Origin of the sequence: Kitasatospora sp. NPDC091276 (assembly GCF_040684355.1) — a bacterium.
Lineage (GTDB): Bacteria > Actinomycetota > Actinomycetes > Streptomycetales > Streptomycetaceae > Kitasatospora.
The window spans coordinates 1-57,671 of the sequence record NZ_JBFBFU010000009.1 but is presented as its reverse complement, the minus strand read 5'-3'; the positions used below and the strand labels follow the sequence as shown (position 1 = coordinate 57,671).

Annotated in this window: 47 protein-coding genes and 3 tRNA genes (1 of these 50 running past the window's edge); 28 read left to right on the top strand and 22 right to left on the bottom strand. The window is 72.5% G+C overall.

What is annotated here, in order from left to right; all coding sequences use genetic code 11:
* The 7 genes from AB0O19_RS13485 to rpmH all read right to left on the bottom strand — a co-directional run.
* Positions 1-320, bottom strand: partial view of a ParA family protein gene (locus AB0O19_RS13485; protein WP_350876943.1) — the start only. 631 nt of this gene lie to the left of the window's left edge; the window shows 320 of its 951 coding nt (coding positions 1-320); it begins with the start codon at positions 318-320; its stop codon lies beyond the left edge, outside the window.
* A 283-nt stretch (positions 321-603) separates the two neighbouring features.
* Positions 604-1,443: a 16S rRNA (guanine(527)-N(7))-methyltransferase RsmG gene (gene rsmG / locus AB0O19_RS13480; RefSeq protein ID WP_363579873.1), complete on the bottom strand. Its 840-nt coding sequence runs from the start codon at positions 1,441-1,443 to the stop codon at positions 604-606.
* A gap of 178 nt (positions 1,444-1,621) precedes the next feature.
* On the bottom strand, positions 1,622-2,152 hold the full coding sequence (locus tag AB0O19_RS13475; protein ID WP_363579874.1) for a R3H domain-containing nucleic acid-binding protein: 531 nt from the start codon (positions 2,150-2,152) through the stop codon (positions 1,622-1,624).
* Positions 2,153-2,234: 82 nt separating this feature from the next.
* The gene (gene yidC / locus AB0O19_RS13470) at positions 2,235-3,398 is read right to left on the bottom strand and encodes a membrane protein insertase YidC (protein ID WP_363579875.1); all 1,164 of its coding nucleotides are present in this window, start codon (positions 3,396-3,398) and stop codon (positions 2,235-2,237) included.
* The gene (gene yidD / locus AB0O19_RS13465) at positions 3,395-3,766 is read right to left on the bottom strand and encodes a membrane protein insertion efficiency factor YidD (protein WP_063348465.1); all 372 of its coding nucleotides are present in this window, start codon (positions 3,764-3,766) and stop codon (positions 3,395-3,397) included. Before yidD ends, yidC begins: the two co-directional genes overlap by 4 nt.
* The gene (gene rnpA / locus AB0O19_RS13460) at positions 3,763-4,191 is read right to left on the bottom strand and encodes a ribonuclease P protein component (protein WP_350876735.1); all 429 of its coding nucleotides are present in this window, start codon (positions 4,189-4,191) and stop codon (positions 3,763-3,765) included. Before rnpA ends, yidD begins: the two co-directional genes overlap by 4 nt.
* A gap of 18 nt (positions 4,192-4,209) precedes the next feature.
* Positions 4,210-4,347: a 50S ribosomal protein L34 gene (gene rpmH / locus AB0O19_RS13455; RefSeq protein ID WP_030392420.1), complete on the bottom strand. Its 138-nt coding sequence runs from the start codon at positions 4,345-4,347 to the stop codon at positions 4,210-4,212.
* Positions 4,348-4,818: 471 nt separating this feature from the next.
* Between rpmH and dnaA the strand changes: the two genes are divergently transcribed.
* From dnaA to AB0O19_RS13390, 13 genes are all read left to right on the top strand, one after another.
* A complete protein-coding gene (gene dnaA / locus AB0O19_RS13450; RefSeq protein ID WP_363619400.1) occupies positions 4,819-6,714 on the top strand; it encodes a chromosomal replication initiator protein DnaA in 1,896 nt (631 codons plus the stop codon).
* A 963-nt stretch (positions 6,715-7,677) separates the two neighbouring features.
* Positions 7,678-8,808 (top strand): DNA polymerase III subunit beta, encoded by a 1,131-nt coding sequence (dnaN, locus tag AB0O19_RS13445; protein WP_363579877.1) that lies wholly within the window; start codon positions 7,678-7,680, stop codon positions 8,806-8,808.
* Positions 8,809-8,990: 182 nt separating this feature from the next.
* A complete protein-coding gene (gnd, locus tag AB0O19_RS13440; protein ID WP_363368219.1) occupies positions 8,991-9,866 on the top strand; it encodes a phosphogluconate dehydrogenase (NAD(+)-dependent, decarboxylating) in 876 nt (291 codons plus the stop codon).
* A gap of 36 nt (positions 9,867-9,902) precedes the next feature.
* Complete coding sequence (recF, locus tag AB0O19_RS13435; protein ID WP_363619399.1) at positions 9,903-11,036, top strand: DNA replication/repair protein RecF; 1,134 nt, start codon at positions 9,903-9,905, stop codon at positions 11,034-11,036.
* A gap of 106 nt (positions 11,037-11,142) precedes the next feature.
* Positions 11,143-11,682 carry a DciA family protein gene (locus tag AB0O19_RS13430; RefSeq protein ID WP_363579880.1) on the top strand — a complete coding sequence of 180 codons (540 nt, stop codon included), beginning with the start codon at positions 11,143-11,145 and terminating at the stop codon, positions 11,680-11,682.
* Between the two features lie 268 nt (positions 11,683-11,950).
* Entirely contained in the window at positions 11,951-13,966 is a 2,016-nt protein-coding gene (gyrB, locus tag AB0O19_RS13425) for a DNA topoisomerase (ATP-hydrolyzing) subunit B (protein ID WP_363579881.1), read from the top strand.
* 133 nt (positions 13,967-14,099) lie between these two features.
* On the top strand, positions 14,100-16,637 hold the full coding sequence (gene gyrA / locus AB0O19_RS13420) for a DNA gyrase subunit A (protein ID WP_363619519.1): 2,538 nt from the start codon (positions 14,100-14,102) through the stop codon (positions 16,635-16,637).
* Positions 16,638-16,788: 151 nt separating this feature from the next.
* Positions 16,789-17,529 (top strand): DUF3566 domain-containing protein, encoded by a 741-nt coding sequence (locus AB0O19_RS13415; protein ID WP_363619398.1) that lies wholly within the window; start codon positions 16,789-16,791, stop codon positions 17,527-17,529.
* Positions 17,530-17,789: 260 nt separating this feature from the next.
* The gene (locus AB0O19_RS13410; RefSeq protein WP_363619397.1) at positions 17,790-19,184 is read left to right on the top strand and encodes a cyclopropane-fatty-acyl-phospholipid synthase family protein; all 1,395 of its coding nucleotides are present in this window, start codon (positions 17,790-17,792) and stop codon (positions 19,182-19,184) included.
* A 16-nt stretch (positions 19,185-19,200) separates the two neighbouring features.
* A tRNA-Ile gene (locus tag AB0O19_RS13405) sits at positions 19,201-19,277 on the top strand.
* A 120-nt stretch (positions 19,278-19,397) separates the two neighbouring features.
* Positions 19,398-19,763, top strand: a complete 366-nt coding sequence (locus tag AB0O19_RS13400) for a DUF6191 domain-containing protein (protein ID WP_363619396.1) — start codon at positions 19,398-19,400, stop codon at positions 19,761-19,763.
* Between the two features lie 246 nt (positions 19,764-20,009).
* Positions 20,010-20,138 carry a DLW-39 family protein gene (locus AB0O19_RS13395; protein WP_014137031.1) on the top strand — a complete coding sequence of 43 codons (129 nt, stop codon included), beginning with the start codon at positions 20,010-20,012 and terminating at the stop codon, positions 20,136-20,138.
* A gap of 210 nt (positions 20,139-20,348) precedes the next feature.
* Positions 20,349-20,421 (top strand) — tRNA-Ala (locus tag AB0O19_RS13390).
* 115 nt (positions 20,422-20,536) lie between these two features.
* Here the strand turns inward: AB0O19_RS13390 and AB0O19_RS13385 are convergent.
* Complete coding sequence (locus tag AB0O19_RS13385) at positions 20,537-21,346, bottom strand: DUF5324 family protein (protein WP_363619395.1); 810 nt, start codon at positions 21,344-21,346, stop codon at positions 20,537-20,539.
* A gap of 193 nt (positions 21,347-21,539) precedes the next feature.
* Between AB0O19_RS13385 and AB0O19_RS13380 the strand changes: the two genes are divergently transcribed.
* Positions 21,540-22,385 carry a rhomboid family intramembrane serine protease gene (locus tag AB0O19_RS13380; RefSeq protein WP_363619394.1) on the top strand — a complete coding sequence of 282 codons (846 nt, stop codon included), beginning with the start codon at positions 21,540-21,542 and terminating at the stop codon, positions 22,383-22,385.
* Between the two features lie 334 nt (positions 22,386-22,719).
* On the opposite strand, the gene crgA is transcribed toward AB0O19_RS13380, so the two are convergent.
* Positions 22,720-22,968: a cell division protein CrgA gene (gene crgA / locus AB0O19_RS13375; RefSeq protein ID WP_350876761.1), complete on the bottom strand. Its 249-nt coding sequence runs from the start codon at positions 22,966-22,968 to the stop codon at positions 22,720-22,722.
* A 175-nt stretch (positions 22,969-23,143) separates the two neighbouring features.
* On the opposite strand from crgA, the gene AB0O19_RS13370 reads away from it, so the two are divergent.
* From AB0O19_RS13370 to AB0O19_RS13350, 5 genes are all read left to right on the top strand, one after another.
* Positions 23,144-23,902, top strand: coding sequence for a DUF881 domain-containing protein (locus AB0O19_RS13370; protein ID WP_363619517.1), 759 nt, complete (start codon positions 23,144-23,146; stop codon positions 23,900-23,902).
* 69 nt (positions 23,903-23,971) lie between these two features.
* Positions 23,972-24,151 carry a hypothetical protein gene (locus tag AB0O19_RS13365; RefSeq protein ID WP_363587974.1) on the top strand — a complete coding sequence of 60 codons (180 nt, stop codon included), beginning with the start codon at positions 23,972-23,974 and terminating at the stop codon, positions 24,149-24,151.
* 63 nt (positions 24,152-24,214) lie between these two features.
* Positions 24,215-24,886: an aminodeoxychorismate/anthranilate synthase component II gene (locus AB0O19_RS13360; RefSeq protein ID WP_063348449.1), complete on the top strand. Its 672-nt coding sequence runs from the start codon at positions 24,215-24,217 to the stop codon at positions 24,884-24,886.
* 5 nt (positions 24,887-24,891) lie between these two features.
* Entirely contained in the window at positions 24,892-26,028 is a 1,137-nt protein-coding gene (locus AB0O19_RS13355; protein WP_363619393.1) for a class E sortase, read from the top strand.
* Between the two features lie 37 nt (positions 26,029-26,065).
* A complete protein-coding gene (locus tag AB0O19_RS13350) occupies positions 26,066-26,869 on the top strand; it encodes a class E sortase (protein ID WP_363587978.1) in 804 nt (267 codons plus the stop codon).
* A 200-nt stretch (positions 26,870-27,069) separates the two neighbouring features.
* Here AB0O19_RS13350 and pknB read toward each other — a convergent pair whose 3' ends face one another.
* The 6 genes from pknB to AB0O19_RS13320 form a co-directional block, all read right to left on the bottom strand.
* A complete protein-coding gene (gene pknB, locus AB0O19_RS13345) occupies positions 27,070-29,208 on the bottom strand; it encodes a Stk1 family PASTA domain-containing Ser/Thr kinase (protein ID WP_363619392.1) in 2,139 nt (712 codons plus the stop codon).
* 260 nt (positions 29,209-29,468) lie between these two features.
* On the bottom strand, positions 29,469-30,926 hold the full coding sequence (locus tag AB0O19_RS13340; protein ID WP_363619391.1) for a penicillin-binding transpeptidase domain-containing protein: 1,458 nt from the start codon (positions 30,924-30,926) through the stop codon (positions 29,469-29,471).
* Positions 30,923-32,299, bottom strand: coding sequence for an FtsW/RodA/SpoVE family cell cycle protein (locus tag AB0O19_RS13335; protein ID WP_363588014.1), 1,377 nt, complete (start codon positions 32,297-32,299; stop codon positions 30,923-30,925). Before AB0O19_RS13335 ends, AB0O19_RS13340 begins: the two co-directional genes overlap by 4 nt.
* 160 nt (positions 32,300-32,459) lie before the next feature.
* Positions 32,460-34,064: a protein phosphatase 2C domain-containing protein gene (locus AB0O19_RS13330; protein ID WP_363619390.1), complete on the bottom strand. Its 1,605-nt coding sequence runs from the start codon at positions 34,062-34,064 to the stop codon at positions 32,460-32,462.
* 53 nt (positions 34,065-34,117) lie between these two features.
* Positions 34,118-34,660: an FHA domain-containing protein gene (locus AB0O19_RS13325; RefSeq protein ID WP_363619389.1), complete on the bottom strand. Its 543-nt coding sequence runs from the start codon at positions 34,658-34,660 to the stop codon at positions 34,118-34,120.
* A gap of 46 nt (positions 34,661-34,706) precedes the next feature.
* Positions 34,707-35,564 (bottom strand): DUF3662 and FHA domain-containing protein, encoded by an 858-nt coding sequence (locus AB0O19_RS13320; protein ID WP_363587988.1) that lies wholly within the window; start codon positions 35,562-35,564, stop codon positions 34,707-34,709.
* Positions 35,565-35,982: 418 nt separating this feature from the next.
* Between AB0O19_RS13320 and AB0O19_RS13315 the strand changes: the two genes are divergently transcribed.
* A tRNA-Leu gene (locus tag AB0O19_RS13315) sits at positions 35,983-36,066 on the top strand.
* Between the two features lie 51 nt (positions 36,067-36,117).
* On the opposite strand, the gene AB0O19_RS13310 is transcribed toward AB0O19_RS13315, so the two are convergent.
* Together AB0O19_RS13310 and AB0O19_RS13305 are read right to left on the bottom strand one after the other, a co-directional pair.
* On the bottom strand, positions 36,118-37,266 hold the full coding sequence (locus tag AB0O19_RS13310; protein WP_363619388.1) for a histidine kinase: 1,149 nt from the start codon (positions 37,264-37,266) through the stop codon (positions 36,118-36,120).
* A complete protein-coding gene (locus AB0O19_RS13305; protein WP_363588016.1) occupies positions 37,263-37,934 on the bottom strand; it encodes a response regulator transcription factor in 672 nt (223 codons plus the stop codon). The genes AB0O19_RS13310 and AB0O19_RS13305 overlap by 4 nt, the downstream gene beginning before the upstream one ends.
* A 381-nt stretch (positions 37,935-38,315) precedes the next feature.
* Between AB0O19_RS13305 and AB0O19_RS13300 the strand changes: the two genes are divergently transcribed.
* Both AB0O19_RS13300 and AB0O19_RS13295 read left to right on the top strand, forming a co-directional pair.
* Positions 38,316-40,085: a phosphatidylglycerol lysyltransferase domain-containing protein gene (locus AB0O19_RS13300; RefSeq protein ID WP_363588018.1), complete on the top strand. Its 1,770-nt coding sequence runs from the start codon at positions 38,316-38,318 to the stop codon at positions 40,083-40,085.
* A gap of 172 nt (positions 40,086-40,257) precedes the next feature.
* Positions 40,258-41,055 carry a hypothetical protein gene (locus AB0O19_RS13295; RefSeq protein ID WP_363587992.1) on the top strand — a complete coding sequence of 266 codons (798 nt, stop codon included), beginning with the start codon at positions 40,258-40,260 and terminating at the stop codon, positions 41,053-41,055.
* A gap of 37 nt (positions 41,056-41,092) precedes the next feature.
* Here AB0O19_RS13295 and AB0O19_RS13290 read toward each other — a convergent pair whose 3' ends face one another.
* Complete coding sequence (locus AB0O19_RS13290; protein WP_363619387.1) at positions 41,093-43,915, bottom strand: SpoIIE family protein phosphatase; 2,823 nt, start codon at positions 43,913-43,915, stop codon at positions 41,093-41,095.
* Positions 43,916-44,271: 356 nt separating this feature from the next.
* Between AB0O19_RS13290 and AB0O19_RS13285 the strand changes: the two genes are divergently transcribed.
* From AB0O19_RS13285 to AB0O19_RS13270, 4 genes are all read left to right on the top strand, one after another.
* Complete coding sequence (locus AB0O19_RS13285; RefSeq protein WP_363619386.1) at positions 44,272-45,462, top strand: rhodanese-like domain-containing protein; 1,191 nt, start codon at positions 44,272-44,274, stop codon at positions 45,460-45,462.
* 123 nt (positions 45,463-45,585) lie between these two features.
* Complete coding sequence (locus tag AB0O19_RS13280; RefSeq protein ID WP_363619385.1) at positions 45,586-46,245, top strand: DUF5819 family protein; 660 nt, start codon at positions 45,586-45,588, stop codon at positions 46,243-46,245.
* Between the two features lie 206 nt (positions 46,246-46,451).
* Entirely contained in the window at positions 46,452-47,567 is a 1,116-nt protein-coding gene (locus AB0O19_RS13275) for an HTTM domain-containing protein (RefSeq protein WP_363619515.1), read from the top strand.
* 10 nt (positions 47,568-47,577) lie between these two features.
* Entirely contained in the window at positions 47,578-49,698 is a 2,121-nt protein-coding gene (locus AB0O19_RS13270) for an FUSC family protein (protein WP_363588000.1), read from the top strand.
* Between the two features lie 69 nt (positions 49,699-49,767).
* Here the strand turns inward: AB0O19_RS13270 and AB0O19_RS13265 are convergent, their stop codons facing one another.
* Positions 49,768-50,436, bottom strand: a complete 669-nt coding sequence (locus AB0O19_RS13265; RefSeq protein WP_363619384.1) for a hypothetical protein — start codon at positions 50,434-50,436, stop codon at positions 49,768-49,770.
* 99 nt (positions 50,437-50,535) lie between these two features.
* On the opposite strand from AB0O19_RS13265, the gene AB0O19_RS13260 reads away from it, so the two are divergent.
* Positions 50,536-51,258, top strand: coding sequence for a helix-turn-helix domain-containing protein (locus AB0O19_RS13260; protein WP_363619383.1), 723 nt, complete (start codon positions 50,536-50,538; stop codon positions 51,256-51,258).
* Between the two features lie 14 nt (positions 51,259-51,272).
* The gene (locus AB0O19_RS13255; protein ID WP_363588022.1) at positions 51,273-52,028 is read left to right on the top strand and encodes an RNA methyltransferase; all 756 of its coding nucleotides are present in this window, start codon (positions 51,273-51,275) and stop codon (positions 52,026-52,028) included.
* 43 nt (positions 52,029-52,071) lie between these two features.
* Here the strand turns inward: AB0O19_RS13255 and AB0O19_RS13250 are convergent, their stop codons facing one another.
* From AB0O19_RS13250 to AB0O19_RS13240, 3 genes are all read right to left on the bottom strand, one after another.
* Positions 52,072-53,400 carry a peptidoglycan-binding protein gene (locus AB0O19_RS13250; RefSeq protein ID WP_363619382.1) on the bottom strand — a complete coding sequence of 443 codons (1,329 nt, stop codon included), beginning with the start codon at positions 53,398-53,400 and terminating at the stop codon, positions 52,072-52,074.
* 314 nt (positions 53,401-53,714) lie between these two features.
* The gene (locus tag AB0O19_RS13245; RefSeq protein WP_363619381.1) at positions 53,715-54,728 is read right to left on the bottom strand and encodes an XRE family transcriptional regulator; all 1,014 of its coding nucleotides are present in this window, start codon (positions 54,726-54,728) and stop codon (positions 53,715-53,717) included.
* 300 nt (positions 54,729-55,028) lie between these two features.
* Entirely contained in the window at positions 55,029-57,179 is a 2,151-nt protein-coding gene (locus tag AB0O19_RS13240) for a protease pro-enzyme activation domain-containing protein (protein WP_363619380.1), read from the bottom strand.
* Between the last annotated feature and the right edge of the window lie 492 nt (positions 57,180-57,671).

Genomic DNA, 57,671 nt, shown 5'->3' with positions numbered 1-57,671 from the left:
TCCACCACCGGCTGCACCACGTCGGCGAGCGGCTTGCCCTCGACCAGGACGTCGTAGACGGAGGGCACCTCGGCGTGGTGGTCGATGCCGAGGGCGGTGGAGGCGTTGCCCTGCGGGTCGAGGTCGACGACCAGGACGCGCAGTCCGTGCATGGCGAGCGAGGCGGCCAGGTTGACGGTGGTGGTGGTCTTGCCGACCCCGCCCTTCTGGTTGGCGACCACGATCACCCGGGTGGCGCCGGGGCGGGGAAGACCCTCACCCGCTCGGCCGATCGCCTGAACCGCAGCCTGGGCAGCCCTCGCGATGGGCGTGTCATCGATCTGGTCGATGGTCTCCGAGTCCTGCATGAGGGTCAGTGTTTCACGTGAAACCGGAGCGGCAACAGTCGCCGCCCGGCTGCGGCCGAGGATTCCCGAGAGCAAGGAGCGACGTTTCACGTGAAACACCATGCCCGCTATGTCGGAAATCTGACGTTGCGACACACCGGTGTCCTCCCGTCGACCGGCCGTCACCCCGACGGCCACCGGAACGCCGACGGGCGGGCGGCTCCCCCCTCAGGAGGAACCACCCGCCCGTCGTCGAGCCTGTCCGGCGTCACCCGCCTCAGCGGCTGCGGCGCCGCCCGCCCCGGCTGCGCTCGCCGGTCCGGGCGCCCGCGTTCCGTCCGGCCCGGGCCGCCTTCGCCCGCCGGGTCGCGGCCTTCACCCCGCCGGGGCTCTCCCCCGCCTTGACCTGGACCACCCGGGTCGAGGTCTCCAGGGTGCCCTCGCCGACCGAGATCACGCTCCACTCGACCGCGCCCAGCTTGGTCAGCCCGGCCCGCGAGTCGGCCAGCTCCTGCTCGGCGCTGTCGCCCTTGAGCGCCAGCATCTGCCCGTGCGGACGGAGCAGCGGCATCCCCCAGCCGGCCAGCCGGTCCAGCGGCGCCACCGCCCGGGCGGTCACCACGTCCACCGCGAGCTTGCCGACCATCTCCTCGGCGCGGCCGCGCAGCACCGTGACGTTCTCCAGCCCCAGCTCCCGGACGACCTCCTCCAGGAAGGTGGTCCGCCGCAGCAGCGGCTCCAGCAGTGTCACCGAGACGTCCGGACGGGCCAGCGCCACCGGGATGCCCGGCAGGCCGGCGCCGGAGCCGACGTCGCACAGGGTGGAGCCGGCCGGCAGCAGCTCGGCGAGCACCGCGCAGTTGAGGACGTGCCGGTCCCAGAGCCGGGGCACCTCGCGCGGCCCGATCAGCCCGCGCCGCACGCCCGCGGTGGCCAGCAGCTCGGTGTAGCGGACCGCGGCGTCGAAACGATCACCGAAGACCTCCCGGGCGACGGCCGGGGCCTCGGCCAGCTCGGGCACCTCGGTCGCCTCGACCGCCTCGGCGGCCGGCCCCGCAGCGGCCGGATTCACGTCGTCCGCCCCCGGCCGGCCAGCGGCCGCGTTCTCCGTGTCCATCTCGACCTCTCCGATCCCCGGATCCACCGACCCGCTCTCCGCACAGTTTCACGTGAAACATCTCGCGCCGGGCCCACGCCCCGCGAAGGGACGACGACCCCGCCCGCACGAGGCGGACGGGGTCGCGTCCGGTGAAGCCCACCGGCCGCCTCGGCGGCCGGTCGTCGTACCGCCGGCCTCAGACCGGCAGCACGACCACGCACCGCTCGGGCTCCTCGCCCTCCGACTCGCTGCGCAGACCGGCGGCCGCGACCGCGTCGTGGACGACCTTGCGCTCGAAGGGCGTCATCGGCCGCAGCTTGACCTGCTCGCCGCTGCTCTTCGCCTGCTCGGCGGCCTCGGCACCGAGCGCGGCCAGCTCGGAGCGCTTGCGGGCCCGGAAGCCGGCAATGTCCAGCATGAGGCGGCTGCGTTCCCCGGTCTCCCGGTGGACAGCCAACCGGGTCAGCTCCTGCAGCGCCTCCAGCACCTCGCCGTCCTGGCCGACCAGGCGCTGCAGCGCGCGGTCGTTGCCCTCACCGACGATGGAGACCAGGGCGCGGTCGCCCTCGACGTCCATGTCGATGTCACCGTCGAGGTCGGCGATGTCGAGCAGACCCTCCAGGTAGTCCGCCGCGATGTCGCCCTCCTGCTCCAGTCGGGCGATGACGATCTCGTCGGTGCTGGCGGCGGCCTCGGCCTCGACGGCGGAGGTGGTGCCTTCCGTCACTGATGGACTCCTTCGGAGATGGGCCCAGATTGGTGGGCCGGGAACGAAGCTCTGCGCGCTGTCACAACGGGTCCAGGGCCGGTCAGGACTTCTTCTTCGGCCGCTGGCCGCCACGCTTGGGCTGCTGCCGAGCGGTGCCCGGCTTGGCCGCGCCGGGCTTGGCCGGGCCCTGCTGGGCGGCCGCCGGCTTGGCACCGGAGTCGGCCGGGACGGTGTCGGCGGGCTCCTCGGCCGGGGCCTCGGTGTCCTTGGTCAGGTCGGCGGTCTGCTGACCGGCACCGCTCTGCTGGCGCTGCGCCTTGGTCTGCTTGCGGGGCTGCTGGCGGCGTGCCTGCGCCGACTCCTCGACCACGGCGGCCGCCGCCGAGGCGGCGTCGAGGGTCGACTTGGACGGGGGCAGCAGGCCCCAGAGCGCGCCCTTGATCTCCGAACCGTCCGGGTTCAGCCGGCCGGCCTTCTTCAGGCGGACCTGCCGCTCGTCCCACGCCTTGCTGCCCGGGGTCGGGTTGTTGTGGATGACGATCAGCTGCTGGCCCATCGACCAGACGTTGGTGGTCAGCCAGTAGACCAGGACACCGACGGGGAAGTTGATGCCCATCACGGCGAACATCACCGGGAAGACGTACATCAGCATCTTCTGCTGCTGCATGAACGGCGTCTTGACCGTGAGGTCGACGTTCTTGGTCATCAGCTGGCGCTGGGTGATGAACTGCGACAGCGACATCATGATGATCATCACCGCGGTGACGATCTTGACGCTGGTCTCGTGGCTGCTGACGAAGGTCGCGGAGAGCGGGGCACCGAAGATGTGCGCCTTGCCGGCGCTCAGCAGCAGGTCGCCGTGGATGACGCCGATCGGCTCGCTCTTGGCGACCTTGGCGAGCACGCCGTAGAGGGCGGTGAAGAACGGCGCCTGCACGATGATGGGAAGGCAGCTGGAGAACGGGTTGGTACCCGCCTCCTTGTACAGCTTCATCATCTCTTCGGACTGGCGCTGCTTGTCGTTCTTGTAGCGCTCCTGGATGGCCTTCATCTTCGGCTGGATCGCCTGCATGGCCCGGGTCGCCTTGATCTGCTTCACGAAGAGCGGGATCAGGCAGATCCGGATGACGACCACCATCGAGGCGATGGCCAGACCCCAGGCCCAGCCACCGTCCGGGTCGAAGATGTTGCTGTACAGCGAGTGGAACTGGACGATGATCCAGGACACCGCTGTGTACAGGGGATTCAGGAAGGAGAAGGTCACCGGTCAGGCTCCTTGGACATGTGGATTGGCCCCTCGGGGCCAATGGTCGCCGGGCCCTCGGGGTCCGGACCGGCGGGGGTCGTGGTCACCGGCTGTCCGGTGGCGGACCGGCTGCTCAGCCAGTCTCGCAGCCGCCGGTGCCACACCGGATGCTTACGCGGCGGAACGTGATCGACCCCGCCGGGCGTCCACGGATTGCAGCGCAGGATGCGCCACACGGTCAGTCCGCCGCCCTTGACCGCCCCGTGCACCTTCACGGCCTCGTAGCCGTAGTGCGAGCAGGAGGGGTAGTAGCGGCAGACCGGACCGAGCAGTGGGCTGATGGTCCACTGGTAGACCCTGATCAGACCCATCAGCAGGAACTTCATCGTCCTGCTCCCGTCGGCGCCGTCGTGGCGGACTCCACCTTCAGCAACCGTTTCAGCGCCGCGTCCAGGTCACGTTCGAGGTCCTGGTACGAGGCGGTCGCGGCCTGGGGCAGCGCACGCACCACTATCAGGCTACCGGCGGGCAGCCTGGACAGACGATCACGAACGAGGTGCCGCAACCGGCGCTTGACCAGGTTGCGAACGACCGCCGGGCCGACGGCCTTGCTCACGACGAAACCCGCACGCGCCGAAGGAGTCCCCTCGGCGACGTGCGGGCGGGAGTCGCTGGTCCGGTCGGTCTGCCCCTTGGGGTCGCCTTCTCTGCTGAGATGGACGACCAGAAGGGGCCGGCCGGCCCGGCGACCGCGTTTCACCGCGGTCGCGAAGTCCTGGCGCCGCCGCAGCCGATTCTCGGAGGGCAGCACAACAGACTCTGTCGTGGATCAGGCGGACAGGCTGGTGCGGCCCTTGCCACGGCGGGCAGCCAGGATGGCGCGGCCGGCGCGGGTACGCATACGCAGCCGGAAGCCGTGGGTCTTCGCGCGACGACGGTTGTTCGGCTGGAAGGTGCGCTTGCTCACTCGGGGGCTCCTGAGGTGAATCGTAGGATGACGGGGGATCGCTTGGCCGTCACCGTGCGTCCGCGTGATCTCCCCTGATTCGGAAATCCGACCCATCGCCCCAGTTCGGCTGGGGTTCAGGGCAATCCACGGCGCCCGTGCTGCGCGCCTTATGGAGCGGGTGGACCCGCGGACATGCGGCAGCGGCCATCGACAACTCGACCTGGTTACGGTACGCGGGACGGGGCACGAGGGTCAAACCAGCTTTTTCGAGCGGCCCCCCGGAGGGCGCCCGGAGTCCCCTTCGCCCACAGCCTGTGGACAACGACTTGATCCGGCTCTGTTCGCTGACTACCGTTGCAGGACTTGTCTGGTTTGTTCTTCGAGTTCTTCCTCGTGGGGTCGGTCCGCCGGAGACGGACCCGCCGATCCACAGTCTCCTGATCCACCACCCCCTGCTGGAGCCGCGGGGAACCGAGAAAGCGTGCACCAGTGGCTGATGTCAACAGCGACCTCGTCCCGGTCTGGGCGAGAGTCGTCGAGCGGCTGGTCAGCGACCCGGACGTCGGGGAGATGGACAAGCAGTGGGTGCAGCGCACCCAGCCGATGTGGATGATGCACGACACCGCCCTGCTGGCGACCCCCAACGAGCGGGCCAAGCAGGTGCTGGAGGGCCGGCTGCTGCCGCAGCTCACCGAGGCCCTCAGCCGCGAGCTCAGCCGTCCGGTGCGGATCGCCGTGATGGTCGACGCCAACGCCGTCCCGACCACCCCCGCACCCGCCGCCCAGGCCCCGGCCGAGCCGTACCCCGGCCCGACCGGGGAGGATGCCGGCGGCTACGGCGGCCAGGACTACCAGCAGCCGTACGAGCAGGACTACGACCGGCCCCGCTACGACACCGGCGGCTACGAGCAGCGCCCCGCGCCGTACGGCGGCCCGGCGGCCGGCCCGGCCTGGCCCGGCTACCCCGAGCAGGGCGGCTACCCGGAGCAGGGCGGCGGCTACCCCGACCAGAACGGGTACCAGGAGCAGGGCGGCTACCCCGAGCAGGGCGGCGGCTACCAGGAGCAGCCCCCCGGCTACCGCGACGCCGACGAGCCGTCCCGGCCGGCGCCGCGCCCGATGCCCGGCCCGCCCGCGACCACCCAGGGCGACCTGTTCGGCGGCGCCTACGGCCCCGGCCCGAACGAGCAGCCCCGCGCCGGCGCCGGCCGCCGCGCCCCCGGCTCACGCCCGGCCGGCGGCCGTCCCGCGGACAAGAACGCGCCGGAGCGCGCCACCGAACGCCCGGCCGTCCCCGGCGTGCCCGCCCCGCCCGGCGCCCCGCCGGCCGGCGGCTCCCGCAAGGACGAGCCGGCCGCCCGGCTGAACCCCAAGTACCTCTTCGACACCTTCGTCATCGGCGCCAGCAACCGCTTCGCGCACGCGGCGGCGGTGGCGGTCGCCGAGGCCCCGGCCAAGGCGTACAACCCGCTCTTCATCTACGGCGAGTCCGGGCTGGGCAAGACCCACCTGCTGCACGCCATCGGGCACTACTCGCGCAGCCTCTTCCCGGGCACCCGGGTGCGCTACGTGTCCTCGGAGGAGTTCACCAACGAGTTCATCAACTCGATCCGGGACGGCAAGGCGGACACCTTCCGCCGGCGCTACCGGGACATGGACATCCTGCTCGTGGACGACATCCAGTTCCTCGCGAGCAAGGAGTCCACGCAGGAGGAGTTCTTCCACACCTTCAACACCCTGCACAACGCGAACAAGCAGATCGTCCTCTCCTCGGACCGGCCGCCCAAGCTGCTGACCACGCTGGAGGACCGGCTGCGCAACCGCTTCGAGTGGGGCCTGATCACCGACGTCACCCCGCCGGAGCTGGAGACCCGGATCGCGATCCTGCGCAAGAAGGCGATCCAGGAGCAACTCAACGCCCCGGCCGACGTGTTGGAGTTCATCGCGTCCCGGATCACCCGCAACATCCGGGAGTTGGAGGGCGCCCTGATCCGGGTCACCGCCTTCGCCAACCTCAACCGGGCGCCGGTGGACCTGGAGTTGGCCGGGATCGTCCTCAAGGACCTGATCCCGGGCGGGGACGAGGACGCCGGGCCGGAGATCACCGCGCAGGTCATCATGCAGCAGACCGCCGCGTACTTCGGGCTGGGTGTGGACGACCTCTGCGGATCCTCGCGCAGCCGCGTCCTGGTGACGGCCCGTCAGATCGCCATGTACCTCTGCCGGGAGCTGACCGACCTCTCGCTGCCGAAGATCGGCGCGCAGTTCGGCGGCCGCGACCACACCACGGTGATGCACGCGGACCGCAAGATCCGCTCGCTGATGGCCGAGCGCCGGTCGATCTACAACCAGGTCACCGAGCTGACCAACCGCATCAAGAGCTAGCCGCAGGGCCGGTGGCGGGGCCGGGGCCGGGTCCGGCGCCGAGGTGGCCGGAAAGGGCGTCAGGAGCGATCCTGACGCCCTTTTCTCATGTCCGCAGGTGTGCCTCGGGCGCCGGCTGGGCAGAGATGCCGTCGACGGACGTTGCGCCAGTCCACAGCCCGCGCCGAACATCTGACCGGTGATTCGAAAACCGGGGCCGCGCAGGGCAGTTGTCCACAGGGTGGGCGCCTTCCCCGTAGTCCACAGGCCGGGGCGTCCGAAGTTATCCAGAATCCGTCCACAGGCGTGTCGCCGCTACGCTCTTCCGCGCAGGTCAGGTGCCTGTGGACTTGTGCACAACCGTTATCCACAGGGTGTGGACAATTGAGGGGCCGCCAATGGGCCATCCGGGTTGTCCACCGGTTGTCCCCAGGGGAGGGGCGGTTATCCCCAGGTTGTCCACAGCATGATCCACAGTTCGACAAGCGTGGGGCGGCGTTCATGCCCTGGTGTGAAAGGCGTCACGTAAAGTTGACCGGCGCCCGTGGATAACCGGGCCCGGATCTGGGGACAGCCCTGGGGATAACCTGTGGATACCCAGCGTGCCCTGTGGGTAACGCTCCGCTGTCCACAGCACCGCGTGTTCGTCCACAGCCGCCGTCCACACCCGCTGTGGACAAAAAAGTGGGTCTGACCTGGGGAAACGGGGTTATCCACGGTTTCCACAGGCCCTACTACTACCACTACACATTTAGACCCATCGACTCGCTTGAAAGTGGGTGGGCCCCGAATCTGTGGACAACCGCGCCCCGACATCTGTTCGGCTTGCTTCCGCCCGTCTGCCCCGTCTGTCGGCGGAGTACGTCAGACTGTCCTCGGCGACTGGAAGCGGAGTGGCACAGCTCGGTGGACAGCCCGACCGACGATCAAGATCAGACGAACCAGAGTGCGAGCGGGAGCGCTCGATCCAGGAGGCGGTTACCGGTGAAGTTCCGGGTGGAGCGTGACGTCCTCGCGGAGGCGGTGGCCTGGGCTGCCCGCAGCCTCCCGGCACGGCCGCCGGTGCCGGTGCTGGCCGGCCTGCTGCTGACGGCACAGGACGGCAGCCTGGCACTGTCCGGCTTCGACTACGAGGTCTCGGCCCGGGTCGAGCTGGAGGCCGACATCGAGGAGGCCGGCACCGTCCTGGTCTCCGGTCGGCTGCTGAACGACATCTCGCGCAACCTGCCGAACCGGCCGGTGGAGATCTCCACCGACGGCCAGCGGGTCAGCGTGGTCTGCGGCAGTTCCCGATTCACCCTCCCCACCCTCCCGGTGGACGAGTACCCGGCGCTGCCCCAGATGCCGACCGCCACGGGCACCGTCTCGGGCGACGTGTTCGCCTCCGCGGTCAGCCAGGCCGCGGTGGCCGCCGGCCGCGACGACACCCTCCCGGTGCTCACCGGTGTCCGGGTCGAGATCGAGGGCGACCGGATCACCCTGGCCGCCACCGACCGCTACCGCTTCGCGGTCCGCGACCTGCTGTGGAAGCCCGAGCAGTCGGACATCTCGGCCGTCGCCCTGGTGCCCGCCAAGACGCTGCAGGACATCGCCAAGTCCCTGGGCAGCGGCGACAACGTCTCGATCGCGCTCTCCTCGGGCGGCGCGGGCGAGGGCCTGATCGGCTTCGAGGGCGCCGGCCGCCGGACGACCACGCGGCTGCTGGAGGGCGAGTTCCCCAAGTTCCGCAGCCTGTTCCCGACGGAGTTCAGCGCCGTCGCCGCGATCCAGACCCAGCCCTTCCTGGAGGCGCTCAAGCGCGTCTCGCTGGTCGCCGAGCGCAACACCCCGGTCCGGCTCAGCTTCGAGCAGGGCGTGCTGACCCTGGAGGCGGGCTCGGGCGACGACGCCCAGGCCACCGAGCGGATCGACGCCGACCTGGAGGGCGACGACATTTCGATCGCCTTCAACCCGGGCTACCTGGAGGAGGGCCTCAAGGCCATCGACTCCGCCTACGCCCAGCTGAGCTTCACCACGCCGACCAAGCCCGCGCTGCTCAGCGGCAAGGCCTCGGTGGACGCCGAGGAGGACAAGGCGTACCAGTACCTGATCATGCCGGTCCGCCTCTCCGGCTGACCTCGCGGCCGCTGCCCGCAGGCCGTCACCCACAGGCTGTGCACACCGGCTGTGCACAGCCTGTGGGCGTCCTCCCCCGGTCGGCCCGACCACAGGGAGCCGCCACCGCCGCAGCGCGTAGGCTCGGGGCGTGCGGCAACGGCGCCGCCGGCAGGCACGTCACCACAGGTAAGGACTTGGTCATGGAGCTCGGCCTCATCGGTCTCGGCAAGATGGGCGGCAACATGCGCGAGCGGATCCGCCGCGCCGGCCACACCGTCATCGGCTACGACCGCAACCCGGACATCTCCGACGTCGAGAGCCTCCAGGAGCTCGTCTCCAAGCTGCAGGGCCCGCGGGTGATCTGGGTGATGGTCCCGGCCGGCGCCGCCACCCAGGCGACCGTCGACGAACTCGCCGAGCTGCTCTCCCCCGGCGACGTGGTGGTCGACGGCGGCAACTCCCGCTGGACCGACGACATCAAGCACGCCGAGGCGCTGGCCGCCAAGGGCATCGGCTTCGTCGACTGCGGCGTCTCCGGCGGCGTCTGGGGCCTGGAGAACGGCTACGCCCTGATGTACGGCGGCGACGCCGAGCACGTGGCCCGCGTCCAGCCGGTGTTCGACTCGCTCAAGCCCGAGGGCGACTTCGGCTCGGTGCACGCGGGTGCCGTGGGCGCCGGCCACTTCGCCAAGATGGTCCACAACGGCATCGAGTACGCGATGATGCAGGCGTTCGCCGAGGGCTGGGAGCTGCTGGAGGCCGCCCCCGAGGTCACCGACGTGCGCGAGGTCTTCCGCAGCTGGCAGGAGGGCACCGTCATCCGCTCCTGGCTGCTGGACCTGGCCGTCCGCGCGCTGGACGACGACGAGCACCTGGCGAAGCTGCGCGGCTGGGCCGCCGACTCCGGTGAGGGCCGCTGGACCGTCGAGGCCGCGATCGACCACGCGGTGCCGCTGCCGGCGATCACCGCCTCGCTGTTCGCCCGCTTCGCCTCCCGCCAGGACGACTCGCCGCAGATGAAGATGATCGCCGCGCTGCGCAACCAGTTCGGCGGCCACGCGGTCGAGTCCAAGTAACCCGCACCCCCCAGAAGGCGAGCGCAGTCCACAGCCATGCACGTCGCGCACCTGTCGCTCGCCGACTTCCGGTCGTACGCCCGGGTCGAGGTTCCCCTCGACCCGGGCGTGACGGCCTTCGTCGGGCCCAACGGCCAGGGCAAGACCAACCTGGTCGAGGCGATCGGCTACGTCGCCACGCTGGGCAGCCACCGGGTCGCCACCGACGCCCCGCTGATCCGGCTGGGCGCCGAGCGGGCGGTGGTCCGCACCTCGGTGGTGGACCGCGGCCGCACCACCCTGGTCGAGCTGGAGCTGACCCCGGGCAAGGCCAACCGGGCCCGGATCAACCGCTCCGACAACGTCCGCCCGCGCGACGTTCTGGGCCTGCTGCGGACCGTCCTGTTCGCCCCCGAGGACCTCAGCCTGGTCAAGGGCGACCCGGGTGAGCGCCGCCGTTTCCTGGACGAGCTGCTGACCGCCCGGGCCCCCCGGCTGGCAGGGGTCCGGCAGGACTACGAGCGGGTCCTCAAACAGCGCAACGCCCTGCTGAAGACCGCCGCGATGGCCCGCCGGGCCGGTGGCGGCAAGGGCGCCGACCTCTCCACCCTGGAGGTCTGGGACGGCCATCTGGCAAGGGCAGGAGCCGAGTTGACGGCGTTCCGGATCCAGCTGGTGGCTTCCCTCCAGCCGTTGGTGGCGGCCGCGTACGGGCAGCTGGCCCCGGGCGGCGGCGACACCGTCCTGGAGTACCGCAGCTCCTTCGAGGGCGGGCTGCCGACCAGCCGCGAGCAGGCCGAGGAGCAGCTGCTGAACGCGCTGCAGGCGGTCCGCAAGCAGGAGGTGGACCGCGGCATCACCCTGGTCGGCCCGCACCGCGACGAGCTGGTGCTCAGCCTCGGCCCGCTGCCCGCCAAGGGCTACGCGAGCCACGGCGAGTCCTGGTCGTTCGCGCTGGCGCTGCGGCTGGCCTCGTACGAGCTGCTGCGCGCCGACGGCGGCGAGCCGGTGCTGATCCTGGACGACGTGTTCGCCGAGCTGGACGCGGCCCGCCGGGACCGGCTGGCCGAACTGGTGGCCGGCGGCGAGCAGGTGCTGGTCACCGCGGCGGTCGCCGAGGACGTGCCGAAGGCGCTGGCCGGCGCCCGGTTCGCGGTCGCCGACGGCGCCGTCCGCCGGATCGACGCCTGACTCCCCCCGCACCTTCGCAATCGCCGTCCGGGCACTCCCGTAGGCTGGACGGCTCACCGGCGCGCGTCCGCGACCGTTGTCCACAGGCTGGGGAAAGGAGATCGCCGTGAGCGAGCCGGCGGAGCACTCCCCCCGGCCGGGCGACCCGGCGCCGACCGGCGCCGACCTCGCCCGCTCCGCGCTGCGGGCGGCCCGGGCCCAGGCGCGGCAGCGCGGCGAGCAGGTCCGGGAGAAGCGCGAGGCGAAGCGGCACGGCCTGCGCAGCGGAGCCCGGTCGGACGGCCGCGACCCGGTCCCGCTGGGGGCGGCGCTGAACCGGCTGCTGACCGAACGGGGCTGGGAGTCCTCGGCCGCGGTCGGCGGGGTGATGGGCCGTTGGCCCCAGATCGTCGGCCCGGACATCGCCGCGCACTGCCACCCCTCCTCCTACGACGACACCGCCGCGGTGCTCACCGTGCAGTGCGACTCCACCGCGTGGGCCACCCAACTGCGGTGGCTGGCAAGACAGTTGGTAGCCCGTCTGAACCACGAGCTGGGCCACGGCACGGTCCGCACCATCAAGGTGCTCGGCCCGGCGGCGCCCGCCCGCGGCTACGGCCGGCTGCGCGCCCCGGGGAGCAAGGGGCCGGGCGACACCTGGGGCTGACCGGGTTGCCGGCCCGTCGCCGGGGGCGCGGAGCGGACCGCGATCTTCCGGAATCCCTGACAGCCCTTCCAGGCGCTCTGGGCCCCCGGGGCGAGTATCGGGACATGTCCAGAGGGGATTCAGGGCGGCATATCTGCCTTCAAGGGCTGCCAAACGCCCATCTCTGTCAGTCGTACCGGTAGACTGAGAGCCAAACACTGTTGCTAGTGGCAACCGAGTCGAAACGCCGTGGTCGCACGCCCGCCCACACGGGGCGGGAATGCGGCCCGTGCTGTGCCAGAGAGGGCGCTTCGTGGCCGATTCCGGCAACCCCAGCCAGATCCCAGACCAGACCGACCAGGCTTCCTACACCGGTAGCAACATCCAGGTGCTGGAAGGCCTCGACGCCGTCCGCAAGCGCCCCGGCATGTACATCGGCTCCACCGGCGAGCGCGGCCTGCACCACCTGGTGCAGGAAGTGGTGGACAACTCCGTCGACGAGGCGATGGCGGGGTACGCCGACACCATCGACGTCACGATCATGGCCGACGGCGCCATCCGCTGCGTCGACAACGGCCGCGGCATCCCGGTGGACATCGTCCCCGGCCAGGAGAAGCCGGCCGTCGAGGTCGTGCTCACCGTCCTGCACGCCGGCGGCAAGTTCGGCGGCGGCGGCTACGCCGTCTCCGGCGGTCTGCACGGTGTCGGCGTCTCGGTCGTGAACGCGCTGTCCACCCGCCTGTCGGTGGAGATCCACCGCGACGGCTCGCGCTTCACCCAGGACTACAAGGCCGGTGCGCCGACCGCTCCGCTGGCCACGCACGAGGGCTCCGAGCAGACCGGCACGACCGTCACCTTCTGGGCCGACCCGGAGATCTTCGAGACCACGGTCTACTCCTTCGAGACGCTGTCCCGGCGCTTCCAGGAGATGGCCTTCCTCAACAAGGGCCTCTCCATCTCGCTCACCGACGAGCGCCCCGAGCACGTGGACGAGGAGGGCAAGCCGCTCACCGTCACGTACAAGTACGACGGCGGCATCGCCGACTTCGTCGCCCACCTCAACTCCCGCAAGGGCGAGGTGATCCACCCCTCGGTGATCGACTTCGAGGCGGAGGACAAGGACAGGGCGATCTCGGTGGAGATCGCGATGCAGTGGAACTCCTCCTACACCGAGGGGGTCTACAGCTTCGCCAACACCATCCACACGCACGGCGGCGGTACCCACGAGGAGGGCTTCCGCGCGGCGCTGACCGGCCTGGTCAACCGCTACGCGCGGGACAAGAAGCTGCTCCGGGAGAAGGACGACAACCTCTCCGGCGAGGACATCCGCGAGGGTCTGACCGCGATCATCTCGGTCAAGCTCGGCGAGCCGCAGTTCGAGGGCCAGACCAAGGACAAGCTCGGCAACACCGAGGCGAAGACCTTCGTCCAGAAGGTCGTCCACGAGCACCTCAACGACTGGTTGGACCGCAACCCCAACGAGGCCTCGGACATCATCCGCAAGTCCATCCAGGCCGCCACCGCGCGCGTCGCCGCCCGCAAGGCCCGCGACCTCACCCGCCGCAAGGGCCTGCTGGAGTCCGCCTCGCTGCCGGGCAAGCTCTCCGACTGCCAGTCCAAGGACCCGGCCGAGTGCGAGATCTTCATCGTCGAGGGTGACTCCGCCGGCGGCTCGGCCAAGCAGGGCCGCGACCCGCGCACCCAGGCCATCCTGCCGATCCGCGGCAAGATCCTGAACGTCGAGAAGGCCCGGATCGACAAGGTGCTGCAGAACACCGAGGTCCAGGCGCTGATCTCGGCCTTCGGCTGCGGCATCCAGGAGGACTACGACGAGTCCAAGCTCCGCTATCACAAGATCGTCCTGATGGCGGACGCCGACGTCGACGGTCAGCACATCCGCACCCTGCTGCTCACCCTGCTGTTCCGCTTCATGCGGCCGCTGGTCGAGTCCGGGTACGTCTACCTCGCCATGCCGCCGCTGTACAAGATCAAGTGGGGCAAGGACGACTTCGAGTACGCCTACTCCGACCGCGAGCGCGACGCGCTGATCGCGGCCGGGGTCGAGGCCGGGCGCCGGCTCCCCAAGGACGACGCGATCCAGCGCTTCAAGGGTCTCGGCGAGATGAACGCCGAGGAGCTCCGGGTCACCACCATGGACGCCGAGCACCGGCTGCTCCTCCAGGTCACCCTGGAGGACGCCGCCCGCGCCGACGAGCTGTTCTCCGTGCTGATGGGCGAGGACGTCGAGGCACGCCGCTCCTTCATCCAGCGCAACGCCAAGGACGTCCGCTTCCTGGACGTGTGACGCCGCCCGACCGGCAGCGAAGCACGTACCAGTCCGCGTGAAAGGAAACTGACCACCAGTGGTCGACGACAACCGTCCCGAAGGCGAACAGCCCGAGACCTCCACAGCCGCCGAGGCCACCGCCCAGGTGACCATGCGGATCGAGCCGGTCGAGCTCGAGACCGAGATGCAGCGCTCGTACCTCGACTACGCGATGAGCGTGATCGTCAGCCGGGCGCTCCCCGAGGTCCGCGACGGGCTCAAGCCGGTGCACCGGCGCGTGCTCTACGCGATGTACGACGGCGGGTACCGCCCCGAGAAGGGCTACTACAAGTGCGCCCGCGTCGTCGGCGACGTCATGGGCAACTACCACCCGCACGGCGACACCTCCATCTACGACACCGTCGTCCGCCTGGCCCAGCCGTGGTCGCTGAGGATGCCGCTGGTGGACGGCAACGGCAACTTCGGCTCCCCGGGCAACGACCCGGCCGCGGCCATGCGCTACACCGAGTGCAAGATGATGCCGCTCGCCATGGAGATGATGCGCGACATCGACGAGGGCACCGTCGACTTCGCGGCCAACTACGACGGCCGCTCGCAGGAGCCGACCGTCCTGCCGGCACGCATCCCCAACCTGCTGGTCAACGGTGCCACCGGCATCGCGGTCGGCATGGCCACCAACATCCCGCCGCACAACCTGCGCGAGGTCGCCTCCGGCGCGCTCTGGGCGCTGGAGCACCCGGACGCCTCCAACGAGGAGCTGCTCGAAGCCCTGATCGAGCGGATCAAGGGCCCCGACTTCCCCACCGGCGCGCTGATCGTCGGCCACCGCGGGATCGACGACGCCTACCGCACCGGCCGCGGCTCGATCACCATGCGCGCCGTGGTCGAGGTCGAGGAGATCCAGGGCCGCCAGTGCCTGGTGATCACCGAGCTGCCGTACCAGGTCAACCCGGACAACCTCGCGCTGAAGATCGCCGACCTGGTCAAGGACGGCAGGGTCGCCGGCATCGCCGACGTCCGCGACGAGTCCTCCTCCCGCACCGGCACCCGCCTGGTGGTCGTGCTCAAGCGCGACGCCGTCGCCAAGGTCGTGCTGAACAACCTCTACAAGCACACCGAGCTGCAGACCAACTTCGGCGCCAACATGCTGGCCCTGGTCGACGGCGTGCCGCGCACGCTGTCGCTGGACGCCTTCATCCGGCACTGGGTCAACCACCAGGTCGAGGTCATCGTCCGGCGCACCACCTTCCGGCTGCGCAAGGCCGAGGAGCGCGCCCACATCCTGCGCGCCCTGCTGCGCGCCCTGGACATGATCGACGAGGTCATCGCGCTGATCCGGGCCTCGGCGAGCGCCGACGCGGCCCGCACCGGCCTGATGGGGCTGCTCTCCATCGACGAGCTCCAGGCCAACGCCATCCTGGAGATGCAGCTGCGCCGCCTGGCCGCCCTGGAGCGCCAGCGGATCATGGACGAGCACGACGAGCTGCAGCGCAAGATCGACGAGTACAACGCGATCCTGGCCTCGCCGACCCGCCAGCGGGAGATCATCTCCGAGGAGCTCACCGCGATCGTCGAGAAGTACGGCGACGAGCGGCGCTCCACCCTCATCCCGTCCGACGGCGACCTCTCGATCGAGGACCTCATCGCCGAGGAGGACATCGTCGTCACGATCACCCGTGGCGGCTACGTCAAGCGGACCCGCTCCGACCTCTACCGCTCGCAGAAGCGCGGCGGCAAGGGCGTGCGCGGAGCGCAGCTCAAGCAGGACGACATCGTCGACCACTTCTTCGTGACGACGACGCACAACTGGATCCTGTTCTTCACCAACAAGGGCCGGGTCTACCGCGCCAAGGGCTACGAGCTCCCGGACGCCGGGCGCGACGCCCGCGGCCAGCACGTGGCCAACCTGCTGGCCTTCCAGCCGGAGGAGCACATCGCCCAGGTGATGGCCGTGCGCACCTACGAGGACAAGCCCTACCTGGTCCTCGCCACCCGGGCCGGCCTGGTGAAGAAGTCCGCGCTGAAGGACTACGACTCCCCGCGCTCCGGCGGCCTGATCGCGATCAACCTGCGCCAGGACGAGGAGGGCCAGGACGACGAGCTGATCGGCGCCGAACTGGTCTCCGCCGAGGACGACCTGCTGCTGGTCTCCAAGAAGGCCCAGTCGATCCGCTTCACCGCGACCGACGACGCGCTGCGGCCCACCGGCCGCGCCACCTCCGGCGTCAAGGGCATGGCCTTCCGCGAGGACGACGAAATGCTCTCGATGAACGTCGTCCGCCCGGGAACGTACGTGTTCACCGCCACCGACGGCGGGTACGCCAAGCGCACGGCCGTGGACGAGTACCGTGTCCAGGGGCGTGGCGGCTACGGCACCAAGGCGGCGAAGATCGTCGAGGGCCGGGGCTCGCTGGTCGGCGCGCTCGTGGTCGACGACACCGACGAGATCATGGCGATCACCCTGTCGGGTGGGGTGATCCGCACAAGGGTTTCCGAAGTTCGTGAAACCGGACGTGACACCATGGGCGTCCAACTGATCAACCTCGGTAAGCGCGACGCGGTCGTGGGCATGGCCCGCAACGCGGAAGCCGAGGACGAGGAGACGGTGGAGGACGAGGTCGCGGACACCGCTTCCACCGAAACGGCTGAGGGTGCGGAGACGACGGCCGGCGGCGACGCCGAGGTCTGAACCGAACCACGGGCCGGTGCCGTCGCGTCCTGATAGAGGGGCGTGGCGGCACCGGCCGCCCACCAGTTCCGGGCAATCCCGCCGGGCGCTGGATGACGAGTGACGAAGCAGGGCGGTGCCGCCGTCCTGGTGGGAAGTGCGGGAGGACCAGGTGAGTGGAGCCACGGGTGCTGCGGGAGGACCCTCCGGCGGCCGTCCGGGCGCGCAGGGCGGGGGTGGGTACGGCGCGCCGCAGCCGCCGGCCGAGCACTCGGCCGCGTCCACCTCGCTGATGCCACCGGTCGGCGGAGCGGGACAGGGCGGCGCGACCTACGGCGGACAGACGCCCCCGCCGCCGGGGGCCCCGGCGCCGGGCGCGAGCGGATTCTCGCAGCCGACCACCTATGCCAAGGGGCAGCCGACCCCGGCCCGGGGGACCCGGACCAGCGGCAACACCCCGCCCGGCGGCACGCCCGTCCCGGGCGCGGCGCGCCGGCCGGCCCCGGCCGCCCCACCGGCGGCCGCCGGTGTCGGCCTCGGCCGGACCCGCAAGGCCCGGCTGCGGGTGACCAAGGTCGACCCGTGGTCGGTGATGAAGGTCAGCTTCCTGCTGTCGCTGGCCGTCGGGATCATCATCATCGTGGCCGCGGCGGTGCTGTGGATGACGCTGGACTCGCTCGGCGTCTTCGACTCGCTGACCAAGACCCTCAAGGACGTCACCGGCTCGGACAGCGCCGGCGGCCTCAACCTGATGGACTACGTGGGCTTCGGCAAGGTGATGACCTTCACCTCGCTGATCGCCGTGGTCGACGTCGTCCTGCTGACGGCGCTGTCCACGCTCTCGGCGTTCATCTACAACGCGGCGGCCGGCTTCACCGGCGGCGTCGAGCTGACCCTGGCCGAGGAGGACTGACCCCGGCCGGATCCTGACCCCTGGTCAGTTCGCCGTCCACGGACGGAATGGACGGGCCCCGCAGGCTGTTGCAGCCTGCGGGGCCCGTCGGCATTTCGGGTGACAGCCGGCCGCCCGCGGCGTGCCGCCCGGGAGCGGGCCGGCCGCGGTGGGATTAGCTGGGTGGCGCCCGGTCCACGCCTGGGAGTGCCGCAGGCCGCCCCCGGTCCGCCCGACCGGGTCAGGGGACGTTCCGCAGGACGGCTGGACGGAGGCGCGCGGTGGCGAAGCTCGCAGGTCAACTGGTCGAGGCCCTGGACGGGCTGTTGGGGGTTCCGGTACCGCTGCGGGTCCAGGCCTGGGACGGCAGCGTCGCCGGGCCGCCGGGAGCCCCCACGGTCGTCCTGCGCAACCGGCGGGCCCTGCGCCGCCTGCTCTGGCAGCCGGGCGAGCTGGGCCTGGCCCGGGCGTACGTCGCGGGGGACCTGGAGATCGCCCCCGGCACCGACCTCTACGAGGTGCTCTCGGCCGTCGCCCGGTTCGTCGAGCGGCCGGAGATCCGCCGCCTCGACCTCGGCCCGCGGGACGTGCTCGGCGCCGGCGGGCGCCGCGTCCTCGCGGCCGCGCTGCGGGCCGGGGCGCTCGGCCCCGAGCCCACGCCGCCCCAGGAGGAGGTCCGCAGGGCCCGCGGGCGGCTGCACAGCCGCAGCCGGGACCGCGCGGCCATCAGCCACCACTACGACGTCGGAAACGACTTCTACGGGCTCGTCCTGGGCTCCTCCATGGTCTACTCGTGCGCCTACTGGACCCCGGAGGCCAAGAGCCTGGAGGCCGCCCAGGAGGCCAAGCTCGACCTGATCTGCCGCAAGCTCGGCCTCCGGCCCGGGATGCGCCTGCTGGACGTCGGCTGCGGCTGGGGCTCGCTGCTGCTGCACGCGGCCGAGCACTACGGCGTCACCGCGGTCGGCGTCTCCATCTCGCGGGAGCAGGTCGCGCTGGCCCGCCGGCGGGTCGAGGAGGCCGGCCTGGCCGGGCGGGTGGAGGTCCGGCTCCAGGACTACCGGGAGATCGTCGACGGCCCGTTCGACGCGATCTCCAGCGTCGGGATGGCCGAGCACGTCGGCTCCGAGCAGTACCGGGTCTACGCCGAGGGCCTGCACCGGCTGCTGGTGCCCGGCGGCCGGCTGCTCAACCACCAGATCGCCCGCCGCCCCGACCGCCCCGGTGAGCCGCACCGCACCAGCCCCTTCATCGACCGCTACGTCTTCCCCGACGGCGAGCTCTCCCCCGTCGGTTCCACCGTGGCCCGGCTGGAGGAGGCCGGCTTCGAGGTCCGGGACGTCGAGTCGCTGCGCGAGCACTACGGGCTGACCCTGCGCGAATGGGTGGCCAACCTGGAGGCGCACTGGAGCGAGGCGGTCCGGCTGGTCGGCCGCGGCCGGGCCCGGGTCTGGCGGCTGTACATGGCCGCCAGCGCGCTCGCCTTCGAGGAGAACCGGATCGGGATCAACCAGATCCTCGCCGTCCGCAGCACCGAGCAGGGCTCGGCCGGCCTCCCGGCGACCCGCGAGGAATGGCTGCTGCGCCCGGCCGCCGGAGCGCCGCCGCTGGTCGGCGGGGTGCCCGCCGGGAACCCCGTCGGCCCGGATTTGGGAGATCGGCCATCGGTCCGCTAATCTTTCAGTGCGGCAAGGGCCTATAGCTCAGACGGTTAGAGCGCTTCCCTGATAAGGAAGAGGCCACAGGTTCAAGTCCTGTTAGGCCCACCACCGCGAAGGGCCCGGAGTGATTCACTCCGGGCCCTTCGGCGTTTCCCCCGCCGTTGCGGGAACCGCGCGTCCCGCCGGGCTGTTCTCCGGGGAGGGAACGTGTGGAGGGATGGTGACGACATGGCGGTCTTCTGGGCGATGAGCATTCCCGGACTGGTCTGCGCCCTGGTGGTGCTCGCGGTGGTCGACCAGCTCGCGCTGCGGGCGCGCCGGTCACGCTGGGTGCCGTGGCGGGGGACCGGCCGGGAGGGGCAGATCTCGGCCACCGGCTTCGAGCAGCTGCACGCGCAGTTCGCCGCCGGCAAGCAGCACGAGCTGGACGAACGCGGCACGACCCTGATGCTGCGCGACGAGGAGGGCGAGGGGGCGCCGCCCCGGACGAAGGTCGACCTGGCGGGCGGGAAGGCCGTGGTGGTGACGCCGTCGAATCGCCCGTCCGACCGCCCGTCCGACCGCCCGTCCAGCGCCCCGCCGGGCACGCCGTAGGGCCCGGCCGGGGAGGGTCGGCCGTACGGCAGGAGGTGCGGCGTCAATCCTCGGCCCGGACCGCCGGGTTGGCCGCAGCGGTGGCTGGTCACGATTGGGACACTGGTGTGTATCATCGGCCGCAAGGGCAGTCTGGCACCCGGCAGCCCGTTCGCGATCGAAACACATCTGGACTCGTCGGCCCGGTCAGTCCGGCCGGAGCACCGGCTCTTGAGTCCGCCAACGCAAGAAGGACGAGGTCCCGCGGTGAAGAAGCTTCTCCTGGTCGCCCTGGTCGCCCTCGGCGGCTTCTTTGTCTACCGTCAGGTCCAGGCGGACCGCGCCGAGCAGGACCTGTGGACCGAGGCCACCGACCCGGTTCCGGCCGGTCGCTGAGCCCGGACGATCCGACGATCAACGATCTTCGGAGGCGCTTCACCGCGCCTCCAGGGCCGGCCGGCCCGGTCACCCGACCGGATCGGCCGGATCCCAGGCACCGCCCGGACGCCGCCTCGGCGGCAGGTCCGGTCGGCCCGGGGGGAGGGCGCCGGGAACGGCGCCGGAACCCGGTACGCTAGTGCCCGTCGGCACCCGCGGTGCCGTCGAGGGGCATTAGCTCAGTTGGTAGAGCGCTGCCTTTGCAAGGCAGATGTCAGGAGTTCGAATCTCCTATGCTCCACAGCTCATCGCAGTCGTGACGCCGATCGGCCGCTGACCTGAATCCCGGTCAGCGGCCGATCGGCGTTTCCGCGTCCTCAGGGCGTGTCCGACACGCCCTGAGGCCGGGCGACGGGTCAGTGCGGCCCGCGCGGGTCGTGCGGCCTGGGGTGGTCGCCGTCGCCGTCGCCGTCGTTGTCGGGCCGGCCGGGCGGCGGAGCGGGCTCGGTGGCCGCGTCCCCGGCCCGGGGCCCGGCGGGAGCGGCCGGGGCGCTCTGCGGGGCGCCGGCCGCGTCGACCGGCCCGGGGGCCGTCGCGCCGGCGGCGTGCGCCCCGGCGGGTTGCTCGGCCCGGTCGGTCGGGGGTTCGACCAGCCACTCCGGGTTGCTGTGCCGGCGCCACCACTGCCAGGCCACGATCCCGCCGCCGATCGCCAGCGCACCGGCCACGGCGAGGCCGGTGGCCAGGCCGTTGCACCGCTTCCTCCGGGCGTTGCGGGCGGCGAGGTGGCTGATCTCGGCCGAGGTGACGTTGCCGTGCAGCGCGGTCAGCGCGGCCGCGCCCCGGGTCTGGGCCTCCTGGGCGACCGGGGTGACGGCGGCGCGGGCCTCCTCGACGGCCTGGGCGACCCTGGGACCGACCGTGGAGCGGGCCTGGTCGGCGGCGCGGGCGGCGGAGAGCCGGGCCGCCAGAGCGGCCTCCTGGGCGCGGTGGAAGGCCTTCAGGGCGTTCTGCTGGGCTTCGGGCGGCAGACTGGCGAAGGCGTGACCGAACTGCGGGGCGATGTGCCGGTCGTACTGGACGCGGAGGCTCTGGGCGGCCTGGGCGGCTTTCGGCCCGAAGGTGTCCAGGGCCGGGCCGAGGCGCTGCTTGGCGCCGTCCGCGAGGTGCGCGGCGGTGTCCCGGGTCTTGGTGGCCGTCTCACGAGCCGAGTCCGAAAAGGTCACGAGTCTCTCCTCCTGGGTGGCGTCCTTTATGCACATATCCACCTGAATGCTGATCATGCATGCTGATTTGTCCACCGGCATGTCGGAGTGGGCCGTACGCGGGGTGCGGAAGGAGCCGGGGAGCGGGCCCGATGTCGGATCCGCCGCAGTAGGCTGGCGATTTCGGCGTCCCGTACGGGAGGGGAAGAACCTCATGCTGACCGGCTGCTACCGGCACCCGCAGACGGCCACCGGCGTCTCCTGCACCCGCTGCGAGCGGGCGATCTGCCCGCAGTGCATGGTGGCCGCCTCGGTGGGCTTCCAGTGCCCGGAGTGCGTCGGCGGCGGGCACGCCGGGACACGGCGGGCGACCACCCGGTTCGGCGGGGCGATCGCCCAGGACGGCGGGCTGGTCACCAGGGTGCTGATCGGCATCAACGTGGTCGTCTTCGTGCTGGCCGCCTACGTGCTCACACCGCGGCTGGGCCAGGTCTGGGAGCTGTACAGCGCCGGGCGGGCCGTCCTGGGCGGTCCGGACGGCGTCGCCGACGGCCCCGCCCAGTGGTACCGGCTGCTGACCTCGGTGTTCCTGCACCTGCAGTGGTGGCACATCGGGATGAACATGCTGGTCCTGTACTGGCTGGGCCCCACGCTGGAGGAGGCGCTCGGCCGGCTGCGCTTCCTGGCCCTCTACCTGCTCTCCGGCCTGGGGGGCAGCACCCTGGCCTTCCTGATCGACGGCAACTCGCTGCGGTCGGTCGGGGCCTCGGGCGCGATCTTCGGGCTGATCGGTGCCACGGTGGTGATGCAACTGCGGAACCGGGGCCCGCTCGCCCCGGTGATGGCGTTCCTGGTCTTCAACCTGGTCGTCACCTTCTCGCGCACGGACATCGACTGGCGGGCGCACATCGGCGGCCTGGTGGTGGGCGCGCTGACGGCGGCCGGTCTGATGTACGCCCCGCGCGAGCGCCGCGGCCTGGTCCAGGGGCTGGCGCTGACGGGGTCGCTGGCCGTGGTGGCGGCGATGCTGATGATCGGGATGGCCCGCTACGGCGCGTAACGCCGCGGGTGTTTGTCCACAGCGGGTGCGGGGTTGTGCACAGGCTGTGTGCCGCCCGGGGTGTGGACTGCTGTTCTACGCGTGTCCTGCTGTGCGGTTTTCCCATTCGCGGGAAGTTGTGCACAGCTGTGGAAAGCCCGCGGTCGAAAAGTTATCCACAGGCTGGGGGGACTTTTCCCCAGTGTGGATAACCATGTGGATAAGCAGGAGAGTCTGATGATGGGGATAACCGACCGGTTTCCCGCCCGTGTCCGGGCATGCCTGACCGCCGCCCGGCACCAGCGGTCCGAAACGGCGGAGGTGGCTCGACCGGAGCCTCAGGAGGAGCGGGAGGTCACTTCCACTGGGTGGAGACGCCGAACCCCGCGGCGATGAAGCCGAAACCGACCAGGATGTTCCAGTTCCGCCAGCTCTCGACCGGGTAGCTGCCGCTGGTCACGTAATAGGTGACGATCCAGACCAGGCCGATCAGGAACAGTGCCAGCATCAGCGGTGCGACCCAACTGCGGCCCGAACTGATCTTCACCGCGGCCGTGGTCGGCGGGGTGTAGTCGGACTTCTTGCGGAGTCGAGACTTCGGCACGAGGAGCTCTCCTGTCGATGCGCTGTGAGACCGCGCAGAGGTGCAGCGGGGGTCGGTCGGCCGGTGACGGGCGGTGCGGAACGCACGGGACCGTTCCCGCACGCGCCACCGGCGTCCGTTAGCGTAGTGGCTCGGTGGGTCTTAAGGAGATAAGGGTACGGTGCCTAATTTGTCGATTCCCCCTCGGCCGACCAGTACCCGCCGCTCCGGCACCCGAATTGTCGGGCGTGCCCTGACCTGTGCGGTCTTCGCGCTCGCCGGACTGCTCTTCTACATCAGCGCGCAGACCGCCCGCGGCACCGACCTGCGGACGGACAACTCGCTGCTCAGCCTCGGCGACGTGATACGCCAGCGCAGCTCGCAGAACCAGCAGGCCCAGGCCCAGCTGGCCGACCTCCAGGCCCGCGCGCAGGAGCTCACCGGGCAGCAGGGCGGGAACCCCGCCGACGCCGCCCGGCTGGACGGCCTGCGGCTCGGCGCGGCCCTGGAGCCGCTGCAGGGCGGCGGCCTGACCGTCACCCTCAACGACGCCCCGCCGAACGCCACCGCCCGCATCCCGGGCGTCCCCGAGCCCGGCGTCAACGACCTGGTCATCCACCAGCAGGACATCCAGGCCGTGGTCAACGCGCTGTGGCGGGGCGGCGCCGAGGGCGTGCAGGTGATGGACCAGCGGCTGATCTCCACCAGCGCCGTCCGCTGCGTCGGCAACACCCTGCTGCTCCAGGGCCGGGTCTACTCGCCGCCGTACGTGGTCCGGGCGGTCGGCCGCACCGATGCGCTGAAGGCCGCTGTCGACGGCGACCAGACGATCCGCAACTACCTCCAGTACGTCCAGGCGTACGGGCTCGGCTGGAAGGTCCAGGAGAGCGGTGATCTGACCCTCCCCGGATACTCCGGCACCACCGAGCTGCGGTCGGCGGGCGGGCAGCAGTAGCGGACCGGCCCCGCGGTCGTTGATCCCGGGTCTACTCTTGACCCCAGTCCGCTACGTCGAGGGAGCACCATGTACGGCTGGATCTGGCGTCACCTCCCGGGAAACACCCTGGTCCGCGCCGTCATCTCGCTGCTCCTCATCGTGGGGATCGTCTATCTCCTCTTCACCTACGTCTTCCCGTGGGCGGAACCGTTGCTCCCCTTCGGTGACGTCACAGTGGACGGCGGCGAAGGCGCCGCGGCCGGCTGAACCGGCGGCCCTGCTCCTCCACCCTGCCGACCCCGCCCCGCATCCCACGGAGACCACGCGAGAATGACCACCCAGCCGACCGCGCCCCGCATCCTGGTCGTGGACAACTACGACAGCTTCGTCTTCAACCTGGTCCAGTACCTGTACCAGCTCGGTGCCACCTGCGAGGTGGTGCGCAACGACGAGGTGACCGTCGAGCACGCCGTCCGCCGGTCCGGCGGCGAGGACGACCAGGGTTTCGACGGGGTGCTGCTCTCCCCCGGGCCCGGGGCGCCGGAGGAGGCCGGGGTCTGCATCGGGATGGTGCACCACTGCGCGGGGATCGGGCTGCCGGTGTTCGGCGTCTGCCTGGGCCTGCAGTCGATCGCGGTCGCGTACGGCGCGGTGGTCGACCGGGCACCGGAACTGCTGCACGGCAAGACCTCGCCGGTCGAGCACGAGGACGGCGGGGTGTTCGAGGGACTGCCCTCGCCGCTGACCGCCACCCGGTACCACTCGCTGGCGGTCGAGCCGGCCACCGTGCCGGACGAACTGGTGGTCACCGCGCGCACCGACAGCGGCGTGATCATGGGCCTGCGGCACCGCGAACTGCCCGTCGAGGGCGTGCAGTTCCACCCCGAGTCGGTGCTCACCGAGGGCGGGCACCGGATGCTCGCCAACTGGCTGGCGGAGTGCGGCTACCCGCAGGCCGTGGACCGGTCGGCCGGGCTCGCCCCGGTGATCGGCCGGGGCTGAGCGGCGTGACCGCGCTGCGTCCGGAGGGGCGTTACCAGCCGGAGGCGGGCCCGGGCGACGGACGGCCGTACGGCGGCGCGCAGTACGGCGGCGGCCCGTACGGGGACGGCCGGTACGGCGACGGGCAGCACCACGGTGACGCGGCGGCGTACCAGCAGCCGTACCCGGCTCAGCCCGGACAGGGCGCCGCAGAGGACGCCTGGGGCGTGTACGAGCAGGCCGAGCAGCCCGCCGCGTCCGGCCCCGAGTACCCCTGGCTGCCCGACCAGACGCTCCAGCTGCGCCTGCCCCTCGACATCGGCGGGCCGGCCGCGGAGCCGGCCCCGCCCACCGGCGGCCGGGCCGAGCGCCGCAGGGCCGCCCAGGGCCGGACCTCCGTGCGCGCGGGCGTCGGTCGGCGCCGGGCGAACGGCCGGGGCGCCGGGGCGAAGGCGCGGCCCAAGGAGTCCGCGGTCGTGGTGGCCGCGCGGCTCGTCGGGGAGCTGTGCATCACGCTCGGCGTGGTGATGCTGCTCTTCGTCTCGTACCAGCTCTGGTGGACCAACGTGCAGGCCGACGCGGCCGCCGACGGCGCCCGCAACCGGCTGGAGCAGCAGTTCGACGCCGCCCTGGCGCCGCCGAAGCCCGGGCAGCCGGCTCCGGACCCGGCCAAGCCGGAGTCGTTCGAGCCCGGCAAGGGCTTCGCCATCATCTACCTGCCCAAGCTGGGGCTGAAGTTCCCGATCGCCGAGGGCACCTCCAAGCCGGCGGTGCTCGACAAGGGCCTGGTCGGCCACTACACCGGCACCGGGATGCCGGCCGACAAGGCGGGCAACTTCGCGCTGGCCGCGCACCGCAACACCCACGGCGAGCCGTTCCGGTACATCAACCAGCTCGGCAAGGGCGACAAGATCGTGGTGGAGACCGCCACCTCGTACTACACGTACGAGGTCACCAGCAGCATCCCGGAGACCTCTCCCAACAACGTGAGCGTGATCAAGCCCGTCCCCAACGGCGCCGGTTACGCGGGCGCCGGCCGGTACATCACGCTGACCACCTGCACCCCGGAGTTCACCTCCAAGTTCCGCCTCATCGTCTTTGGCAAGATGACCGAGGAACGGCCGCGCAGCCAGGGCAAGCCGGCCGCGATCACGGGCGGGTGACCGCCCGGGCACCCGGCACGAAGGGGGAGCACCGGAGATGACGGACGAGACCGCGCAGTCGGCCGAACCGCGGGAGGAGGCCTTCCCGCCGCCCGAGGCCGGCCCCGCGCCCGCCCGGCGCGGCCGCAGTCGGGCGCTGGCCGCGCTCGGCGTCTTCGGCGAGCTGCTGATCACCCTGGGACTGGTGCTCGGCCTGTTCGTGGCCTACTCGCTGTGGTGGACCAACGTCGAGGCCGACCGCTCGGCGGCCGCGGCCTCCGACCGGCTGCGCGACACCTGGGCCGCGAGCCCGACCGGCACCCCCTCGGCCGCCCCCGGCGGGACGTCCGCCCCCGCCGCGCCGTTCGCGGCCGGGGACGCGGTCGGCTTCCTGCACGTCCCGGCGATGGGCCGGGACTACCAGGTGCTGATCCGGATGGGCACCGACAGCGACACCCTGGCCGAGGGCGTGGCGGGGGTGTACGAGCAGCCCTACCGCGCCGCGATGCCCTGGGACCAGGCCGGCAACTTCGCGCTGGCCGCCCACCGGGACGGCCACGGCGCCAAGTTCCACGACCTGGACGCGGTGCACAAGGGCGCCGCGGTCGTCGTCGAGACCAAGGACAAGTGGTACGTCTACCGGGTCGACAGCACCCTGCCGGAGACGTCCAAGTACGACACCGGCATCGTCGCGCCCGTCCCGGTCGGCTCCGGCTACACCGGCCCCGGCCGGTACATCACGCTGACCACCTGCACGCCGGTGTACACCTCGCGCTACCGGATGGCGGTCTGGGGGAGCCTGGTGCGGGTGGACGACGTGGACGCCAAGCGCACCCCGCCGCCGGAGCTGCGTCAGCCCTGAGCCCGTCGGCCGCTGCTGAGGTCCGGCTGCTGCGGCCTGGAACCCGCGGCCCGGTCGCCGTAGCCCGGCACCGAGAACGCCAGGCACCGAGAACGCCAGGCACCGAGAACGCCCGAGGGCCCGTCGCAACCGCTGCGACGGGCCCTCGGGCGTACGGCCGGACAACTCCCACCAAGCCTCAGATCCAGGGGAACCAGGGCTTAGTTGTTGTTCCCCCCTTTGGTGTTGGAGGGTGAGGGGGAGAGGGGGTCACCCCCTTTGGGTGGATCGGCCGGCTTCGTGATGAGCATCACCTGGGTGTTCGGGTCCAGCTGGGTTCCGGCGGCCGGGTTGGTGCTCACGACGATGGCGTTCGGGTCCGACGGACCGGACACCACCGTGTAGAGCAGCCCGACCTTGCTCAGCTGCGAGATGGCGTCCGACAGCTTGACGTTCTGCAGCGGCGGGACCTGGGGCTTGTCCTGCATCTTGAAGATCGTCAGCGTGATCTTCGTGTTGGCCGGGACCTTGGTGTTGGGCTGGACCGACTGCGCGGCGACGGTGTTCGCCTTGCTCTGGTCGGTGGTCTGCACCGTCTTCGAGGCGTCGACCTGGAAGCCCAGGCCCTCCAGCTGGGCCTGCGCCACCTCCTTCTGCGCGCCGCCCACGTTCGGCACGGTCACCTTCGACTTGCCCTGCGAGACGGTCAGCTTGACCGGCGCGGTCGGGTCGCCGGCGGTGCCCGCCGCCGGGTCCTGGGCGGTGACGTTCTCCTGCGGAGCGGTGTCGTCGTCCTTGTACTCGGTGGTGACGTTGGTGAAGCCGGCGTCGCCGAGCGCCTTGGTCGCCTGGTCCTTGGTCTTGCCGACCACGTTCGGCAGGGGGGCCTTGGCCGGGCCGGAGGAGAGCTGCACCGTGATGGTGCTGTTCTCCGCGACCTGGCCGCCGACGGCCGGGTTCTGGGTGCAGACCTGGTCCTTCTTGACGTTGGCGTCCGGGCAGGCGAGCTTGTCGCCCTCGGCCACCACGAGCTTGGGACCGGCCGCGGCCGCGGCCGTCTTGGCGTCCGCGAGGCTCTTGCCGACCAGGTTCGGCACGGCGACCTTCGGGGTCTCCGTGGTGCCGCCGCCGTTGCCGTTGAACATGGCCTGGGCCACGAAGAAGGTGCCGACCAGGACCAGCACGGCGGCGACCGCCAGCACGATCCAGGAGGTGTTGCTCTTCTTCGGCGGCTGCTCGCCGCGCCGACCGCCGTCCCGGCCGTAGCCGTCGTCGTGGCCGCCGCCCGCCGGGCCGTCGGCGTAGGCCTGGCCGTAGCCGTCGTCCTGGTAGCCGCCCTGCGGGCCGTAGCCGGGCTGCGCGCCGGCCTGCGGCAGGACGGTGGTCGGGCCGCCGCCGGGCTGCTGCGGCAGCACGTTGGTCTGGCCGTACGGGTCGTGCTGCTGCGGGTAGCCGTTCTGGTCGTAGCCGTACCCGGCGCCCATGCCGTACGCGGCGGCCTGCTGGGCGGCGGCCACCGGCAGGCCGTCGAGGAAGCGCTCGATGTCGTCGCGCATCTCGTCGGCGCTCTGGTAGCGGTAGTCGCGCTCCTTGGCGAGCGCCTTCAGCACGATCGCGTCGATCTCGGGGCGGACCTCGGGATCGAAGACGGACGGCGGCTGCGCCTCCTCCCGGACGTGCTGGTAGGCCACCGCGACCGGGGAGTCGCCGACGAACGGCGGGCGGACGGTCAGCAGTTCGTAGAGCAGGCAGCCGGTGGAGTAGAGGTCGGAGCGGGCGTCGACCTGCTCGCCCTTGGCCTGCTCGGGGGAGAGGTACTGGGCGGTGCCGATGACGGCCGAGGTCTGGGTCATGGTCATCCCGGCGTCGCCCATCGCGCGGGCGATGCCGAAGTCCATGACCTTGACGTTGCCCTGCCGGGTCAGCATCACGTTGGCCGGCTTGATGTCGCGGTGCACGATGCCGGCGCGGTGCGAGTACTCCAGCGCTTGCAGGATGCCGATGGTCATCTCCAGCGCGCGCTCGGGCAGCAGCCGTCGGCCGGAGTGCAGCAGCTCGCGCAGGGTGGACCCCTCGACGTACTCCATCACGATGTACGGGATGGAGATGTTGTCGATGTAGTCCTCGCCGGTGTCGTACACGGCGACGATCGCGGGGTGGTTCAGGGACGCCGCGGACTGCGCCTCGCGGCGGAAGCGGGCCTGGAACGACGGATCCCGGGCCATGTCGGCCCGGAGCGTCTTCACTGCGACGGAACGGCCGAGCCGGGTGTCATGGGCGAGGTACACCTCGGCCATGCCGCCGCGTCCGAGGACGCCGCCGAGCTCGTACCTGCCGCCTAGGCGACGAGGCTCTTCCATAGTTCCGACCCTCTCCCTCACCTGCCGGCGAGGTTGTGACGTAGGTGTCCCCGCACGCTCTGGGTGACGCCGAGCGGGTCTCGACCGGTTCTCCGGCCGGGCCGTGCGCCGTCTCGCGGGCGGCAACGGGCACACCCGCTGCTGGCGGATACGCTACCGGTCGCACCGCATCGGACCGGAGTCGGCCGTCGGCCGATATCAGACCGGTATCCGGACGGGGGTGTCGATCGTGACTTTCCACTCACGGTCGGGCCTCCTCCTCACTTGCCGAGGACGGCCTGCATCACCGCCTTGGCGATCGGGGCGGCCAGCCGGCCTCCGCTGATGCCGTCGCGGTTGTTGGAGCCGTCCTCGACCACGACCGCGACCGCGACGGACTGGCCGTCGGTGGTCTTGGCCCACGAGGTGAACCAGGCGAACGGCAGCCCGGCGTTGTCCTCGCCGTGCTGCGCGGTACCGGTCTTGCCGCCGACCTGGAGGCCGGGGATCTTGGCGTTCTTGCCGGTGCCGTTCTCCACCACCGAGACCATCAGGTCCTGCATCTTCTGCGCGGTGGCCGGGCTCATCGGCTGGGAGAACTGCTTCTCGGTGTGCTTGGAGATGGTGGTCAGCGAGGCCGAGCGCTCCTGGTCGACCAGGTACGGCTGCATCAGGCTGCCGTTGTTGGCGATCGCGGCGGACACCATGGCCATCTGCAGCGGGGTGGCGCGGGTGTCGTGCTGGCCGATCGAGTCCTGCGCGGTGCCGTCCAGGCTCGCGCTGTTCGGGAAGATGCTCTTCTCGGAACGGACCGGGGTGTCGATGGTGCTGTTGAAGCCGAACTTCTCGGCCTGCGCCCGCATCTTGTCCTTGCCGAGGTCCGCGCCCATCTTGGCGTAGACCGTGTTGCAGGACTGGTCCATCCCCGACTTGACCGTGGCGTTCCCGCACTTCTCGAGCGGCGACTCGTTGTTCAGCACCGTCTGGGTGCCCGGCAGGGTGTACGGGTCCGGCGTCGCGGTCTGGTCGTCGATGTTCTGGTACAGGCCGTTCTCGAACGCGGCGGTAGCGGTCACCAGCTTGAACGTGGAGCCGGGCGGATAGGTCTCCTTCAGCGCCCGGTTGAGCATCGGCTTGTTGGGGTCGGCGTTGAGGTCCGTCCAGGCCTTGGAGTCGCCGCTCTCGCTGCCGGCGATGGTGCCCGGGTCGTAGGACGGGGTGGAGACCAGCGCCAGGATCGCGCCGGTCTTCGGGTCGATCGCGACGGCGGCGCCCTTCTTGTCCCCGAGGCCGTCCCAGGCGGCCTTCTGGGCCTTCGCGTTGATCGTGGTGACGACGTCGCCGCCGCGCTGCTGCTCGCCGGTCAGCATGTCCAGGGTGTTGCGGAAGAACAGCCGGTCGTCGGTGCCGGAGAGGATGCCGTCCTCCAGGTTCTCCAACTGGCTGGAGCCGAAGACCTGGGAGGAGTAGCCGGTGACCGGGGCGTACATCGGGCCGTCGACCCAGGAGCGCTTGTACTTGTAGCGCAGGCCGTTGACGAAGTCGGACTTCGTGACCGGCTGGCCGCCGACGATGATGTTGCCGCGCGGGTGCGCGTACCGGTCGTACTGCTGGCGCTTGTTGTTCTTGTTGGTGGCCCAGGCATCGGCCTGGACGCCCTGCACCCAGTTGGTGCGCACCATCAGGGCCAGGATCAGGACGAGGCAGAAGATCGAGACCCGGCGGATCGGCTTGTTCATCGAGCGGGTCCTCCCTGGCCCTCGGTGGCCGGGGTCGCTTCGACCCCGGGTCGGCGGGCGCTGTCGCTGATCTTCAGCAGGATCGCGACCAGCGCCCAGTTGGCGACCACGGACGACCCGCCCTGGGCGAGGAACGGCATGGTCATACCGGTGAGCGGGATCAGCCCGGTGACCCCGCCGGCCACGACGAAGACCTGCAGCGCCATCGCCGACGAGAGCCCGACGGCGAACAGCTTGCCGAACGGGTCGCGGGCCGCGAGGGCGGTGCGCAGGCCGCGCTGCACCAGCAGGGCGTACAGCAGGAAGATCGCCATCAGGCCGGTCAGCCCGAGCTCCTCGCCGAACGAGCCCAGGATGAAGTCGCTCTTCGCGGCGAAGTTGATCAGCCAGGAGCGGCCCTGGCCGAGGCCCGAGCCGGTCACCCCGCCGGAGCCGAGCGCCATCAGCGACTGGCCGATCTGCTCGGTGGCGCCCTTGGGCGGGTGTGCTCCGAAGGCGGCCATCGGGTCGAGCCAGGCGTCGATGCGGACCTTGACGTGGCTGGTGGTCATGGCGACCGCGACCGCGCCGCCGATCGACATCAGCAGGCCGAACAGGATCCAGCTGGTCCGCTCGGTGGCGACGTAGAGCATCACCACGAACAGGCCGAAGAACAGGAAGGACGTGCCGAGGTCGTTCTCGAAGACCAGGATCAGCAGGCTGAGCAGCCAGATCACGATGATCGGGCCGAGGTCGCGCCCGCGCGGCAGGTACAGGCCCATGAAGCGGCGGCTGGCCAGTGCGAGGGCGTCGCGCTTGACCATCAGGTAGCCGGCGAAGAACACCGTCAGGATGATCTTGGCGAACTCGCCGGGCTGGATGGAGAAGCCGCCCATCCGGATCCAGATCTTGGCGCCGAAGTCCTCCGCCCGGGCCGGGAAGAAGGCCGGCGCGGCGAGCAGGACCAGCGCCGCCACCATCGAGATGTAGGTGTAGCGCTGGAGCACCCGGTGATCCTTCAGGAACACCATCACGGCGATGAACAGCCCGATCCCGAGGGCCGACCACATCAGCTGGTTCCGGGCCGCCGGGAAGTTGGCGCTCAGCAGCTTTCCGGCCTTGTCGAGCCGCCAGATCATCACCACGCCGAGACCGTTCAGCAGGGTGGCGATCGGCAGCATCAGCGGGTCCGCGTACGGCGCGAAGCGGCGCACCAGCAGGTGCGCGACCAGCGCCAGCGCGCCCATGCCGAGTCCGTAGCCGACCATGCCGCTCGGCAGCGTGGAGTCCATCGCGAGCCCCACGTTGGCGTACGCGAGGATCGGCAGCACGACGGCGAAGGCCAGCAGGGCCAGCTCGGTGTTGCGCCGGTTCGGCGCGCCCTGGAGGGAGATGGTGGTGTTGGCCCGGCGCCGGGTGGCGGCGCGGTCGGTGGCCGTCCGGCGCCTGCCGGCCCGGCCGGTGTCGTCGCTCAGGTCGTAGGTGCTCACGTGGTGACCGCTCCCTGACGGCCGGCTGCCCCGCTCGGGGCGGGCCTATGTCGGATCACGGAGGTCACTGCTTCGGGCAGGAGTCGGCCCGGCTGCGCTCCTCCTCGGTCAGCCCGGACAGGTCGCCCGACGGGCCGGTGTTCGGTGCGGCGGCGTTCGGCGCCGGGGCGGACGTGCTCGGGGCGGTCGGGGTCGGGGTGGCCGGGGTCGGGGAGGTGGGAGCCGCCGGGGGGCGGGTCTTCTCCCCCGGGGTGGGCGTGACGGCCAGGAACGCGGCGTGGGTGGCCTGCGCCGCCTGGGTGGCCGGGACGGTCCGGGCGTCGGCGACCTTCTTGCAGAGCTTGACCCAGCCGTCGAGCTCCTGGACGGTCGCGGTGGCGGCGCCCAGGCTGTCGGCCGCGATGGTCTTGTTGAGGTGCTCGGCCTGGTCCTGCGGCAGGTACTTGAGCTCGACGTCCTTGTACGCGGTGTGCACCGAGGACAGGCTCAGGCCGGCCAGGTTCTGGTTGATGCCCTGGTAGACCGCGACGTGGTCGCCCTGCTTGCCGACGTAGTACTGGTCCTGGGTCCACTGGTAGCCGAAGAACCCGGCACCGCCGAGCAGACCGAGGGTGACCAGGACGGCCACCGAGACGGTGAGGCCCTTGCGCTTGCGCTTCGCGGGCGGCTCCTCGTCGAACTCCTCGGCGCCGTACACCGAGGGCTCGCCGGAGCCGTAGCCGTACTCGCCCTCGTAGCCCTCGGCGGGGCCGAAGCCGCCCTGGGCGGCGTCGTAGCCCTCGGCCGGGCCGAAGGCGCCCTGCGGGGCGCGGCCGAGGCCGGCGGCGCGGCCGGCCGGGGTGTCGGCGATCGAGCGGTCCGCGGCGGCCGAGGACGGCGGGGTGTCGGCGACCGCGCCGACCACCACCGGCACGTCGTTGTACTGGCCGCTCGTGGTGTCCGTGGCACCGACGTCGATGACGTCCGCCACGATGCAGGTGATGTTGTCCGGACCGCCGCCGCGCAGCGCGAGCTGGATCAGCTCCTGCACGGTCTGCTCGGGCGAGTAGTAGCTGCCGAGGGTGTCCTGGAGGGTCTGGTGGCTGACCGGGCCGGAGAGGCCGTCGGAGCAGATCAGGTAGCGGTCGCCGGCGCGGACCTCGCGGATCGACAGGTCGGGCTCGACCTGGCCGCGGCCGTCGAGCGCCCGCATCAGCAGCGAGCGCTGCGGGTGGGTCTCGGCCTCCTCCGGCGTGATCCGGCCCTCGTCGACCAGGCGCTGCACCCAGGTGTGGTCCTGGGTGATCTGCACCAGCGAGCCGTCGCGCAGCAGGTAGGCGCGGGAGTCGCCGACGTGCACCATGCCCATCCGCTGGCCGGTCCAGAGCATGGCGGTCAGCGTGCAGCCCATGCCCTCCAGCTGCGGGTCCTCCTCGACCATCTGCCGGAGCCGGTCGTTGGCACCCTGGACGGCGTCGCCCAGCAGGGTCAGCAGGTCGGCGCCCGGCACGTCCTCGTCCAGTCGGACGATCGAGCCGAGCACCTCGGAGGACGCGACCTCGCCGGCCGCGGCGCCGCCCATGCCGTCGGCCACGGCCAGCAGCCGCGGCCCGGCGTAGCCGGAGTCCTCGTTCCCCTCCCGGATCAGTCCCTTGTGGGAGCCGGCGGCGAAGCGCAGCACCAGGGTCATGCGACCTGTGCCCCCCTCTGGGTCATGGACGGGATGCTGTCCCTCATGCGCTACTACTTCCGCAGTTCGATGACGGTCCTGCCGATACGGATCGGCATGCCCGGCTGGAGCGGGGTGGGCGCGGTCAGGCGCTGCCGGTCCAGATAGGTGCCGTTGGTGGAGCCTAGATCCTCGACCGTCCACTGCCCAGTCTGATCCGGATAGATCCTGGCATGCCGGGAGGACGCGTAGTCGTCGTCCAGCACGATGGTGGAGTCGTGCGCGCGGCCCAGGGTGATGGTCTGGCCCTGGAGCGCCACGGTGGTGCCGGCCAGCGAGCCCTGCACCACCACGAGCTGGGTCGGGGCGCCGCGACGGCGTCCGCCGCCCTGGGTCTGGCCCGCCGCGGGGCCGGCGGCCGGGGCCTGTGCGGCGCGCCCGGCGGCCGGAGCGGCGGCGGCGCCGCCCGGAGCGGCGTTGGCGCCACGACGGGAGGAGCGGGGGTTCACCTTGGTCCCGAACAGGTCGCTGCGGATCACCTGGATCGCGACGATGACGAACAGCCACAGCACGGCCAGGAAGCCCAGCCGCATGACCGTGAGGGTCAGTTCTGACATGGCCGGCCCGCCTGTCGGTGAGCGAGGCGCGCGAACAACTCGGACACTACCCTTCGACCTGTCGGTAGACGATGGTGGTGGAGCCCACGACGATGCGGGAGCCGTCGCGGAGCGTAGCGCGCTGGGTGTGCTGTCCGTCCACCACGATGCCGTTGGTGGATCCCAGGTCGAGAACCATCGAAGGGGTGCCGGGGCGGATCTCGGCGTGCTTGCGGGAGACCCCGGGGTCGTCGATCCGCACGTCCGCCTCGGTCGAGCGGCCGAGCACGCAGGCCGCGCCGGTGATCTGGTGGCGGGCGCCGTTCACCTCGATCCAGCGGCGGACCGAGGCGCCGTGGCCGGCGCCGGGGAAGGCGCGGACGTTGCCGCCGGACGTCGCGGGCGGGCCCGGGGGCATCGCCGGGGGCGCGGCCGGCGGCGGGGGCGCGCCGTACTGGCCGGCGCCGGTCTGCTGCCACGGTGCGCCGGGGGCCGGCGCGGCCGGCTGGCGGTCGTAGCCGGACTGCTGCGGGGCGTACTGCTGGGGCTCCTCGGCCGCCAGGGTGCGGCTGCGCACCCGGTACAGGCCGGTGTCCAGGTCGTCGGCCTTCTCCAGGTTCACCTGGAGCGGGCCCATGAAGCTGTACCGCTGGGCCTCCGCGTACTCGCGGACCATGCCGGCCAGCTCGGCGCCCAGCTGCCCGGAGTAGGGGCTGAGCCGCTCGTGGTCGTGCGGGCTCAGCTCGACGATGAAGTCGTTCGGCACGACGGTGCGGTCGCGGTTCCAGATGCTCGCGTTGTTGTCGCACTCGCGCTGCAGCGCACCGGCGATCTCCACGGGCTGGACCTCGGACTTGAACACCTTGGCGAAGGTGCCGTTGACGAGACCCTCAAGCCGCTGTTCGAACTTCTTCAGCACTCCCATGGGACACCCCCTTCCAGGGTTCGTTCGCCTGCCTGCCGACCGGATCCCGCCGGGAGTCGGTCGTGCCTACTTGCGGTACTTCCGTACTGATCGTATCCACGCCGGGCCCTTCCGTACGGTTCCCGGACAGCGTGGTGCCCGGGGGTGGGCTCGGACACACAGGGTGACGCATACCGGGTACGGCACGCCAGGTGTGCCCGCCCGGATGGGCTCCCGTCACTCGCTCGCCCGTTCGTCGTGCATCCGTTCGGATGCGCTTCGTCCCGCCGGAGAACGGATTCGGAGCGGCCCCCCGGGTCGTGCTACTGTTTTCCACGTCGGAAGGGCCGCCCACCAGGGAGGCCGGTCCAAGGGAACGCGAAGACCACATGGTACCGAGCGGTTCGGAAGATCGGTCGGCAACGAAGACGACACCCATGCGCGGGTGGCGGAATAGGCAGACGCGCTGGATTCAGGTTCCAGTGCCCGAAAGGGCGTGGGGGTTCAACTCCCCCCTCGCGCACAGCGAAGCCCCGCAGATCTACGGATCTGCGGGGCTTTCTCGTTGTCCCGGTCAGGAACGGGTGGCGGGCAGCTCGGCGCGGACCTCGAAGCCGCCGTCCTGGGTGGGGCCGGCGCTGAGCGAGCCGCCCAGCAACTGCGCGCGCTCGCGCAGGCCGACCAGGCCGTGGCCGCCGCCCGGCAGGATCTCGTCCGGGTGGACCGGGGGCGCGTCGTTGCGCACCTCGACCCGCAGCCGGCGCCCCTTCGCCCGGACCTTCACGTGCACCGCCGCCTCCGGGGCGTACTTGGTGATGTTGGTGAGCGCCTCCTGGACGGTGCGGTAGGCGGCCCGCTCGACCGCCTCCGGCCACGGGCGGTCACCGGGGTTCAGTTCGGTGTCGGCGGCCAGCCCGCTCTCCGCGATCAGCCGGGGCAGGTCGGCCAGCCGGGGCTGCGGGGCGAGCGGGGCGTCCGGGCGCGGGCTCGCGGTGCTGCGCAGCACCCCGACCATCTGGCGCAGCTCGTCGAGGGTGCGGACGGCCAGTTCGCGGATGGTGCGGGCGGTGGTCGCGGCGGCCGGGTCGCCGGTGCTCACCTGGAGCGCGCCGGCCTGGATGCTGATCAGGCTGACCTGGTGCGAGACCACGTCGTGCATCTCCCGGGCGAGCCGGCCGCGCTCGCTGATCAGCACCCGTTCGGCGAGCAGCCGGCTCTCCCGCTCCTGGCCGCGGGTGAGCTCGTCGAGCCGGGCGGCCAGCTCCCGCCGGGTGCGGGCGAGCAGCCCGGTGGCGGCCGGGCCGGCGGCCAGCATCACCGACTGGATGGCGTAGAGCGCGGTGTCCCGGCTGAGTTCGAGGGTCTGCTCGGACAGCGGCCAGTGGAAGAACTCGACCAGCGTGAACAGGGTCGCGCAGGGGATGACGATCCGCGGGCGGGGGCGCTCGGCGGCCACCGTGTAGACGGCGGTGATCGGGGCCAGCCAGATGTCGTCGACGTAGCTGCCGGGCATGGTGAGCAGCAGCGCCGCCACCGGGAAGCGGCGGCGCCAGAGCAGGGCGACGGCGGCCAGCGTGGAGAGCGCGATCTGCCACCACGGGGAGTTCCGGGCCACCAGGGCGGCGTCCAGGAGGGAGTAGAGGGCGGGCAGCAGCAGCATCAGCCAGGGGGCGGTGCACCAGGCCGGGAGCCGTCTGGACGGCAGCTGTTCGGTGGCCGTCATGCCCCGTCGCCGGGTTTCGGCCGGACCAGCCCGGCCCGGTGGGCGAGCACCGCCGCCTGGACCCGGTTGGCCGCGCCGAGCTTGCCGAGGATCGCGCTGATGTGGTCCTTGACGGTGCCGGTGCCGAGGAAGAGCCGGTCGGCGATCTCGGCGTTGGACAGTCCCTCGCCGAGCAGGGCCAGCACGTCGAGCTCTCGGCCGGTGAGGGTGCGGGCGAGCGAGGTGGCCTCGGCGTCCGGGCCGCCGCCGTCCACGTAGCCGCCGATCACGGTGCGGGTCACGGTCGGGGACAGGATGTTGCCGCCGGCCGCGAGCACCCGGACGGCGTGGACCAGCTGCTCGGGGGCGGTGTCCTTGAGCAGGAAGCCGGCGGCGCCGGCCCGCAGCGCGGTGCCGATGTACTCGTCGCTGTCGAAGGTGGTGAGCATCGCCACGGCGGGAGGGTCCGGCAGGGCGCGCAGCCGGCGCAGCACCGAGATGCCGTCGAGGTCCGGCATCCGGATGTCGAGGAGCACCACGTGCGGGCGCAGGCGCTGGACGTGCTCCTCGGCCTGGCCGCCGGAGCAGTCGCCGACGACGTCCAGGTCGGGGGCGGAGCCGACGATGAGGCCCAGGCCGGAGCGGACCAGGATCTCGTCGTCCACGATCAGCACGCGGGTGTCGGTGATGGTGCCTCCTCGGTTCTGGCGGCCGGGGTCGGGCGGTCCGCGCGGGTCGTTTCGAGGGTAGGGGTAGCCGGGGTGGGGCGCCGAACGGATGGCGGTCCTCACCCCCGCCACATGGCGGGGGTCGGAATCCGCTACCCGGTTCACGCAATTCTCAGGCCGGGTGGGGAACCATGGAGTTGGCTGCCCTTTGTCGGCCTGCTCCATTCAGTGGGCGCCCGGTCGAGGTGAGGGCCGCCGGTCAGTCCGTCGGGCCCCCTGCGGGCACCCGTCGCCGGGCCGTGTGCGGATGCGCCCCACCATCTGATCGTTTGGAATTGAGCTGTGTCGTCCACTGTGAAGTCGGAGCCTTCCGCCACGTCCACCGGGCCCCGGCCCGTCGGCGTGCTCGACCGCTGGCGCCCGCGGGCCGCCGCCGTCTCCGTGTGGTACCTCCGGCTGCTGGCGCTGCTGAACGTGGCGACGGTGCTGCTGGTGCCGTGGGGGAACCAGGTCAACGAGCACAACGAGGGTGAGTACTTCACCCCGTACCTGATGACCTCGGGTCTGGCCAGCGCGGTGCTGGCGGTCTTCCTGGCCATCGCGATGCGGCGGCGCAAGCGGGCCGCCTGGATCTTCAACGCGGCCCTGGCCAGCATGTTCGCGGTGCTGTACCTGCTGGCCATGGTGATGCCCGGCGAGCGGTTCAAGGACCACCCGCTCAACTACATCTCCACCGTGCTGACCTGCCTGTTCGTCCTGGCGCTGGTCATCGGGCGGAAGGACTTCACGTCCAAGGGCGACCGCTCCAACCCGAAGACCGCGGCGGCCACCTTCGTCGGCGGGCTGCTGTTCGGCGGGGTCGTCGGCGCGCTGCTGGTCTGGGCGACCAACGGGCTCGGCGGCGCGGGCTTCTGGGACCTCTTCCGCTACTCCGTCGGCCGGATGATCACGATCAACCCCTCGGAGCACCTGCGCTCGGTGATCTCCTCGCCGACCTGGGTCAACGCGGCGATCAACGCGATGGGCGCGGTGCTCTTCCTGCTGGTGCTCTACGTGGCCTTCCGCAGCCCGCGCGGCAAGGAGCTGCTGAACCCCGAGGACGAGGCGAAGCTGCGCTCGCTGCTGGACAAGCAGGGTGAGCGGGACTCGCTCGGCTACTTCGCGCTGCGCCGGGACAAGGCGGTGATCTTCTCCCCCAGCGGCAAGGCGGCGGTGACCTACCGGGTGATCGGCGGGGTCTCGCTGGCCTCGGGCGACCCGATCGGCGACCCGGAGGCCTGGCCGGGCGCGATCGACTCCTGGCTGGCCGAGGCCCGCGAGCACGCCTGGGCGCCGGCCGTGATGGGCGCCTCCGAGGAGGCCGGCGTGATCTACGCCCGGCACGGGCTGGACGCGCTGGAGCTGGGCGACGAGGCGATCGTCGAGCTGGACGAGTTCTCGCTGGACGGCCGGGCGATGCGGGTGGTCCGCCAGGCGTACAACCGGGTCAAGCGGGCCGGGTACACGGTGCGGATCCGCCGGCACGAGGACATCCCCGAGTGCGAGATGGCCGAACTGGTGGCCAAGGCCGACCAGTGGCGCGACGGGGCGACCGAGCGCGGCTTCTCGATGGCGCTCGGCCGGCTCGGCGACCCGGGCGACGGCCGCTGCGTGATGCTGGAGTGCCACGACGGCGACGGTGAGCTCAAGGCACTGCTGAGCTTCGTCCCGTGGGGCCCGGACGGGCTCTCGCTGGACCTGATGCGCCGGGCCCGGGACACCGAGAACGGCCTGATGGAGTTCATGGTCATCGAGCTGCTGCAGCGTGCCGAGGAGGTCGGGCTGAAGCGGGTGTCGCTGAACTTCGCGATGTTCCGCTCGGTCTTCGAGCGCGGTTCGCGGCTCGGGGCCGGCCCGGTGCTGCGGTTGTGGCGTTCCGTCCTGGGCTTCTTCTCGCGCTGGTGGCAGATCGAGTCGCTGTACCGCGCGAACGCCAAGTACCGGCCGATCTGGGAGCCCCGCTACCTGCTGTTCGAGAAGAGCAGCGAGATCCCGCGGATCGGCATCGCCAGCGCGCGGGCCGAAGGCTTCATCGTCGCGCCGAGCCTGCCCGCCCTGTTCCGCCGCCGGCACTCCGGGGCCGCCGTGGTGGCGCCCCGGCTCCCGGTCGCGGCGCGGGACGGGAAGGGGTAGCCCTCCGCCGGGGGGCGGAGGGGACCGGGCGGTCGGATAGGGGGTGACGTCAGGGATATTCCTCCCCCCAGAGGATGACCCTGATCCGCATCTATGCCGATGTGGATTTGTTAAGAGGCTTCTAATGTGGGAGTAGCTCAGAAAGTTCGGGGATTCGGGAGTAACGGTTGTGATGGACAGGACCCACGCGGGGGGCGTGCGGGAGGGGTCGCTGGCACTGGCCAGATCGGCCGCTGTCGCCGAGTGGGGGACGTTGTACGCGACGGTGCGGGACGCGGTGGTGCGCAAGAAGTTCGCCGCCGTTCCGATGGCCACGGCGGCGACGTTTCTGATCCTCCTGTTCAGCATCACCCAGCACCTGCCGGGCGGTGAGCACTTCGTCAACCGCATCGGGGTGGTGAAGGCGGCGCTGCCGCTGGACGTCTCGCTGCTGCGGACCCCGCTCTCGCTGTACGTGCCGGCGCTGGACCTGCCGGTCTGGGGCGCGCTGGCCCAGGTGTTCGTGGTCTTCGGCGTCGCCGAGATCGTGCTCGGCCGGCGGATGACCCTGGTGGTGGCCTACACCTGCACCCTGGCGGGCACGCTGTTCGCCCGGATCGGCGTGGCGCTCGGCCCGGGCCACCTGTTCGGCTTCCCGAAGTGGGTCGCCTACGTGCGGGACACCGGGCCGTCGGCCGCGGTGGTGGCGCTGGCGATCTGCATCGCGTTCCGCTGCCGGGCCTGGTTCACCGCCGGCCTGGTGGTGGTCATGATGGTCGGCGAGGCGGTCGTGCTGCCGAACCTCGCCGGGCTGGAGCACGTGGTCGCGGTGACCACCGCGCTGCTGCTCGCCGTCTCGGTCGAGGTGTTCGGGGACTTCTGGCCGCGGGTTCTGGCCGGGGTCGGGGCCGCCACCTCGGTGGCCGCGGCCGCGTCGCGGGAGGTCGCGGTGGAGGCCCGGCGGCGCCCGGCGGGCGCGCTCGTCCCCTGATCCACACACCGTCTGACGGCCGTCGGGCAGCCGGCCGTCAGACGTGCGGCAGGGGGAGTTCGAACCAGACCACCTTGCCGACCGCCTTGCGGGCGGTGCCCCAGCGTTCGGCGAGCTTGGTCACCAGGGTGAGACCGCGGCCGGTCTCGCCCAACTGCTCGGCCGGTTCCAGCGACGGCAGGTTGTGGTTGTCGTCGCTGACCTCCACCAGCAGCTTGTCCACCCGGATCAGCTGGAGCTGGACGCGGTCCCGGGCCACCCGGACGGCGTTCGTGACCAGCTCGCTGACCAGCAGCTCGGTGATGTCGCTGAGCGCCTCCAGGTGCCAGCCGGCCAGCTGCTCGCGGACCAGCGAGCGGGCCCGGCGCACCTCGCGGTGGTCCACCCTGAGGTCCCAGGTGGCCACCTCGGACGGGGCGACCCCGTCGAAGCGGGCCACCAGCAGGGCGACGTCGTCCTTCCGGTCGTCCGAGTGCAGCCGCTTGAGCACCACGTCGCAGGCCTGCTCGGGGCTCTGCAGCGGGTCGATCAGATTGCCGCAGAGCGCGGCCAGGCCCGCTCCTATGTCGCCGCCCCGGACCTCGACCAGGCCGTCGGTGCACAGCACCAGCATCGAGCCGTCCGAGACGTCGATGGTCTTGGCGACGAACGGCACCCCGCCGACCCCGATCGGCGCGCCGGCCGGGATCTCCAGCAGCTCGCCGGAGCCGTCCGGGTGCACCAGCACCGGCGGGACGTGGCCGGCGCTGGCCAGCTCGCAGGTCCGGTTGATCGGGTCGTAGACCGCGTACAGGCAGGTGGCGAGGTGGTCGTCGCCGAGCTTGTGGGCCAGGTTGTCCAGGTGCCGCAGCAGCTGGCCGGGCGGCAGGTCGAGCGCGGCGAGGGTCTGCATGGCCGTCCGGAAGCGGCCCATCGCGGCCGCCGAGTGCAGGCCGTGGCCCATCACGTCGCCGACCACCAGGGCGACCCGGCTGCCGGGCAGCTGGATCGCGTCGAACCAGTCGCCGCCGACCTCGGCCTTCGGGTCGCCCGGCAGGTAGCGGTGCGCGATCTGGACGCCGGGGATCTGCGGCGGGCGGGTCGGGATCATCGAGCGCTGGAGGGTGGTGGCCACCCTGGCCTCGGCGCGGTGCAGCCGGGCGTTGTCCAGGGAGAGCGCGGCGCGGACGGCCAGCTCCTTGAGCGTGGCGGCGTCGCTCTCGTCGAAGGGGGCGCGGTCCGGCAGCCGGAGCAGCTTGAGGATGCCCAGCACGGTGCCCCGGGCGGACAGCGGCACCACCAGCATCGAGCGGCCGGAGACCACCGGGGCCAGCCGGGCCCCGCCGAGCGCGATCGCGTAGTCGACCGCGACGTCCGCGCTGATCACCGGGACCAGGACCGGCTGGTTCAGCTGCAGGGCCATCCCCGGCGGGGTGCGGCGCGGCATGCTGACCAGCGAGCCCTCGGACAGCACGTGGTCCCAGGCGCCGCCGGTCTCGTTGTAGACCAGGGCGACCCGGCGGAGCATGGTGTCGTCGTCCGGGCGGGCGGCCGGCAGCTCGGATTCGGAGATCAGCCCGTCCACCAGGTCCACGCAGGCGAAGTCGGCGACCCGGGGGACCAGCACCTGGCAGAGCTCGTGCGCGGTGAAGCCGAGGTCCAGGGTGGTGCCGACCTTGCCGCCGACCTCGTTCAGCAGCGCCAGCTGCTCGCCGGCCTGCCCGTTGGTCAGGAACGGGCTCAGCCGACCGGACTGGGCGCCCTCGGCGCCGGCGGGGGCGGAAGGGGCCCGGCCGGTGCGGCGGGGTGGACGGCCGTGGGCGGACGGTTCGGCGGCGGCCGGCTCGATGGCGGCTCCTCCTCCGGTCGGGGACGGGGTGGTCGGGGACGGGACCGCCGGGGCCGGGGCGGTCGGTGGGACGCCCGCCGGGGCGCCGGCGGCGCCGGACGGCTGGGCGGCCGCGGACCGCTCGGCGGTCTCGCGCTGGGCCGGCAGCGGGCCGGTCGGCCGCCCCCGGACCGTCCGGGCCGGGGGCGCGGACTGCTCGGGCTGCGGCGGCGGGCCGACCCGGGCGGCGCGCTGCTGGGCGGTCGGGTAGCGGCGGCCGAGTCCGGCGGCGGCGTGCGCGGCGGCGGCCTGCGGGTCGGCGGGCAGGACCGGCAGCACGGTGGCCGGGTCCAGCCGCAGAGCGGGCAGACCGGCCTGGTCCAGCACGTCGAGCAGCAGCGCCCGGCGGTCGGCCGAACCGGCCGGCAGCAGCCCGGCCAGCCGGTCGGCCGACAGCAGACCGGCGCGCAGCCGGCCGGGCGGGGTCAGGGCCGCGCCCAGCCGGTGGAAGCCGCCCCGGGCGGGCGGGGCGGCGGCGAACGGCAGCAGCCGCTCGCCGAGTGCGAGCCGGGGGCCGGCGGTGCGCAGCGGCCGGGCGTCGGCGGCGAGGGCGAGCAGGCCGCCGAACGGGTCGGGCAGCGGCCAGGCCCACCAGAGCACGTCGCGCAGGTGCTCCTCGCGGTCGATGACGGCCAGCTGGCCGGCCCAGGGGCGCCCGTCGGCGGTCAGCGCGGCCAGGGTGTCCAGGGCGTCGCAGCGGCGGCGCACGACGGACCCGGCGGCCTGGCCGGGGGCGGCGAGCGGTTCCACGGCGGGCAGCAGTCCGCTGGCCGGCCGGTCGTGGGCGACCTCGGCGCGGTGCCCGAACAGTTCCTCGGCGGCCCGGCTCCACTGGGCGATCCGTCCGGTCCGGTCGACCAGGACGAGGGCGAGCCGGACCAGGGCGGCCACGCCGGTCGGGTGGTCACCCGGTACGGCCTCGGCGCCCGCCGGACGCGGTGTGGAGTTGGACTCGGCCACCATGGATTCGGTCTGCTCCCGCCTGGCCGCCACGCCTGGAGGCGGCCGTCTCTCCGGAGGAAGGCACGCTGTGCGGAAACCCGGGGCGTGTCTTGTGGATCGTGCCGGGCTTGAGGGCGTGTCTGAACGAGTCCGCCGGGCGCCCGACGCCGCGTGCTGATCCGACGCGAATCATCAGACACGCCCTAGCGAAGCACGGACCGGCCCGGGCGTGATAGCGAAACGGGGAGATTCCTCAGGATCGGTTGCGTGTCGTGCGGCGCGCGCCGGTTCGCACTCCCCGTTCACCCGGACGGGGCCTTCGCGCGCGAGGGTAGGGTGGCAGGCCGGGCCACCCCGCGAGGCGGCTCCGCATGGACGCAGCCGGCCGGACGAGACAGAGGCGAGAAGTGACCGCGCAGAGCCCCGTCCGCTGGACGGACCCGCAGCAGCAGGAGCTGGAGGAGCGGGTCGCCGCCGCCGAACTCGCCTGGCTCAGCATGGACGTCGACGTGCAGACGCTGCGGGTCGAGATCGACAACTTCGCGCTGATCCACCATCAGCTGCTGGGCCCGCTCTACGCCCGGCTGGACGAGCTGGAGGCGCTGGTCGCCGAGGCGGTCGCGGCCAGGACCGGGCACCCCGAGGACCTCCGCCGGGCCGCCGAGGCCCGCCGGCAGGTCGACGAACTGCCCGACCTCGACGCGCTGTTCGACTCCGTCCGGGAGCAGGAGGCGGCCCCGCCGCCGCCCGCCGCGCCGGCCCGGGTGCGCCCCGGGCGGGACGCCCAGCGGATCTACCGCGAGCTGGTCCGCCGGGCCCACCCCGACCTCAGCACCGACCCGGCCGAGCAGCAGCGCCGGGCCGCGTTCCTGGCCCGGGTGAACGAGGCCTACGCGGTCGGCGACGCCGCCGCGCTGGAGGGCCTGTCCGCCGAGTGGTCCACCGCGCCGGAGGCCGCGCCCGGCACCGACTCCCCCGACCGGCTGGAGTGGCTGCGCCGTCGGCTGGAGTGGCTGACCGGCAAGATCACCGAGACCGCCACCGAGCAGGTCCGGCTGGAACAGACCCCGATGGGTCAGCTGCTCGCGCTGGCCCCGCAGGACCCGGACCGGCTGCTGGAGCAGCTCGCCGAGGAACTGCTCGCCAAGGCCGCCGCCCAGCAGGCCGAACTGGAGCGGCTGCTCGGCGCCCCGGCCGCGGCGGGCGACGGCCACCGGCGGCCCGTGGGCGACAATGGCACCGACCCGACCCAGCCCCAGGAGAGCCACACGATGTTCGCGCAGATCCCTTCCACCACCGCCGCCGCAGTGCCCGCCGACGCAGCCCTGCTGGACGTGCGCGAGCAGGACGAGTGGGACGCCGGCCACGTGGACGGCGCGCTGCACATCCCGCTCGGCGAGGTGATCGCCCGGATCGGAGAGCTGCCGGACGGGAAGCTGTACGTGCTCTGCCGGGTCGGCGGCCGCTCCGCGCAGGTCGTCCAGTACCTGGTGCAGCAGGGCCGGGACGCGGTGAACGTGGACGGCGGCATGTACGCCTGGGAGGGCGCGGGCCGTCCGATGGTCAGCAGCACCGACCAGGACGCCTTCGTCCTGTAGGCCTGTAGGCCGGTGGCCCGGTGGCCCCGTCCGGCACCGTCGTGTTCGCCCGGTAGGGCAGGATGGGCGCGCGACCGCGCCGGGACGGGACCCGGGCGGCGCGCCGACCGGGCCGGGGAGGCCATGACGGAGACGACGGACCGCCCGGCCGCCGGACGGGTCTGGTCGACGCCCGCGCAGCTCGTGCTCGGCCTGACCGCGGCGGTGCTGGTGGTCGGCACCGGGCTCTTCCTCGCGGCGGTGTTCCTGCACGTCGCGCCGGCCAACTCGCTGTCCCGGCAGTACCGGGACGAGGTCGACGGCCTGGTGTACCCGGAGTTCGAGCAGAACTGGCGGCTGTTCGCGCCGAATCCGCTGCAGCAGAACGTCAGCCTGGACGCCCGGGTGCGCACCGCCGCCGCCGACGGCACCACCCGCACCCGCGACTGGACCGGGCTGACCGCGCAGGACGTCGCCGCGATCCGGCACAACCCCGCCCCCAGCCACGTCGACCAGAACGTGCTGCGCCGGGCCTGGGACTTCTACGACGGCTCGCACAACCCGCAGGACGAGGCGCTGACCAACACCCGCGGCAGGCTCGCCGAGCAGTACCTCAAGCGGATCGCCCTGCAACGGATCGGCCGGGAGGTGGACGGCGAGCGGATCCTGGAGGTCGAGTTCCGGGCCACCGCGGTGACCGTCCCGCCGCCGTCCTGGAGCGGCGAGGCCGCGCCACCGGCGCCGAAGGTGCGGGAGCTGCCCTGGTGGCCGGTGGACGACGAGGACTACCGGGAGCTCGGGTGAGCGAGGTGTCGCCGGAGGTGTCGTCCGACGTGGCGTCCGAGCTCTCGCCGGAGGTGTCGCCCGAGCTCTCGCCGGCGGCCGAGCCGCGGTGGTCGGAGGGCATCCCGCGCCAGGCCGGGCAACCGCCCGCCGCCGGCTCGGCCCCCGGGCCCCGGCCCGACCCGGCGCCGCGCGGGCCCGGCCCGGCCGACCTGGCCGCCCGGGCGATGGCGGCCTTCACCGGGCGTGCGCTGGGCCGCCACCAGGCCGCCGTGGTGCGGATCGGCTTCGGGCTGGTCTGGCTCGCCTACCTGCTGCGCGAGTGGCCCAACCGGCGGGTGCTGTACGGGGACCGGTCGCCCTGGTCGATGGACCTGGCCGAGCGGCTGCTGACCGACAACGGGGCGTTCACGGTGCTGCCGTGGTTCGGCGGGCGGCCCTGGTTCGAGCTGGTCTACCACCTGGCGGTGCTGGCCGCCGTCGCGGTGGTGCTGGGCTGGCGGACCAGGGCGAGCACGGTGCTGTTCCTGGTCACCGTGCTGTCGCTGCAGAACCGCAACGTCTTCCTCGGCGACGGCGGCGACAACGTCGTCCACCTGATGGCGGTCTACCTGGTCTTCACCCGCTGCGCCGAGGTGTGGTCGCTGGACGCCCGGCGGTCCCGGCCGGGGCGGGCCGGGGTGGTGCTCTGGGTGCTGCTCGGCGCCGTCCTGGCGGCCTGCCAGGTCGGCGGCTTCTCCGGTGAGAGCCTCACCTGGACGGTCCGGACCTTCCCGTACGCGGGCTGGGCGCCGTTGTTCTGGGGGCTCTGGGCGGTGGCCGGGCTCTGGTGGACGCTGGGGCGGCTGCGGCCGGACGGCGAACCGCGCGCGGTGCTCGACGCGCTGGCGAACATGGTGCACAACTGCGCGATGCTGGTGATCGCCGTCGAGGTGGTGCTGATCTACGCGACGGCCGGCTGGTACAAGGTGCAGGGCTCGCGCTGGCAGGACGGCACCGCGCTGTACTACCCGCTGCACCTGGACTACTTCACGCCCTGGCCGTGGTTGTCCGGGCTGGTCGGCTCGGCGCTGCTGCCGGTCTTCCTGATCTCGTACGGCACGGTGGTCGTGCAGGTCGCGTTCCCGTTCACGCTGCTCAACCGGCGGGTCAAGAACGTGCTGCTGGCGGTGCTGCTGGCCGAGCACCTGGGGATCGCGCTGCTGCTCGGGCTGCCGGTGTTCTCGCTCGCGATGATCGCGGCGGACGCGGTGTTCCTGCCGACCGGCGCGCTGCTCTGGGTGGCGGCGCGGCTGCGGCGGATCCGGCGGTCACGAGCGCCGGTCACGGAGGGCGTGCCCTAGGCTGACCCGTATGTCCTGGTTCGCCGCCCTTCGTGACACCGCGCGGACCGGACTCACCCTCGACCGGGCGCTCACCGACCCCAAGCGGGCCCTGCGCGGGGCCGTCGCGGTGGCCTTGGTGCTCTTCCCCACCCTCGCGCTCGGCGGGGTCGCGCTCGCCACCTCGGCCGCGATGGGCGCCTTCATCGCCGGCACGGCCACCTTCCAGCGCAGCTTCCGGCCCCGGGCCAGTCTCGCCGTCGCGGCCGGGGCCGGGCTCGGGATCAGCACCTTCCTCGGCTACCTGGCGGCCGGGGTCCCCGGGTTGTTCCCGGTGCTGCTCGCGGTGTGGGCCTTCGGAGCCGGGCTCGCCTGGGCGATCGGGCCGACTGCCGGGGTGGTCGCGACCAACACCGTCTCGGTGATGCTGATCGTCGTCCAACTGCCGGTCAGCGCGACCGCCGCGCTCGGACACGGGCTGGTCGCCGCCCTCGGCGGGGTCGTCCAAGCCGTCGTCATCACCCTTTGGCCGATCGGGAGCTGGAGTGCCCAGCGGGACGCCCTCGCCGACACCTACGCGGAACTCGCCGACTACGCGCGCAGGTTGAGGCAGGATCCGACCGCGCACGTCGACCCGGCGCCGTTCATGACGGCCCGGCACGCCGCCGCCCTGACGCCCTGGCAGGACCGCCACCGGCCGGCCGAACTGCGCGGCCTGCGCGGCCTCGCCGAGCGCATCCGGCCCACCCTGGCCGCGCTCGCCGATCCCAAGGTGGGCGCCCCGGAGGAGGGGCCCGAACGCGACCGGGCCCGTGAGGTGCTGGCGGCCGCCGCCGAGGTCATGGACGCCCTGGCCCGGGCCGTCCGCACCGGCGACCCCGTCCGGCTGCCCCGCTCGGCGCCCACGCTCACCCTGGTCCCGCCGGACGAGGGGCCGCGGTTGCAGGGGGCGGCCCGGCGGTCGGCCCGCCGGCTGGGCGGGCTGCTGCGCAAGGCCGCGGACACGCTGGAGCGGGGCGACGCGGACACCATCACCACGCCCGTGATCGGCGCGGGCGGGGCGCTGCACAAGCCGTCGATCCTCCGGATGCTGCCGGTCGCGCTGCGGACGGTGCGCCGGCAGCTGCGGCCGCGCTCGGCGATCTTCCAGCACGCCGTCCGGCTCGCCGGGGTGGTCACCGTCGCCTACCTGCTGGCCCGGCTGGTCGGGTTCCACCACGGCTACTGGGCGCCGATGACCGCCGCGATGGTGATGCGGCCGGACTTCGCCCAGACCTACAGCCGGGGTGTCGCCCGGCTGGCCGGGACGGTCGTCGGGGTCGCCGTCTCGACGCTGGTGGTGCAGCTCACCCACCCCGGGGAGTGGGTGCTGGCCGCGCTGGCCGTGCTGTGCATCGGCGGGTCGTACCTCGCGTTCCGGACCGGGTACGCGCTGACGACGGTCGGGATCTCGACGTACGTGGTGTTCCTGCTCGGGCTCCAGGCCGGGAACCCGCTCACGACGGCCTTCGAACGGGTCGGGCTCACCCTGCTCGGCGGGTCGGTGGCGCTGGTGACGTACGCGCTCTTCCCGACCTGGCAGACCGCCCGGCTCGGGGAGCGGCTGGCCGAGTGGCTCGCCGCCGCCGGGCGGTACGCGGCCGCGGTGGTCGCCTGCTACGAGGACCCGGCCGCGCCGCGCGGGCGGGCGGTGCGGACCGCGCTGCTGGACTCCCGGGAGGCCCGCTCGGAACTGCTCCAGGCCATGCAGCGCGCCGACGCCGAACCGGGCCGGCACGCCTCCGGGCTGCCCGGGGTGTCCCGGCGCCAGGTCGACCGGGCCCGGGCGGCCGTCGGGCACCTCGGACGGGTCGCCGTCCTGCTGGAGGCGCACCTGCCGGCCGCCGACGCCGACCCGGTGCCGGGGACGGCGGAGTACGCGGAGGAGCTGCGGCTGGCCACCGCGCTCGCGGGGGCGGCGCTGCTCACCGGGCAGCCGGTGGAGTTCGGCGCCGTGCGGGAGGCGCAGGCGCGGCTGGAGGAACGGCTGGCGCAGGCGCCGGCGGGGGTGCAGCGGGACGTGGTGCGGGCGGGGACGCGGCTGCTGGGGCAGGCGCTGAAGGACCTGGAGCGGGCGCTGCGGGGGCGGGAGGACGTGCGGGGGCCGCAGTAGGCGACGTTCGCCCCTCCTGGAAGGGCGAACGTCGGGGGGAGAACGTCGGGGCCGAACGGCGCGGGGGCGTCAGGCGGCGCGGGCGGCGGCCTCCAGCCAGTTGGCGAACTCGCAGGCGAAGTGCCACTGGTGGCCGGTGCCGAGGAGGGCGGAGGCGGCCTCGGGGAACTGGACGGTGAGGCGGATCCGCAGGCCGTCCGGGGTGTCGGCGAACTCGTGCATCACCCGCAGCACCTCGGTGCCGTCGGCGAGGGTGCCGGTGCCGCCGATGCGGACCGGGAAGGCCTGGTGGCCGGGCCCGGCGATCGGGACGTCGTCGTGGAAGCGCAGGAAGAAGCGGGCCGGGCCGGTGCCGAGGGTCTCGATGATCTCGACCCGTTCGCCGGTGGAGTCGGCCAGGTAGTGCTCGGGGTTGGCGGCGAGCAGGGCGTCCCGGTCGGGGGCGTGCAGGCGGCCCTGCCACCAGGTGAGGAAGCGGTCGGCGTCGATGCCGGCGGCGGTGAGCTCGGTGACGGCGGTGCTCCACCGGCCGCCGGAGGCGTGGGCCCAGGCGGCCAGGGCGGTGTCGGCGGCGGTGGTGTCGGGGGTGAGCAGTTCACGCGTCCGGTCGTCGCCGAGGCGCTGCTTGAGCAGGCGCAGGGCGGCGCGGGCGCGGTCGAGCTCCCAGGCGAGGACGGCCTCGCGCGGGTGGCTGGTGCCGTCGATGTCGGTGTGGACGGTGAGCGCGGTGGTGGTCACGGCGTCACTCCTCGGCTCCTCAACGATGCGGAGAGATTTTCTCCGTTTCACTGGACGCTAGCATAGGGGGAGAGAATTTCTCCGTTTAGGGAGTTGCCGATGAGGGCCGACGCGGAACGCAGCCGGCGCAGGATCCTGGACGCCGCCTGCGAGGTGTTCCTGGAACGGGGCCCGGACGCCCCGCTGGACGCCGTGGTCCGGCGGGCCGGCGTCGGCCCGGCCACCCTCTACCGGCGCTTCCCCGACCGGGAGGCCCTGGTCCGCGCCCTGGTCACCGACCTGCTGGCCCGGCTCGCCGAGGCCGCCGAACGGGCCCGCCGCGACGAGACCGACCCGTACCGGGCGCTGCGCCGCTTCGTGCACGCCGCCGCCGACCTGCGGATGGGCGCGGCGATCGTGGTGCTGCTGGAGCGGCTGGTGGTGGACGAGGACCTGGTCGCCGTCCGCCGCGAAGCCGTCACCGCCGTCGAGGCGCTGCTGCGCGCCGCCCAGGACGCCGGGCGGCTGCGGGCCGACGTGGGGATGGGCGACCTGGTGCTGCTCTGCGTCCGGGTGTCCCGCCCGCTGCCGGGCGCGCTGGCCACGCTCGACGCGGACGGCTCGCTGGTCCACCGGCACCTCGACCTCGCGCTCGCGGGGCTCGCCGCCGATCCGGACGGCCCGACCGGCCGGCCGCTCGGCTTCGACGAGGTGATCGCCGCCGCGGGCCGCCCCGGCGAGCCCGGCCCGGGCGGGGCCGCCCCAGGCGGGGTGGTCCTGGATCAGGTGGCCTCGGATCAGGTGGCCTCGGATCAGACGGCCTCGGACGAGGTGGCAGAGTGAACGCCATGAACGCCATGGACGACGAGGTGCTGCGGGCGTGGCGGGCGGCGGAGCGGGAGCCGGGAGCCGTCCTGCTGGACGGGTTCCACCCGCTGAAGCACGCGCTGCGCTTCGGCGGGGACGTCCGGCGGGTGCTGACCGCCGACCGGGCGGCGCTGCTGGCCCTGGCCGGGGAACTGGCGCCGGACGTCGCGCCGGCGCTGGACGCGCTGGCGGTGGAGCTGCCCGAGGAACGGCTGCGGACGCTGGCACCCCGGCTGCACCCGACCGGGGTGGTCGCCCTGGCCGCGCGGCCGTCCGTCGGGGCGAACCTGGCGGCCCTGGCCCGGCGCCCGCGCCCGGCCCCGGTGGTGCTGCTGGAGAACCCGCGCAACCTGGGCAACGTCGGGGCGGTGATCCGGCTGGCGGCCGGCTTCGGCGCCACCGGTGTGGTGACCACCGGCGATCTGGACCCCTGGCACCCGACCGTGCTGCGCGGCAGCGCGGGCCTGCACTTCGCCACCGCGGTGGAGCGGCTGGCCCTGCCGGAGCTGCCCGCCGGGCCGCTGTACGTGCTGGACCCGGAGGGCGCGGACATCCGGACGCTGCCGTTCCCGGACGACGCGCTGCTCGCCTTCGGCACCGAGCGGCACGGCGTCTCGGCGGAGCTCAAGGCGCGGGCGGACCACCTGGTCTCGGTGCCGATGCAGCCGGGGGTGTCCAGCTTCAACCTGGCCACCAGCGTGGCGATGGGCCTCTTCCACTGGATGTCGTCGAAGCCTCAGGGGTGAGGCGTGGCGCCCGCCGGGGCGGGCACCACGCCGTCGGCGTGCGTCAGGCGAAGAGCCGGCGCCAGGTGTCCGGGCCGGGGTAGCCGTCGGCCTCGGCGCCGCGCCAGCCCTGGGCCTGCTGGAAGGCCTGGACGGCCCGCCGGTCGCTCTCGCTCCAGCGCGGGCCGGGGCCGACGCCGTACGAGCCGCCGAAGCCCTTGCGCACCAGCTGCTCGCCCAGCAGGCGGACCTGGTCGTTGTTCTGACCCGGTCCGAAGTACTGCCGGCCGGGGAAGGCGGGCGCCCCGGTGCCGGGCCGGACCGGCGGCGGTAGCGGGGTGGTGCCGGCGCCGACGGCGCGGCCCTTGCCGTTGACCAGGTAGTCCCAGGTGTCCTTGCCGGGGATGCCGTCGGCCTCGGCGCCGCGCCAGCCCTGGGCCTCCTGGAAGGCCTGGGTGGCCCGCCGGTCGGCCTCGCCCCAGTGCGGGTCGGGGCCCTCGGAGTAGAACCGGGCGCCGCCGCGCTGCACCAGCAGCCGGCCGAGCTCGGTGACGTACGCGTTGTTCGCGCCGGGGCCGAACTTGTCCGCGCCCGGGAAGGCGGTGGCCGGGGTGCCGTCGTTGCTGCCACCGGACAGGCCGGTGTAGCGGTACGGGACGTAGGCGCCGGAGTTGTTCCAGTAGGCGTACGGGGTGTCGCGCTTCTTGGTGCCGGGGGAGGTCTGCTCGTAGGCGAGGTAGCGGGTGAGGGAGGAGTCCGTCCAGCCGCCGAAGATCGTCACGTGCGACCCGGACTGCGGGCTGGCCGGGTTGTTGTAGATCAGCACGTCGCCGGGCTGGAGGTCGGCCTTGCCGATCCGCTCGGCGAAGTTCGGCAGGGTCCAGGTGGTCTGGCTGCTGCCGAGGCCCCAGGCCATCGAGACGAAGCCGGAGCAGTCCTGGCGGTAGCCGTCCGACCAGTAGCTGCCCATGCCGTACGGCACCTGCTGGTCGACCCAGCCCTGGGCGCGCTGGATGATCTGCGCCCGGGTGGGCGGCTGGGCGGCGGCGCGCGGGGCGGCGAAGGCGCGGGCGCCGGGTGCTTGGCCGTAGAGGCCGCTGACCTCGCCCTGCGGGGTCTGCGGGGGCTGGGCGGTGCTGCTGCCGCCCGGGGTGGGGGCCGCGGTGGCGTGCCCGGCGGCGGCCGTCCCGCCGCCCACCGCGGTGCCGACGGCGGCCATCAGCACGGCGGCCCGGCGGCGGATGCTGCGGGCCGCGGCGTGCCCGCCCTCGTGCACCGGTGCGGCGTGCCGCCGGGCGCGGCGGCGGGCGTTGCAGCCCCCGCATATGCAGTCCTCGTCCGGTTCGACCTCGTCGAATTCCAGCAGCGGGGACAGGTGGTCGGTACGGGTCATGCTCCGCCTCTTTCCTGCGGTCTTCCTGGTCGACGCCTGACGGCGTGACAGGACTGGCCTTCCCGGGCCGGCCCCGCGTGTTATCGGGACCAAAGTCCCAAAGCGGGCGGAAGGTGGCACGGCGGGTTGCGCCGGACGGGTGACAACCGTTCGGCGGCCCGGGCGTGGCGGGGGCGGGGAGGAGACGGTAGTGCCGACGCGGAGCCTGGCGGGCGGTCAGGTGTGGCGGGGGTGCGCGGGCCGGTTCGAGGACGGCGGGGGCGGTTGGACGTCGGGGCGGCCGGATGTCGGGGACGACTGGACGCCGGGGACGGCTACTGCCACTCCCAGCGGATGCCGATGTGCCCGGGCTGCTGGTCCGGGGCGAGCACGTGGGCACTCGCGGAGGCGCCGATCCAGAGCTGCTCGCGGCGGTGGTCGACGTCCGCGCCCGGCTCGCGGTCGTAGCGCTCGCAGTGCGCCGGGACGGCCGCCGGGTCGAAGTGCACCTGGAGCACGTACTCGCGCACCGGGGTGGCGAAGCGGCGGCTGTACTCCAGCGTCGGGCCGCCCGGCGGGATCTCCACCTCGTACTCGAAGACCGTGCTGTCGCCGAGCGCCAGCGGGCGGTCCAGCATCAGCTCGCCGACGGTCAGGCCGGCCTCCGGACGGCGCCGGACCCGGCCCAGCCGGCCGTGCCGCACCGAGGTGATCTCCGGGCAGCCCGTCGCCTCCTCGTCGGCCTTGTGCACGACCAGGCAGCGGCCCACGCCGCCGACGGTGGCGCGCACCACCTGGCGCATCCGCAGCAGGTTGCCGCGCCGCTCGGCGTCCACGTAGTACGAGTCGTGGATGCTCAGCCGCTCCAGTTCGCCCTGCGGCGGGGCGTCCAGCTCGGCGAAGATGTCCGCGATCTGCCGTTCGCCCGGCCAGACGTCCTCCAGGCCGAGGTGGCAGGTGTTCGCGACGGCGGCCCAGCGGCCGCGCGGGCGGGGCGGGCCGAGCAGCGAGGTGAGCGCGCTGTGCGGCAGTCCGAGCAGTTCCTCCAGCAGGTGGACGGCTCTCAGCGAGCTGGCCCGTTCGGGCTGGCTGCGTCCGCGCCGCCAGTAACTCAGCGTCGTGACGCTGACTCTGACGCCACGTTGGGTGAGGGCGGCTCTGATCCGGTCCAGGCTGAGGCCACTGGCCTCGATGGCCAGGTGCAGGGTGTCCGCGAAGCCGCCGGGGGCGGTGGCCCGCCCGGCGTGCGCGGGTGCCGGAGGCGGTACGGGTACGGACGGGCCGGGGCGCTCCGGGCGCAGTCCGACCAGCCGGAGTCGCGCGGAGTCCTGAGGCTGCTGTGCGGCCATGCGGTGACCCTCCCCGCCAGGTGAGTTCGGAGGGGCCTGGCCGGCGCCGAGGCTCGCCGCCGACGGCTTCACCGAGCTTTGGGGAACCCTATGCACGGTCGAGAGGCTACGTCATCAGTCGTGCGTATGACAGGGGTCACGGCAGGTGAACCGAAGGGTTGATGATCTTGAAACAGTTCGGAAACACACGCCCTCGCCGCGCGCCCGCGCCGCCCGCCGCGACCGGGCGGACGCACACCGCCGGGGCGGGCCCTGTCGGCGCCGCCCCGGCGGGGGTCAGGTGGTGCTACCCGCTGGTGGTCAGTTGACGTTCAGCGCGATGTCGTCGATCACGAAGCTGGTCTGGTTGGAGCCGTCCTCGGTGCCGGTGAACTTGACGGTCACGCTCTTGCCGGCGAAGGAGGAGAGGTCCAGGGTGCGCTTCACGTAGCCGGCGGCGGCGTTGACGTTGGAGTACGTCGCCAGCGTGGTGCCGTTGGCCTGGACGGTCAGCTTGTCGTACGCGGTGGAGCCGGTCTCCGCGGTGTCGATGTGCAGCCAGAAGGTGAGGCTGGCGGACTTGCAGCCGGCCGGCACCGAGACGGTCTGCGACAGGGTGTCGGTGTGGGCGCTGCCGTAGCCGTCCAGCCAGGCCTTCCAGCTGCCCGAGTGGGCCGCCTGCGAGGAGCTGTTGTCGACCACGCCGCTGGAGGTGGTCCACGGGGCGGCGGTGCCGGTCTCGAAGCCGCCGTTGCCGATCAGCTGGGCCGCGGTGCAGCCGCCGGTGGGCGGGGTGGTGGAGCCGCCGCCGAGCAGGGCGGTGGTCAGGCCGTCGGCGATCGGGGTGCCCCAGCCGGTGACCTGGTCGTAGCCCGTACCGGCCGGGAAGTCCTGGTTGGAGCCGCTGGTCACGTCGTGGAAGGCGCCGGAGTAGTTGCTGCTGTTCGCGACCGCGTACAGCTTCGGGTTCGCCTCGCCCAGGACCGGCTGGCCGGCCGCCTTGGCCTTCTGGTTGAACTGGGCCGCGTAGCCGGCCCACAGCGGCGCCGCCGCGCTGGTGCCGCCGTAGACCTGCCAGGAGCCGGCCGTGTAGATCGCGAAGCCGCTCGCCGGGTCGGCGTTGGAGGAGACGTCCGGGACGGTGCGCATGGTGCCGCTGCCGGTGCCGGTGCCGGTCTGCCAGGTCGGCTTGCCGAACACGGTGGAGACGCCGCCGCCGGCGCTGCTCCAGGCGCTCTCCGAGGAGTACGAGGTGCCGGACACCTGGAGGTTGGTGCCGCCGACGCCGGTCTGGTGCGGGCTGGACGCCGGGAAGTCGACCGCCTTGACCGACGAGCCGCTGGTGGAGCGGGTGCAGTCGCGGGAGCCGTCGTCACCGGAGGCGGAGAAGATCGAGATGCCCTGGGCGGCGGCCTGCTTGAAGGCGTTGTCCACGGCCGTCATCGAGGCGGCGGTGGTGTCCGGCTCGCAGGAGCCCCACGAGATCGAGATGACCGAGACCTGGTTGTCGGCCACGATCTTGTTGGCCATGTCGATCTCGCCCTGGTCGCTGTTGGGCGCCTCGTAGACCAGCTGGGTCGCCTTCGGCGCCGCGCCGCGGACGATCTCGCTGTCCAGCTCGACCTCGCCCTGGCCCCCGCCGGGGGCGGAGTCGTAGTTGGCGCCGTCCACCGAGACCGTGGAGACGGCCGGGCCGGACAGGCCGTACTGCGAGTCGTAGGTGGTCAGGTTGGAGGACGAGTAGCCGTCGAACTCCCAGAGGGCGACCGTCGTGCCGGTGCCGTCGGCGCCGGTCTTGTTCAGGTTGTAGGCGCCGTCGTACTGCGACGGGCCGAAGCCGCTCGGGGTCGAGGAGGCCGTGTGCGGGGTGACCGAGTTCGGCTTGGCCAGGCGGTTCTTGCGGACCGCGTGGTTGTCCAGGCCGCTCACGCCCTGGACCACGTCGGCCAGGTCGGCCGGGACGGAGGCGGCGGCGTCGTTGGCGAAGAAGGCGCGCTGCAGCTGCGGGTCGACGTAGGAGCTCTCGTGGGTGCCGAAGGCCTGCGAGATCTGCGCGTTGGTGCCGTGGGCGCTGACCACCTGGCGGTTGGCGCTCACCTCGGTGACGGTCAGGCCCTGGGCGGCCAGGTAGGTCTTGACCTGGTCGACGGCGGCCTGGGTCGGCCCGAACCGGGCGGTGAACTGCTCCGGCGTCAGGTACTTGCCGAACTCGGGGGTGCCGGGGGTGGCGACCGCGGCGAGGAAGCGGTCGAGGGCGGCGGTGTCACGCAGCTTCAGGCTGACGGCCACCGAGATCTGCTGCTCGGCCGGGACGTCGCCCTTCTTCTCCGAGTGGGCCACCGCCGGGTTGACGGTGTTCGGGAGCGCGACACGGGGAGCGGGGGCGGCCTGCGCGGTGGAGACACCGAGCGAGACGGCGGTCAGCGGCAGCACGGCTATCGCCGCGGCGAGGGCAAGGGAGCGGGGGCGCAACGGATCCTCCTCTGGCCGGCTGTGGGGGCCGGCAAGGGGCCAGAGCGTTCCGGAGTCGAAAACGCTGGCTAGAACATGACAGAACCAGTGCGCAAAGTGGCTCATGGTCAAGCAATTCGTTGCTAAAAAACAGTCAACTGTGGACACCCGGAATGCGGGGATTCCATACAGTGAATAGCCCGGATTCCGGAACCGGTCCCTACCGGTGGGGGGCGGAAGGGACGGACGTGGAACCGGGGGGAGCCGCGCGGGAAGCATGACCGGCGTGGGCCGAACGGCGACGCGCGGGAATCGGGCGCGGGCGGCGCGGAACTATGTGAACGGCACGGCCCGGCGGCTGCTCCGACGGCTGTTCCGACGGTGGACCGGAAGGGGCTGAGGGCGGGCCGGGAGGGCCCGGAGGGTCCGACGGCGGGCCTGGCGGGTGCGCGGGGCCCGAGGTGCGGACCATCCTGGCCGGGGTGGGCGGCGGCGGCCTGCTGGCCGGGATCG

Excerpts from the sequence above, each read along its gene's own strand:
- AB0O19_RS13400 (WP_363619396.1), top strand. The coding sequence starts at position 19,398 with ATGGCGGTCTTCTGGGCGATGAGCATTCCCGGACTGGTCTGCGCCCTG.
- AB0O19_RS13320 (WP_363587988.1), bottom strand. The coding sequence starts at position 35,564 with ATGGGAGTGCTGAAGAAGTTCGAACAGCGGCTTGAGGGTCTCGTCAAC.
- pknB (WP_363619392.1), bottom strand. The coding sequence starts at position 29,208 with ATGGAAGAGCCTCGTCGCCTAGGCGGCAGGTACGAGCTCGGCGGCGTC.
- AB0O19_RS13295 (WP_363587992.1), top strand. The coding sequence starts at position 40,258 with ATGGACAGGACCCACGCGGGGGGCGTGCGGGAGGGGTCGCTGGCACTG.
- AB0O19_RS13340 (WP_363619391.1), bottom strand. The coding sequence starts at position 30,926 with ATGAACAAGCCGATCCGCCGGGTCTCGATCTTCTGCCTCGTCCTGATC.
- AB0O19_RS13270 (WP_363588000.1), top strand. The coding sequence starts at position 47,578 with ATGTCCTGGTTCGCCGCCCTTCGTGACACCGCGCGGACCGGACTCACC.
- AB0O19_RS13260 (WP_363619383.1), top strand. The coding sequence starts at position 50,536 with ATGAGGGCCGACGCGGAACGCAGCCGGCGCAGGATCCTGGACGCCGCC.
- AB0O19_RS13275 (WP_363619515.1), top strand. The coding sequence starts at position 46,452 with ATGGCGGCCTTCACCGGGCGTGCGCTGGGCCGCCACCAGGCCGCCGTG.
- AB0O19_RS13330 (WP_363619390.1), bottom strand. The coding sequence starts at position 34,064 with ATGACCCTGGTGCTGCGCTTCGCCGCCGGCTCCCACAAGGGACTGATC.
- AB0O19_RS13255 (WP_363588022.1), top strand. The coding sequence starts at position 51,273 with ATGGACGACGAGGTGCTGCGGGCGTGGCGGGCGGCGGAGCGGGAGCCG.
- AB0O19_RS13380 (WP_363619394.1), top strand. The coding sequence starts at position 21,540 with ATGCTGACCGGCTGCTACCGGCACCCGCAGACGGCCACCGGCGTCTCC.
- AB0O19_RS13365 (WP_363587974.1), top strand. The coding sequence starts at position 23,972 with ATGTACGGCTGGATCTGGCGTCACCTCCCGGGAAACACCCTGGTCCGC.
- AB0O19_RS13310 (WP_363619388.1), bottom strand. The coding sequence starts at position 37,266 with ATGACGGCCACCGAACAGCTGCCGTCCAGACGGCTCCCGGCCTGGTGC.
- AB0O19_RS13350 (WP_363587978.1), top strand. The coding sequence starts at position 26,066 with ATGACGGACGAGACCGCGCAGTCGGCCGAACCGCGGGAGGAGGCCTTC.
- gnd (WP_363368219.1), top strand. The coding sequence starts at position 8,991 with ATGGAGCTCGGCCTCATCGGTCTCGGCAAGATGGGCGGCAACATGCGC.
- AB0O19_RS13325 (WP_363619389.1), bottom strand. The coding sequence starts at position 34,660 with ATGTCAGAACTGACCCTCACGGTCATGCGGCTGGGCTTCCTGGCCGTG.
- gyrA (WP_363619519.1), top strand. The coding sequence starts at position 14,100 with ATGCGGATCGAGCCGGTCGAGCTCGAGACCGAGATGCAGCGCTCGTAC.
- AB0O19_RS13250 (WP_363619382.1), bottom strand. The coding sequence starts at position 53,400 with ATGACCCGTACCGACCACCTGTCCCCGCTGCTGGAATTCGACGAGGTC.
- AB0O19_RS13280 (WP_363619385.1), top strand. The coding sequence starts at position 45,586 with ATGACGGAGACGACGGACCGCCCGGCCGCCGGACGGGTCTGGTCGACG.
- rsmG (WP_363579873.1), bottom strand. The coding sequence starts at position 1,443 with ATGGACACGGAGAACGCGGCCGCTGGCCGGCCGGGGGCGGACGACGTG.
- recF (WP_363619399.1), top strand. The coding sequence starts at position 9,903 with ATGCACGTCGCGCACCTGTCGCTCGCCGACTTCCGGTCGTACGCCCGG.
- AB0O19_RS13360 (WP_063348449.1), top strand. The coding sequence starts at position 24,215 with ATGACCACCCAGCCGACCGCGCCCCGCATCCTGGTCGTGGACAACTAC.
- AB0O19_RS13245 (WP_363619381.1), bottom strand. The coding sequence starts at position 54,728 with ATGGCCGCACAGCAGCCTCAGGACTCCGCGCGACTCCGGCTGGTCGGA.
- yidD (WP_063348465.1), bottom strand. The coding sequence starts at position 3,766 with ATGAAGTTCCTGCTGATGGGTCTGATCAGGGTCTACCAGTGGACCATC.